This window comes from Rhodococcus sp. DN22 (genome assembly GCF_036669995.1).
In the GTDB taxonomy this organism is placed as follows: domain Bacteria; phylum Actinomycetota; class Actinomycetes; order Mycobacteriales; family Mycobacteriaceae; genus Rhodococcus_F; species Rhodococcus_F erythropolis.
Genome location: NZ_CP133326.1, coordinates 2,788,309 through 2,845,979, shown reverse-complemented (window position 1 = coordinate 2,845,979; position 57,671 = coordinate 2,788,309). Strand labels below are relative to the sequence as shown.

At 63.0% G+C, this 57,671-nt stretch carries 51 protein-coding genes, 1 tRNA gene and 1 pseudogene (2 of these 53 only partly in view); 30 read left to right on the top strand and 23 right to left on the bottom strand.

Features of this window, described 5'->3' with window-relative positions; all coding sequences use genetic code 11:
• From recA to RA302_RS13080, 7 genes are all read right to left on the bottom strand, one after another.
• On the bottom strand, positions 1 to 401 hold the beginning of the coding sequence (recA, locus tag RA302_RS13110) for a recombinase RecA (protein ID WP_007735170.1). 637 nt of this gene lie to the left of the window's left edge; the window shows 401 of its 1,038 coding nt (coding positions 1-401); the start codon lies at positions 399 to 401; its stop codon lies beyond the left edge, outside the window.
• 305 nt (positions 402 to 706) lie between these two features.
• On the bottom strand, positions 707 to 901 hold the full coding sequence (locus tag RA302_RS13105) for a DUF3046 domain-containing protein (RefSeq protein WP_003942185.1): 195 nt from the start codon (positions 899 to 901) through the stop codon (positions 707 to 709).
• Positions 902 to 953: 52 nt separating this feature from the next.
• Positions 954 to 2,117: a nucleotide disphospho-sugar-binding domain-containing protein gene (locus RA302_RS13100; protein WP_070797202.1), complete on the bottom strand. Its 1,164-nt coding sequence runs from the start codon at positions 2,115 to 2,117 to the stop codon at positions 954 to 956.
• Between the two features lie 12 nt (positions 2,118 to 2,129).
• Positions 2,130 to 3,680 carry a glycerol-3-phosphate dehydrogenase/oxidase gene (locus tag RA302_RS13095; protein ID WP_060938478.1) on the bottom strand — a complete coding sequence of 517 codons (1,551 nt, stop codon included), beginning with the start codon at positions 3,678 to 3,680 and terminating at the stop codon, positions 2,130 to 2,132.
• Positions 3,681 to 3,682: 2 nt separating this feature from the next.
• A complete protein-coding gene (locus RA302_RS13090; RefSeq protein WP_019748192.1) occupies positions 3,683 to 4,321 on the bottom strand; it encodes a TetR/AcrR family transcriptional regulator in 639 nt (212 codons plus the stop codon).
• A 73-nt stretch (positions 4,322 to 4,394) separates the two neighbouring features.
• Positions 4,395 to 5,108 (bottom strand): PIG-L deacetylase family protein, encoded by a 714-nt coding sequence (locus RA302_RS13085; RefSeq protein WP_019748191.1) that lies wholly within the window; start codon positions 5,106 to 5,108, stop codon positions 4,395 to 4,397.
• A gap of 17 nt (positions 5,109 to 5,125) precedes the next feature.
• Positions 5,126 to 5,302 (bottom strand): hypothetical protein, encoded by a 177-nt coding sequence (locus RA302_RS13080; protein ID WP_003942133.1) that lies wholly within the window; start codon positions 5,300 to 5,302, stop codon positions 5,126 to 5,128.
• A 237-nt stretch (positions 5,303 to 5,539) separates the two neighbouring features.
• On the opposite strand from RA302_RS13080, the gene RA302_RS13075 reads away from it, so the two are divergent.
• From RA302_RS13075 to RA302_RS13065, 3 genes are read left to right on the top strand one after another with little or no spacing between them, the layout of a single operon-like run.
• A complete protein-coding gene (locus RA302_RS13075) occupies positions 5,540 to 6,136 on the top strand; it encodes a biotin transporter BioY (RefSeq protein ID WP_019748189.1) in 597 nt (198 codons plus the stop codon).
• A gap of 6 nt (positions 6,137 to 6,142) precedes the next feature.
• Positions 6,143 to 6,823, top strand: coding sequence for an ABC transporter ATP-binding protein (locus RA302_RS13070; protein WP_021333596.1), 681 nt, complete (start codon positions 6,143 to 6,145; stop codon positions 6,821 to 6,823).
• Positions 6,820 to 7,425, top strand: a complete 606-nt coding sequence (locus RA302_RS13065; protein WP_019748187.1) for an energy-coupling factor transporter transmembrane component T — start codon at positions 6,820 to 6,822, stop codon at positions 7,423 to 7,425. Before RA302_RS13070 ends, RA302_RS13065 begins: the two co-directional genes overlap by 4 nt.
• A gap of 39 nt (positions 7,426 to 7,464) precedes the next feature.
• Here the strand turns inward: RA302_RS13065 and RA302_RS13060 are convergent, their stop codons facing one another.
• The 5 genes from RA302_RS13060 to pgsA all read right to left on the bottom strand — a co-directional run bounded on the left by RA302_RS13060 (position 7,465) and on the right by pgsA (position 10,917).
• Positions 7,465 to 8,310 carry a hypothetical protein gene (locus RA302_RS13060; RefSeq protein WP_020907518.1) on the bottom strand — a complete coding sequence of 282 codons (846 nt, stop codon included), beginning with the start codon at positions 8,308 to 8,310 and terminating at the stop codon, positions 7,465 to 7,467.
• A gap of 31 nt (positions 8,311 to 8,341) precedes the next feature.
• Positions 8,342 to 9,154: a phage shock protein PspA gene (pspA, locus tag RA302_RS13055; RefSeq protein ID WP_003942098.1), complete on the bottom strand. Its 813-nt coding sequence runs from the start codon at positions 9,152 to 9,154 to the stop codon at positions 8,342 to 8,344.
• A gap of 156 nt (positions 9,155 to 9,310) precedes the next feature.
• Positions 9,311 to 9,691: a helix-turn-helix transcriptional regulator gene (locus RA302_RS13050; protein WP_003942191.1), complete on the bottom strand. Its 381-nt coding sequence runs from the start codon at positions 9,689 to 9,691 to the stop codon at positions 9,311 to 9,313.
• 90 nt (positions 9,692 to 9,781) lie between these two features.
• A complete protein-coding gene (locus RA302_RS13045) occupies positions 9,782 to 10,279 on the bottom strand; it encodes a CinA family protein (RefSeq protein ID WP_019748185.1) in 498 nt (165 codons plus the stop codon).
• Positions 10,276 to 10,917: a CDP-diacylglycerol--glycerol-3-phosphate 3-phosphatidyltransferase gene (pgsA, locus tag RA302_RS13040; protein ID WP_019748184.1), complete on the bottom strand. Its 642-nt coding sequence runs from the start codon at positions 10,915 to 10,917 to the stop codon at positions 10,276 to 10,278. The genes RA302_RS13045 and pgsA overlap by 4 nt, the downstream gene beginning before the upstream one ends.
• A 120-nt stretch (positions 10,918 to 11,037) precedes the next feature.
• On the opposite strand from pgsA, the gene RA302_RS13035 reads away from it, so the two are divergent.
• The gene (locus RA302_RS13035) at positions 11,038 to 11,562 is read left to right on the top strand and encodes an amino-acid N-acetyltransferase (protein ID WP_019748183.1); all 525 of its coding nucleotides are present in this window, start codon (positions 11,038 to 11,040) and stop codon (positions 11,560 to 11,562) included.
• A gap of 59 nt (positions 11,563 to 11,621) precedes the next feature.
• Positions 11,622 to 11,906, top strand: a complete 285-nt coding sequence (locus RA302_RS13030) for a YciI family protein (RefSeq protein ID WP_019748182.1) — start codon at positions 11,622 to 11,624, stop codon at positions 11,904 to 11,906.
• 10 nt (positions 11,907 to 11,916) lie between these two features.
• Here the strand turns inward: RA302_RS13030 and RA302_RS13025 are convergent, their stop codons facing one another.
• From RA302_RS13025 to thyX, 6 genes are all read right to left on the bottom strand, one after another.
• Positions 11,917 to 12,897, bottom strand: a complete 981-nt coding sequence (locus RA302_RS13025) for a TerC family protein (protein ID WP_019748181.1) — start codon at positions 12,895 to 12,897, stop codon at positions 11,917 to 11,919.
• Positions 12,898 to 12,942: 45 nt separating this feature from the next.
• On the bottom strand, positions 12,943 to 15,714 hold the full coding sequence (locus tag RA302_RS13020) for a DNA translocase FtsK (RefSeq protein WP_019748180.1): 2,772 nt from the start codon (positions 15,712 to 15,714) through the stop codon (positions 12,943 to 12,945).
• 124 nt (positions 15,715 to 15,838) lie between these two features.
• Positions 15,839 to 16,462, bottom strand: a complete 624-nt coding sequence (locus tag RA302_RS13015; RefSeq protein WP_003942175.1) for a TIGR03085 family metal-binding protein — start codon at positions 16,460 to 16,462, stop codon at positions 15,839 to 15,841.
• A gap of 59 nt (positions 16,463 to 16,521) precedes the next feature.
• On the bottom strand, positions 16,522 to 18,531 hold the full coding sequence (locus tag RA302_RS13010) for a ribonuclease J (RefSeq protein WP_019748179.1): 2,010 nt from the start codon (positions 18,529 to 18,531) through the stop codon (positions 16,522 to 16,524).
• The gene (gene dapA / locus RA302_RS13005) at positions 18,532 to 19,437 is read right to left on the bottom strand and encodes a 4-hydroxy-tetrahydrodipicolinate synthase (RefSeq protein WP_003942142.1); all 906 of its coding nucleotides are present in this window, start codon (positions 19,435 to 19,437) and stop codon (positions 18,532 to 18,534) included. It lies immediately after the preceding gene.
• Positions 19,438 to 19,480: 43 nt separating this feature from the next.
• The gene (gene thyX, locus RA302_RS13000) at positions 19,481 to 20,233 is read right to left on the bottom strand and encodes an FAD-dependent thymidylate synthase (protein WP_029538044.1); all 753 of its coding nucleotides are present in this window, start codon (positions 20,231 to 20,233) and stop codon (positions 19,481 to 19,483) included.
• Between the two features lie 154 nt (positions 20,234 to 20,387).
• Between thyX and RA302_RS12995 the strand changes: the two genes are divergently transcribed.
• The 24 genes and pseudogenes from RA302_RS12995 (at position 20,388) to RA302_RS12880 (ending at position 43,216) form a co-directional block, all read left to right on the top strand.
• Entirely contained in the window at positions 20,388 to 20,867 is a 480-nt protein-coding gene (locus RA302_RS12995; protein WP_243617210.1) for a toxin-antitoxin system HicB family antitoxin, read from the top strand.
• 86 nt (positions 20,868 to 20,953) lie between these two features.
• On the top strand, positions 20,954 to 21,388 hold the full coding sequence (locus tag RA302_RS12990) for an SRPBCC family protein (RefSeq protein ID WP_019748176.1): 435 nt from the start codon (positions 20,954 to 20,956) through the stop codon (positions 21,386 to 21,388).
• A gap of 180 nt (positions 21,389 to 21,568) precedes the next feature.
• On the top strand, positions 21,569 to 21,961 hold the full coding sequence (locus RA302_RS12985) for a response regulator transcription factor (RefSeq protein ID WP_044480360.1): 393 nt from the start codon (positions 21,569 to 21,571) through the stop codon (positions 21,959 to 21,961).
• A gap of 245 nt (positions 21,962 to 22,206) precedes the next feature.
• Positions 22,207 to 22,566: an NADH-quinone oxidoreductase subunit A gene (locus tag RA302_RS12980; RefSeq protein ID WP_003942165.1), complete on the top strand. Its 360-nt coding sequence runs from the start codon at positions 22,207 to 22,209 to the stop codon at positions 22,564 to 22,566.
• A gap of 80 nt (positions 22,567 to 22,646) precedes the next feature.
• Positions 22,647 to 23,201 (top strand): NADH-quinone oxidoreductase subunit B, encoded by a 555-nt coding sequence (locus RA302_RS12975; RefSeq protein ID WP_003942234.1) that lies wholly within the window; start codon positions 22,647 to 22,649, stop codon positions 23,199 to 23,201.
• On the top strand, positions 23,198 to 23,860 hold the full coding sequence (locus RA302_RS12970) for an NADH-quinone oxidoreductase subunit C (RefSeq protein ID WP_020907509.1): 663 nt from the start codon (positions 23,198 to 23,200) through the stop codon (positions 23,858 to 23,860). The genes RA302_RS12975 and RA302_RS12970 overlap by 4 nt, the downstream gene beginning before the upstream one ends.
• Positions 23,860 to 25,191 (top strand): NADH dehydrogenase (quinone) subunit D, encoded by a 1,332-nt coding sequence (nuoD, locus tag RA302_RS12965; RefSeq protein WP_243617209.1) that lies wholly within the window; start codon positions 23,860 to 23,862, stop codon positions 25,189 to 25,191. The genes RA302_RS12970 and nuoD overlap by 1 nt, the downstream gene beginning before the upstream one ends.
• Entirely contained in the window at positions 25,188 to 26,012 is an 825-nt protein-coding gene (nuoE, locus tag RA302_RS12960) for an NADH-quinone oxidoreductase subunit NuoE (RefSeq protein ID WP_020969458.1), read from the top strand. Before nuoD ends, nuoE begins: the two co-directional genes overlap by 4 nt.
• A 1-nt stretch (position 26,013) precedes the next feature.
• Positions 26,014 to 27,333, top strand: a complete 1,320-nt coding sequence (nuoF, locus tag RA302_RS12955; protein ID WP_019748171.1) for an NADH-quinone oxidoreductase subunit NuoF — start codon at positions 26,014 to 26,016, stop codon at positions 27,331 to 27,333.
• Complete coding sequence (locus tag RA302_RS12950; protein WP_243617208.1) at positions 27,330 to 29,747, top strand: NADH-quinone oxidoreductase subunit G; 2,418 nt, start codon at positions 27,330 to 27,332, stop codon at positions 29,745 to 29,747. The genes nuoF and RA302_RS12950 overlap by 4 nt, the downstream gene beginning before the upstream one ends.
• A pseudogene (gene nuoH / locus RA302_RS12945) lies at positions 29,744 to 31,009 on the top strand (NADH-quinone oxidoreductase subunit NuoH); the annotation flags it as partial. The gene RA302_RS12950 and the pseudogene nuoH, both read left to right, overlap by 4 nt.
• A gap of 67 nt (positions 31,010 to 31,076) precedes the next feature.
• The gene (nuoI, locus tag RA302_RS12940) at positions 31,077 to 31,664 is read left to right on the top strand and encodes an NADH-quinone oxidoreductase subunit NuoI (protein ID WP_243617206.1); all 588 of its coding nucleotides are present in this window, start codon (positions 31,077 to 31,079) and stop codon (positions 31,662 to 31,664) included.
• Positions 31,661 to 32,458 (top strand): NADH-quinone oxidoreductase subunit J, encoded by a 798-nt coding sequence (locus RA302_RS12935; protein ID WP_338481009.1) that lies wholly within the window; start codon positions 31,661 to 31,663, stop codon positions 32,456 to 32,458. The genes nuoI and RA302_RS12935 overlap by 4 nt, the downstream gene beginning before the upstream one ends.
• A complete protein-coding gene (nuoK, locus tag RA302_RS12930) occupies positions 32,455 to 32,754 on the top strand; it encodes an NADH-quinone oxidoreductase subunit NuoK (RefSeq protein ID WP_003942238.1) in 300 nt (99 codons plus the stop codon). The genes RA302_RS12935 and nuoK overlap by 4 nt, the downstream gene beginning before the upstream one ends.
• Position 32,755: 1 nt before the next feature.
• Complete coding sequence (nuoL, locus tag RA302_RS12925; RefSeq protein ID WP_243617205.1) at positions 32,756 to 34,648, top strand: NADH-quinone oxidoreductase subunit L; 1,893 nt, start codon at positions 32,756 to 32,758, stop codon at positions 34,646 to 34,648.
• Complete coding sequence (locus RA302_RS12920; RefSeq protein ID WP_243617204.1) at positions 34,642 to 36,246, top strand: NADH-quinone oxidoreductase subunit M; 1,605 nt, start codon at positions 34,642 to 34,644, stop codon at positions 36,244 to 36,246. The genes nuoL and RA302_RS12920 overlap by 7 nt, the downstream gene beginning before the upstream one ends.
• Entirely contained in the window at positions 36,243 to 37,838 is a 1,596-nt protein-coding gene (gene nuoN / locus RA302_RS12915; RefSeq protein ID WP_029255227.1) for an NADH-quinone oxidoreductase subunit NuoN, read from the top strand. The genes RA302_RS12920 and nuoN overlap by 4 nt, the downstream gene beginning before the upstream one ends.
• A 4-nt stretch (positions 37,839 to 37,842) precedes the next feature.
• A complete protein-coding gene (locus tag RA302_RS12910; protein WP_243617203.1) occupies positions 37,843 to 38,526 on the top strand; it encodes a lysoplasmalogenase in 684 nt (227 codons plus the stop codon).
• Between the two features lie 30 nt (positions 38,527 to 38,556).
• Positions 38,557 to 39,141 (top strand): sigma-70 family RNA polymerase sigma factor, encoded by a 585-nt coding sequence (locus RA302_RS12905; RefSeq protein ID WP_243617202.1) that lies wholly within the window; start codon positions 38,557 to 38,559, stop codon positions 39,139 to 39,141.
• A complete protein-coding gene (locus tag RA302_RS12900; protein ID WP_153211285.1) occupies positions 39,138 to 39,860 on the top strand; it encodes a hypothetical protein in 723 nt (240 codons plus the stop codon). Before RA302_RS12905 ends, RA302_RS12900 begins: the two co-directional genes overlap by 4 nt.
• 20 nt (positions 39,861 to 39,880) lie before the next feature.
• Entirely contained in the window at positions 39,881 to 40,507 is a 627-nt protein-coding gene (locus tag RA302_RS12895; RefSeq protein WP_020907497.1) for a class I SAM-dependent methyltransferase, read from the top strand.
• A 103-nt stretch (positions 40,508 to 40,610) separates the two neighbouring features.
• Positions 40,611 to 40,681: transfer RNA gene (locus RA302_RS12890), tRNA-Cys, on the top strand.
• A 121-nt stretch (positions 40,682 to 40,802) separates the two neighbouring features.
• Positions 40,803 to 41,594: an ABC transporter ATP-binding protein gene (locus RA302_RS12885; RefSeq protein ID WP_019748159.1), complete on the top strand. Its 792-nt coding sequence runs from the start codon at positions 40,803 to 40,805 to the stop codon at positions 41,592 to 41,594.
• Positions 41,591 to 43,216 carry an ABC transporter permease gene (locus RA302_RS12880; RefSeq protein WP_243617201.1) on the top strand — a complete coding sequence of 542 codons (1,626 nt, stop codon included), beginning with the start codon at positions 41,591 to 41,593 and terminating at the stop codon, positions 43,214 to 43,216. Before RA302_RS12885 ends, RA302_RS12880 begins: the two co-directional genes overlap by 4 nt.
• A 119-nt stretch (positions 43,217 to 43,335) precedes the next feature.
• Here RA302_RS12880 and RA302_RS12875 read toward each other — a convergent pair whose 3' ends face one another.
• Positions 43,336 to 43,725, bottom strand: a complete 390-nt coding sequence (locus RA302_RS12875; protein ID WP_029255220.1) for a hypothetical protein — start codon at positions 43,723 to 43,725, stop codon at positions 43,336 to 43,338.
• A 522-nt stretch (positions 43,726 to 44,247) separates the two neighbouring features.
• Between RA302_RS12875 and RA302_RS12870 the strand changes: the two genes are divergently transcribed.
• Positions 44,248 to 45,696, top strand: coding sequence for an MFS transporter (locus RA302_RS12870; RefSeq protein WP_151532210.1), 1,449 nt, complete (start codon positions 44,248 to 44,250; stop codon positions 45,694 to 45,696).
• On the opposite strand, the gene RA302_RS12865 is transcribed toward RA302_RS12870, so the two are convergent.
• The 4 genes in view from RA302_RS12865 to RA302_RS12850 are tightly spaced (at most 40 nt apart) and all read right to left on the bottom strand, a layout consistent with a single transcriptional unit that may run on beyond the window.
• A complete protein-coding gene (locus RA302_RS12865) occupies positions 45,645 to 46,490 on the bottom strand; it encodes a siderophore-interacting protein (protein WP_243617200.1) in 846 nt (281 codons plus the stop codon). The genes RA302_RS12870 and RA302_RS12865 overlap by 52 nt on opposite strands.
• The gene (entS, locus tag RA302_RS12860) at positions 46,487 to 47,788 is read right to left on the bottom strand and encodes an enterobactin transporter EntS (protein WP_243617199.1); all 1,302 of its coding nucleotides are present in this window, start codon (positions 47,786 to 47,788) and stop codon (positions 46,487 to 46,489) included. The genes RA302_RS12865 and entS overlap by 4 nt, the downstream gene beginning before the upstream one ends.
• The gene (locus tag RA302_RS12855; protein ID WP_029538034.1) at positions 47,785 to 48,798 is read right to left on the bottom strand and encodes an ABC transporter substrate-binding protein; all 1,014 of its coding nucleotides are present in this window, start codon (positions 48,796 to 48,798) and stop codon (positions 47,785 to 47,787) included. Before RA302_RS12855 ends, entS begins: the two co-directional genes overlap by 4 nt.
• Before the next feature lie 40 nt (positions 48,799 to 48,838).
• Positions 48,839 to 57,671 carry the 3' portion of an amino acid adenylation domain-containing protein gene (locus RA302_RS12850; protein ID WP_338480994.1) on the bottom strand. It continues 3,629 nt past the right edge of the window, so only the last 8,833 of its 12,462 coding nucleotides appear in the window; its start codon lies beyond the right edge, outside the window; its stop codon occupies positions 48,839 to 48,841.

The following is a 57,671-nucleotide window of genomic DNA, read 5'->3' as shown; positions in this document are numbered from 1 at the left end:
AGCATGTCGGTGATTTCGAGGGCCTGCTCACCCGTATCGGGCTGCGAAACCAGGAGTGCATCGGTGTCGACGCCCAGCTTGGCTGCATAGTCGGGATCGAGTGCGTGCTCCGCGTCGATGAACGCCGCGATGCCGCCGTTGGCCTGAGCATTGGCAACTGCGTGCAGTGCCACGGTGGTCTTACCCGAAGATTCCGGGCCGTAGATCTCGATGACGCGGCCACGCGGCAGTCCGCCGATACCCAGCGCGACGTCGAGCGCGATGGAACCGGTGGGAATGACGGCGATGGGCTGACGAACACCCTCGCCCAGGCGCATCACCGAACCCTTGCCGAAGTTCTTGTCGATCTGCGCCAACGCGAGGTCGAGTGCCTTGTCCCGATCAGGTGCCTGTGGTGCCATCGTGATCCCCATCCTTGTTTCAGTCTTCAGTGCCTGCCTGAGCAGACTCCGTCTCTTCAGCGCCTGCCTGAGCCGACCCTGTTGGTGTGTTGCGATCAGATTAGATCCGGCCACCGACAGACTTTTCGATCTTGCTTTCGCGCTTGTCGATCACTGTGCTTGTCGATCACTGTGCTTGTCGATAACCGTGCTTGTCGATAACCGAAAGTTCGCAGTTACGAAAGGAGCGTCACCACCGAACAGCTTCAGCATAGACGAACACGTGTTCGAACAGAAGATGGGAGGCGTTCGACACGCCGAAAAAATCAGCGGCGGGCGGGCGGTACGTCGAACTCCACACAGAGCGCACGCCACACTTCGCGAGGCTCCCAACCTGCTTCGACGGCCTCCGCAGCAGTCATTCCGTCGAGACTCTGGAGTACATGGTCGATCAGCATCGAGTCGCCTCGTACCTGCCCGAACTCTTCGCGCACCATTTCATGAAATTCGGTCAACCGCACAGCCGCCACCGTAGTCCACAGAGCGGTGCACCTGCATTCAGGCGCAACATGCTCACGCCGTCACACCGCCGTTGACCACCTGTCGGCACACCGCCACCGGATCGGTGACCTGCGACGCAGTCGCGGCAGCGGACATCGCAGCTTCCGCGAATCGTTTGTCGGAGAGCACCTGCAGTACGGCATCGCGAATCGAGCGGGCATCTGCGGGCCGCACGATCACCGACGTCCCTGCCCGCGCAGCGCGATTGGCCAACTCCCACTGGTCCCCACCCCCGGGAACGACGACCGTCGGCACGCCGGCCAGCAAGGCCTTCGCCAACATGCCGTGCCCGCCGCCGCACACCAACACCGACGCGTCACGCAGCATCGCGTCCTGGCGTCCGAGACCTGCACGAACCCAATCGGGATGCTCGCCTTCGGCTCCGTCGAGCATCGACGCGATCAGCCGCACACCGGCGCCGCCGAGTCCTTCGACCGTGCCCTCGAACATTCCCACTGCGCCGGTGTGCGCCGTGGAGGGCGCCACCATAACCAGCGGTTCGTCACCTGGCGGTGGATCCAGAATCACCTCGGTCGGCTCCCAGAGAAGCGGGCCGACGACGTGAGCGTGCTCCGGCCAGTCGGGACGCGGCACTTCCAGTGCCGGAAGTGTTGCGATCAGGCGAGCATGCGGGCCTGGATCCAGGGCGGGTAGCCCGATGCCGACACGGGCCTGCGAGCGCTGCGCCAACCCTTGCTTGATCGAACGTCCTGTTGCGGCGCGCATCAGGGTGTCGCGAAGTCGACCACGAATTCCGATGCCGGGCGCGAGCCCACTGCCGATCGGCGGTAACCCCCGCGACGGTGAGTACAGCGGGTGAGGCGAAAGTTCCACCCAGGGGATGCCGAGTCGTTCGGCGGCCAATCCGCCTCCGGCAGTGAGGATGTCGGAGACGACGAGATCCGGGGAGACGGATTTCAGGTCGGGAAGCAGTTCGGTGGAAATATAGGCGGCGCGCGAATGAATCCGAGCGCCTGCATCAAGATCGTCGTCTCCCGGCCGCGGGGCCAAGCCCTTGAGAGGCTCGGATTCCACGCCGGCCGCTCGCGCTGCCTCGACCCACCGGGTCCCCGTGTACAGAATCGGGTCGTCGCCGGCCTGGATCAACGCCAGCGACAACGCTATTGCGGGAAAAGCATGACCCGGGTCCGGCCCGGCAACAACGGCTACACGCACCGGATCAGAGTGTCACACCGAGTGAAAGGCCTGTTCCGCCGCACCCAGTGCGCGTTCGCGATCCGAAGCCACCAATCCGATTCTCGTCCTGCGATCAAGGACGTCGTCGACGTCGAGTGCGCCTTCATGCGATACCGCGAAATCGAACTCGGCGCCGCAGATCTCCAAGTCCGCAACCGATCGGAGTCGATCGCTGCTCGCCGCGGCCACGACCTCGGCCTCTGCGCCGTATCGCGCCACCAACGACGCCGGTGCCTTGATCTTTTTCAATTCCACCGGTGATGCAGCGCCTACCAGCGGCAACGCGCGTGTCCGACACGCCCCGGCGCTCAGCGATCCGACCTCGACCGCGGCGTCGACGGCGTCTTCGGCCATCTTGCGGTACGTCGTGAGTTTTCCGCCCACCACCGTGACCAAGCCCGAGTCCGAACGGACTACAGCGTGATTGCGCGAGAGGTCGGCCGTCGAGCCTTCACCGGTGTCCAGCAGCGGACGCAGACCCGCGAAGGTCCCCAAGACGTCCTCACGGGTCAGCGGAACTTCCAACGCCGTGTTCACGGTGTCGAGCAGGAAGTCGATCTCGTCCTCGGACGCCGTCGGTACGTCGGGCACCGGTCCCGGCGCTGCTTCGTCGGTCAACCCGAGGTAGATCCGGCCGAGCTGCGCGGGCAGCGCGAAGACGAAACGGTTGGTCTCGCCGGGAATCGGCACGGTCAGTGCTGCCGTGGGGTTCCCCAATCGCGCTGCATCGAGCACCAGGTGCGTCCCGCGGCTGGGGCGCAGGGTGATGCTGGAGTCGACCTGATCAGCCCAGACACCGGTCGCATTGACCACGACGCGGGCACGCATCAAGAACTCGGACCCGGTCAACTCGTCGCGCAAGGTGGCCGACGTTCCGGATACGTCGTATGCACCGACGCGGGTCAGGATTCGCGCGCCGTAGGACGCTGCGGTTCGGGCGATGCCGACGACGAGCCGGGCGTCGTCGATGAGCTGCCCGTCGAACGCGGTCAAGGCGCCTCGTAGGTTCTCCTGCTTGACCGCGGGAGCCAATTCGCGCGCCCGCGCAGCGCTGACCGTCCGTGATCTGGGTAAAACCGAAGCCGGGGTTCGCGCCGACATGCGCAGAGCGTCACCGGCCAGGAAACCGGTACGCACCAGGGCCTTCCCGAAGAACGACGTTTCGGGCAACAGCGGTACGAGTTGAGGCATGGCGCGAACGAGGTGCGGCGCGGTGCGCGTCATGAGAATGCCGCGCTCGACCGCACTTTCACGCGCTATACCGACATTGCCGGAAGCCAGGTACCGAAGGCCGCCGTGTGCCAGTTTCGAACTCCAGCGGCTGGTGCCGAACGCGAGGTCGTGCTTTTCGACCAGCGCAACACTGAGCCCACGAGTCACGGCGTCGAGAGCGACACCGACACCGGTGATTCCGCCGCCGATGACCAGGACGTCAACCGAATCGCCGTTCGCCAACTGCTCGAGCTCACGAGTACGCCGGTGTGCATTGAGAGCTGAATCGCCGCCTGCTGAATCACTGCCTGCTGAATCTCGAGGGTCCACAGCTATTCTCCCGAATTCTTTGCAGGTGCCAGATACGCAGCGACCGCATGTCTGAGTTGCTCGACCGACGCGTCGGCGGAAAGTTCCGGCTCGAGAGTCGGTGCGGAGATGACGACGGACTGAGCCATCAGTAGAACCATCGCCGCAATCTCGTTGACGCTTCCCTCGCGAATCGAACCGTCTTGTTGACCGGCAGCGACGACGGAAGTGATCAGTTCGAGAATCGACTTCTGGCTCGCGCCGAGTCGGTCCACGATGTAGGTGGTGAGCAACTCTTGATCAGCGTGCCGAATCTTCACGAAGAGCGGATGGTCGCGAATCTGGCCGACGACGTCCCCGATCGCTTCCACGAGCAATGTGGCCGCAGACCCGGTGAAGGTCACCTCGGGCAGCACCGATCGAATCTCCCGGGTGAGCAGATCCGCGACGACGGCTCGCGTGTCCGGCCATCGCCGGTAGACGGTCGGCCGGCTCACGCCGGCGCGACGCGAGATCTCCGCCAGTGTGGTTCGCTGCATTCCGAAATCGAGGACACACGACCTTGCTGCGTCGAGAATCACGTCGTCGATCTCGCGGCTGGGGATGCGCTGACCGTCTGCCTTGCGAGGGACAATTGGGCCATCTGCGTTACGGATTACCATCGTATGTAACACAATACCGGACAAGTCACCGGTAATCCCGTCGGGACTTGCGAGTTCTCTCGCTCAGAGATCATCAGAAATAGTACAACTCGAAACCAACTGCGCGCTCGGCGTCGAATCCAGGCTTCGGTCCGCTGACCATGTCGATCTGTGCGCGCGCCTGTTCCCGGATCGGCGTGGAACTCAACGCCGCCAGATATCGCGCATGTTCCGCGAGCGAATCCACGGCGCGATCGACCGTCGACGTCACGTCGACGCAGTGTGTAGGAGTCATCGTGTTGACCGCAACCCACCGAACGCCGGACCACGGCGCCAGTCCCTGCGCCGTCAATGACGGAAAGATCCATTCGTTCGCCGCATCAGCGGTCGCGTCCAGGACGCTGATCCCGAGCGCTCGGTGATCCGCGCTGTTGAGGTAGCCAGGTCCCCAGGTATGGGAGAAGTTCATCGTCACCACTAATTCCGGGCGGTGACGACGAATTGCTGCGGCGAGAGTCGAGCGCAACTCCAAGCCTTCCACGAGACGACCGTCGGGCAGGCCGAGGAACTCCACCTCACTGACACCGACGATCGCGGCCGAGCGACGCTCTTCTTCCTCGCGGACCGGGCCGGACTCCTCGGGCGACAGACCGGCGATTCCGGCCTCGCCGCGCGTGGCCAGGACATATCGCACGTCTTTGCCGCGATCGGTCCACTGCGCCACTGCTGCGGCTGCGCCGTATTCGATGTCATCGGGATGCGCCACGATGACAATCGCGCGCTGCCAGTCCTCGGGGAAGTTTTCCATAGGGCAGATCTTGCCCGTCAGAACCGCGAAGCGGGCGAATTGTCGTCACTTCCCGACATCGCCTTCACCAGGAAATAGATTCCGAAGCCGACGGCGCCGACAACCAAAACCCAGAAAAGCCCCTTGATCAGGGCACCGACCACCGCGAGTGCGACCCACACCAGGACGACGGCCAAAACGATCTTCCAAAACATGCTTACCTCCAACGTGCCGTTGAATAATCAGTCGAATCGGACAGGTGCTGCTTCATCCGTAGAACCAGCCTGACAGGTCTGGCGTGACAAAGCAGCAGCTCAGCGGCAAGTTCAGGTAAAGATCAGGGTTCACCCCGAGACCGGCCCTCACGCAGGTCAGGTGTCCAACCCATCGGAGCTTGCTCCTGGCGTAAACTCGCGAAGTTCGATCCCGTATGCCGAAGGAGCACGTCCGCAGTGTCTACGACCCGTTTCCCCGCTCGCGATCTCGCGCATGTAGCCGTCTTCGCCGCACTCATCATCGCGCTGGGCCTCCCCGGGTCGATCAACATCGGCATTTCCGGCGTGCCGATCACACTTCAGTCCATGGGCGTCATGATGGCCGGCGCTCTACTCGGACCGCGCAAGGGTGTTCTCGCCGTCCTGACGGTCATTGCCCTGGGATTGGTCGGTCTACCGGTCCTTGCCGGCGGTCGCACCGCACTCGTGTCTCTCTCCAGCCCGACAGCCGGATTCCTCATCGGTTGGATCCCGACGGCGTTTGTCATCGGATGGCTGACTGCCAAGATGCTGCCCAAGTACCGGATCATCGCGGGCATCGGCATCAACCTTCTCGGCGGCGTGGTCATTCTCTACGCGTTCGGCATCGTCGGAATGATGGTCCGCGGACACATGAGCTTCGTTGCCGCATGGTCGGCCAACGCCGCCTTCATTCCTCTCGACGCCGCAAAAGCGGTCGTCACCGCGTTGGTCGCGTCCCAGGTTCATCGGGCATACCCAGCACTGCTGCGCGACTCGGTGATCTCGTCGAACAAGACCGTGGTGGCGAATTAATCTCCGATGAGTGAGATCGTCTTCGAGAACGTCGGACACAGCTTCGGTGAACGAACGGTCCTGCAGCAGATAAATCTGCGACTGAGCGAGCAGCGAATCGGAATCGTGGGTGCGAACGGAAGCGGCAAGTCGACCCTCGCTCGCATGATCAACGGACTGGTCGTTCCAACGGAAGGACACGTCCACGTCAACGGCTTGGACACGGCGAAGAAGGGCCGCGACGTACGCAAGCAGGTCGGATTCGTCTTCACCGATCCCAACCACCAGATCGTGATGCCGACGGTTGCCGAGGACATCGAATTCTCGCTCCGCCGTAGCGGATTGGGCAAAGCCGAGCGCGCCGCAAAGGTGGCCTCGGTGCTCGAACGCTACGGCCTCGCCGGGCACGCCGACCATCCCACCCACCAGCTTTCGGGCGGGCAGAAACAGCTCCTCGCGCTCGCGGCCATCATGGTGACGGAACCGAACGTACTCGTCGCCGACGAACCCACCACGCTCCTCGACCTTCGCAACTCTCGGCTGATCAGCTCGGTATTCGCGTCACTCGATCAGCAACTGATCGTCGTGACCCACCAACTCGATCTCCTCGAATCCTTCGAACGGGTGTTGGTCGTCGACCAAGGCCGCGTCGTCGCTGACGGCTCCCCCGCCGACTCCATCGATCACTACCGGTCGTTGGTCTCGTGACCACTCTCGGCGTCTACCGACCGGGCTGCTCACTCCTGCACCGGATGCCGACGGGAATCAAGCTCTTCGCCTTGGTCGTGGCCATTCTCGCCGTCTCGATCTTCGTGCGTGAGCCGTGGCAACTGGCAGCTCCCACGATCGTAGTTGTGGCCCTGTACGCGATTGCGCGCATTCCTCCGATGACTGCAATCCGGCAGCTGCGTCCGGCGCTGTGGATGTTGCTCTTCATCGGGGCGTTCCAGCTGGTAGTCGCGGGATGGCAGCGAGCGGCCGTCGTTTGCGGGGTTCTGATCATTTCGATCGCCTTCGCGGCGATCATGGGTCTGACCACACGGATCTCCGAGATGCTCGACGCGATCACCAGATTTCTGACACCCTTGCGACGCTTCGGCGTCAATCCCGAACGGATCGCCTTGCTCCTCGCAATGACGATCCGGTGTATCCCGCTGATGTTCGAGGTCATCACACAGGTGTCCGAGGCACGCAAGGCGCGAGGGCTCGGATTCTCGCTGCGATCCTTCGCAGTGCCGGTCATCGTCGGCACCCTGATGACCGCGGACGCAATGGGCGAAGCATTGGCGGCCCGCGGCGCCGACGACTGAGATGTCGAACAGGGAGCATTGATCAGGCGCGAGAGCCGATCAGTTGTACTTGCGGGTGATGTCGTCCACCTCGCCGATGGCGTCGGCAAGCGCCGAGAGCCGCTCGGCGGCCGCGTGCAGCGCCGAAAGCTCTCGGTTGAATCCCACGAGCGCCGACGGGCTGTGAGGCGCTGTCAGAGCAGCTGCCGAAGTCACCAGATCCTCGTACTGATCCAACCCCGACTGCAACTCACGGACTGCGCCGTCGATGGTGGGATCAAGAGGTTCGGTTACCTTCGGCGTCGCGGCCACAGCGCGTTCCATCGCGACGACATCCGAAGACACCGCGAACATCGCTCTCAGTGCCGAATCGGCGGTAACAGTGATTTCGTCCAACTCACCGGGGTCGATGGTGTCGGCGCGTCTGAGCACACTCAAGATCTCGAACAGCGAAGTCTCGGCGCCGATGAGGCGCGACATCGGGATGAACGCGCGAGACGACGACGGTGGCAGCCGCCGGCGAATCGGCGCTGACGGCGGCGGGCCGGAACTCATCGAACGGTAGCGGCCGACCGCGATCACGGCGGGAACCGCGAACAGTGCCGCTCCCCCGCCTGCCACGACCACCGACCACTCTGGAGCCGACGCGACAGCGAGGCCGGCCGTGCCGACCACGGATCCGCCGGACATGAAACCCCAACGCTGAGCGCGTCGGCGCGCACGGGCACGCTTGCGCTCGAACTTGGCCCGCGGGTCCTGCCACCGCCGAGCGGCATCCGCCGCCGAAAGCCCGACCTCGCGCAATGTATCCGCGGTGCGTCCCAAGGCTCCGAAAGCGCCGGATACGGAAACGGGAACGGCCGACCGGGGCTCACGCCCAGATCGACCGTCTCGTGAAGAAAACATCAGAGCATCACTGCCGACATCGAGGATTCGGCTACTGCCCGGTCTGACCGGCAGCCGGGGGCTGCTTTTCGACGGACGGAGTCGCGGGAGTGGCTGCTGCGCCGCCGGACGGCAGCGCCTCGCCCTTCATGGATGCACGAATCTGCTCGAGACGACTGTGCCCTGCCATCTGGACCGAGGCCTGCTGGACCTCCATCATGCGGCCCTGAACGGAGTTCTGGGCGAGCTCGGCAGAGCCGAGTGCGTCAGCGTAGCGACGTTCGATCTTGTCGCGCACAGCATCGAGGCTGGGTGTGTTGCCCGGAGCCGACAGCGTGCTGTCCATGGAACGAAGGGACTCGCTCACGCGCTCCTGCATCTTGGCCTGCTCGAGCTGGCTGAGCAGCTTGGTGCGCTCGGCAACCTTTGCCTGCAGTGTCATCGCGTTCTGCTCGACGGCCTTCTTGGCCTGAGCGGCTGCCTGCAAGGACTGGTCGTGCAGTGCTTTCAGATCCTCGACGCCCTGCTCGGCCGTCACCAACTGGGCCGCAAAAGCTTCTGCAGCGTTGGTGTACTGAATCGCCTTGTCGTTGTCGCCGGCAGCAGCGGCCTGATCGGCGAGGTTGACTGCCTGGCGCGCGTTGGCGTTGAGCTTTTCGACCTCGTCGAGTTGACGGCTGAGCTTCATCTCGAGTTGACGCTGATTACCGATCACCGACGCAGCCTGCTGGGACAACGCCTGATGCTGGCGCTGTGCGTCCTCGATCGCCTGCTGAATCTGAACCTTTGGATCTGCCTTCTCATCGATCTTCGAATTGAAGAGCGCCATCAGGTACTTCCAGCCCTTGACGAAAGGATTAGCCATTGGTTTGATCCTGCCTCCATCTGATGCGCCGCGCCGAACGCGACCCGGAGCGCGACCGTCGCGCACCGAAACAAGGGCTGCGCCCTATCTGCTCTGACCCCACCTGCTGGAAACCGGCGGTTACGTACAAAATCTATCGGTTACGGCCGGTAGTGGCTACGCCGCCGCCAACCTTCGAGCGTTCGGTGCCGGAATCACGACGCGGGTATCGCGTGCGATAGTCGGCGAACCGGAAGCCGAGACAGAGCCGGAAGCCGACACGGCAGGTTCGGCAACCTGCCGACCAGCTACCGGAGCGCTCTTCTTCGTGGCCAGGGTCTCGCTCACGTCGACCAGCACGTCGGACAGTGGGACTGCGAGCGCATCACAGATCGCCGCCAACAATTCGCTCGATGCTTCCTTACGTCCACGTTCCACTTCGGACAGATAGCCCAAGCTCACACGCGCGCTGTTCGAGACCTCACGTAGCGTGCGGCTCTGCGAAACGCGCGTACGCCGGAGACTGTCACCGATTGCCTCACGCAATAGCAGCGCCATCTCGCTCCTCCTTCATCCGTGACCTCATCGTGCATGGTCGTACGTCTTCACAATCGTCAACGTCCGAACACATCCGATTGGTTCCCGAGCCTATCGTGCCGCACGCTCTACGACACGATCACGCAACCGCGACACGGCAGTCGCGACCGCGGTTGTCCGAATCTCCCACCGTTCGCCGCCGAGCGCGAGCGGTTCGCATTCGGTTCCGTCAGGGCCGGCGATACCGAGAAACACTGTTCCGACCGGGTGTCCGTCCTGCTCACTCGGACCGGCGACTCCGGTCAGACCGATACCCCAGTCCGCACCGCACTTCGTCCGGGCGCCGAGCGCCAATGCCACCGCCGTGCTCTCGGACACGGGGCCGTCCGTTGCCAGGCGGCCTGGATCCACACCAGCCAGTGTTGCTTTCAGGTCGGTCGCGTACACGACCAGACCCCCACGCAGCACCGCGCTCGACCCCGGCACCGACGCGACTGCAGCCGTGAACAGCCCTGCTGTCAGAGATTCGGCGGCGGCGACAGTCTGCTTCGCGGCGCCGAGGGCCTCGACAAGTTCGACCACTCCGAGTCCGAGCAGCGGGTCGGTCATGACTCGACTGCGCGAACTCCGGCGCGAAGCCTGATCGCCTGCACGATGTATTCGATTCCCGTCGCCACCGTCAGCACGACGGCAGCGGCCATCAGCAGCCCGCTGACGATGTCCCAACTGCTCGGCAGCGGGCAGAGGTAGAACCCGATCGCAACGGCCTGCACGAGGGTCTTGAGCTTGCCGCCCTTGCCCGCCGGGATGACCGCGTGCCGCAGAACCGCGAACCGCAGCAGCGTGATTCCGAGTTCCCTGGCGATGATCACTCCGGTCACCCACCACGACAGATCACCGAGAACCGAGAGCCCGATCAGCGCGGCTCCGATCAGCGCCTTGTCCGCGATCGGGTCCATGAGTTTCCCGAAATCGGTGACCAGACCGTACTTCCGAGCCAATTGGCCGTCGATCCGATCCGTGATCGCGGCGACGATGAACACGCCCATCGCCCCGAGACGCCACCACGTCGAGTGTCCGCCGTCGACGAACAGAACAACGAGAAACACCGGAACAAGAACCATTCGGATCATCGTGAGAATGTTCGCGATGTTCAGCAACGGAACCGGGTTGTCCGCGACAGGTGTGCCGTCGGACGGGCCGACGGCGGCGCGATGGGCGTCGGTCTGATCGCGCGGGGTACTCATCGGATCACCGCACAGGCGGTGAGCCGAACCCGGGATACAGCCGAGCGGCGCGGGAATTGCGTGGGGCGGACAGGCACGCGACTTAGAATATCGGTAGGGCCATTGACTAATGTGCACCACATGACTTCGACCGCGCCGACCTATACCGAGAGCCAGTTGATCGTGCGTCGCGCGCGAACGTCGGACATCCCCGAAATCAAGCGTCTGATCGACATCTACGCCGGCAAGATCCTCCTCGAGAAGAATCTCGTGACGCTGTACGAGGCAGTCCAGGAGTTCTGGGTCGCCGAGCGGGGTGACCAGGTAATCGCCTGCGGCGCACTGCATGTGCTGTGGGCGGACCTGGGTGAGATCCGCACCGTAGCAGTCGATCCGACTGCGAAAGGGCAGGGCGCAGGTTTCCACGTCGTCGACAAACTCATCGAGGTCGCCAAGGAATTGGAGTTGGAACGGTTGTTCGTTTTGACGTTCGAGACCGAGTTCTTCCACCGTCACGGATTCGCGGAGATCGACGGCACTCCCGTCACCGCCGAGGTATATGCGGAAATGTGTCGGTCCTACGACGCCGGCGTCGCCGAGTTCCTCGATCTGAGCTATGTGAAACCCAACACACTCGGCAATACTCGCATGCTCCTGACTCTCTGAACCGTTCAGACTCTTCAAACACACCTGTCTCGATCACCAGCCTCCGAAAGCGGTTCACGATGTCGTTGTTCCTCGTCGAATACACCTACGCACCCGAGAAGACCCCTCAGCGCGACGAAGTCCGCAGCGATCACCGCGCCTGGCTCGCGGATCTGGTTTCCCGCTCGATCGTTCTGTCATCTGGCCCGTTTGCAGATGGAAACGGCGCGCTGATCATCGTCGACGCCGCTGACGCCGACACCGTTTCACTCCTCTTCACCCACGACCCGTTCGCGATCGCCGATTTGATCGAGAAGGTCCGGATCACCGAGTGGGTTCCGGTGTTGGGTCAGTTCAGCGCCTGAGAGCGTCGGCCTACTCCCCGGCCCGGTCGCGAGTCTTCAACAGGCTCGCGACCGTCGTCACCGCCAATACTCCGATGATCACTCCGAGTGAGAGTGCCGTGGAGATTTCCGGCACGGAGACGTGTTCACCTCCGTTGACGAACGAGAGGGTGTTCTCGTGCAACGCGTGAAGTACCAGTTTCACACCGATGAACGCCAAGATTATCGAGAGCCCGTACGAGAGATAGACCAGCCGTTCGAGCAACCCGCCGATCAGGAAGTACAGCTGCCGTAGGCCCATCAGTGCGAAGGCGTTGGCGGTGAACACCAGATACGGTTCCTGAGTCAGACCGTAGATCGCCGGAATCGAATCGAGCGCGAAGAGCACGTCGGCAAAGCCGATTGCGATGAGCGCCAACAACAACGGAGTCACGACGCGCTTGCCGTCGATCCGGGTGATCAGTTTGTCGCCGTCGTATTCCTCGGTAGTCGGCAGCACCCGTTTCACGAGCGAGATGATGCGACTGTCGCGCTTCTCCTCGGCTTCCTTCTCATGCCCGTGATCGCGGATCAGGGTGTACGCGGTGTAGATCAGGAACGCACCGAAGAGGTAGAACACCCAGCTGTATGCGTTGATGGCGGCGGCACCGACACCGATGAAGATTCCGCGCATCACCAACGCGAGGACGATGCCGATCAGCAATACCTTCTGCTGGAACTCTCGTGGTACCGCGAAGGTCGACATGATGATCACGAAGACGAACAGATTGTCGACCGAGAGCGCCTTTTCCGTGACATAGCCGGCGAAGTACTCACCGCCGTACGTGGTGCCCCAGATCCACATCACGACGAGGCCGAAGACGATGGCGATCGAGATGTAGACCGTCGACCAGAACGCGGACTCCCGGAAGGTCGGCGCATGCGGAGTGCGGACGTGGGCGAAGAAGTCGAAGACGAACAGGCCGAGGATCACCACGATCGTGATTCCCCAAGCCAACGGCGTCACATGCACGGGTTCCTCCGGTCGTCTGTCGACGGCTTGTCCGCCGAGGTGTCCCTACTCGTCTGCGGGTGCCTCATCCGGGTCGCCGCCGCGAATCGACCACAGCAGACCGTCGAGTTCCTCAGGCTTCATGAGTACCTCGCGGGCCTTCGAGCCCTCGCTGGGTCCGACGACGCCACGATTTTCCATGAGGTCCATCAGTCGGCCGGCCTTGGCGAACCCGACTCGCAGCTTGCGCTGAAGCATCGACGTCGAACCGAACTGGCTGGTGATCACCAATTCCACGGCCTGCAAGAGGACATCCATGTCGTCGCCGATGTCGGGGTCGACGTCTTTCTTCTCCCCGGCCTTCTGCGCGGTGACACCTTCGGTGTACTCGGGCTCCGCCTGGTTCTTCGCGAAGTCGACGACCGCCGAGATTTCTTCGTCGGTGATGAACGCGCCCTGCATACGGGTCGGCTTACCCGCACCCATGGGCAGGAAGAGGCCGTCACCCATACCGATGAGCTTCTCGGCGCCTGGCTGATCGAGGATGACTCGCGAGTCCGTCAGTGAAGACGTCGCGAACGCCAGACGAGACGGCACGTTGGTCTTGATCAGGCCGGTGACGACGTCGACGGAGGGGCGCTGCGTTGCCAGCACCAGGTGGATACCGGCAGCACGGGCTTTCTGCGTGATGCGGACGATCGCTTCTTCGACGTCGCGGGGAGCGGTCATCATGAGGTCGGCCAGCTCGTCCACAATTGCCAGGATGTACGGGTACGGACGGTAGACGCGCTCGCTGCCCAGCGGGGCGGTGATTTCGCCGGACTTGACCTTGGAGTTGAAGTCGTCGATATGACGCACCCGGTTGGCCTGCATGTCCTGGTAACGCTGTTCCATCTCCTCGACCAACCAGGCCAGCGCTGCCGCGGCCTTCTTCGGCTGAGTGATGATCGGCGTGATCAGGTGCGGGATACCTTCGTACGGCGTGAGCTCGACCATCTTCGGGTCGATGAGGATCATCCGTACTTCTTCCGGCGTTGCTCGGGTGAGCAACGAGACGAGCATCGAGTTCACGAAGCTCGACTTACCCGAGCCGGTCGAACCTGCCACCAGAAGGTGGGGCATCTTCGCGAGGTTGGCACTGACGAAGTCACCTTCGATGTCCTTGCCCAGACCGATCACCAGTGGATGGTGATCGCGTCGGGTGCTCGGCGCGTTCAGCACGTCGGCGAGGCGAACCATTTCGCGGTCGGAGTTCGGTACCTCGATGCCCACCGCGGACTTACCCGGAATGGGGGCCAGGAGACGGACGTTGTCGGTAGCCACTGCATAGGCGATGTTGCGGGCGAGCGCGGTGATCTTCTCGACCTTCACGCCTGGGCCGAGTTCGACCTCGTACCGCGTCACTGTCGGGCCCCGCGTGAATCCGGTAACGGCGGCGTCGATCTTGAACTGTTCGAGGACCTCGCTGATCGCTTCGATCATCGCGTCGTTCGCAGAACTGCGGAGCTTGGGCGGGTCCCCTTCGATCAGCAACGTCGTCGGAGGGAGGTTGTAGTCGCCGTCGGTGACCCGATCGGTGACGAAGTGTTCCTTCTCCTCCGGCTCCGGTTCGGGTTTCGGCACAGGCTTGGCGATAGGGACGGAACGGGCCGGCACCTTGGGGCGCGGCGCCGGAGTCTCCACGACGGGCGCGGCAGCAGCCACGACGGGCTCGTCGGGTACTGCGGTGTCGTCGGCGTTCCACAGACCGAGTACTTCGGTCTTCTTGTCGCCGGATTCGAACTCGTCCGTCGGGTAGTTGTCGATCGGTGCGCGTCGGCTGGTCCGCTTGGCGGGCTTGAGCGGTGGCTCGGCGTAGGTGTCGACCGGGTAGCCGTCGGCGTCGAACAGTGAAGGATCGTAAGCAGATTCGCCGTAGTGGTGCTCGCCATCCTCGTCGAATTCGGATCCGTAGTCGCCGTATTCGTCCGAGCGATACGAGGCACCGAAGAAGGACTGGAACTTGCTCGGCACCTCACGCAGCGTGGTTCCGGTCAGAAGGAGGATTCCGAATCCGGCGGCGATGACCAGCAGCGGCGCAGACAGCCAGACGGTGAGCCCGTTGGTGAGCGGGCCCCCCACGACGTACCCGACGAACCCTGCTCCGTTGGAGCGACCGGTGGAGTCTGTCGGTGAACCCGAGATGATGTGCCAGAGGCCGAGCGCCGGCAGACCGACCAGCAACGATCCCATGATCAGTCGGGGGCGGATCTCAGGTTTCGGTTCTGTGCGCATCAACAGGATCGCGAGGCCGACGCCGACGATGGGGAGCACGGCCGAGGCCGCGCCGAAGATAGCGCGCACAAGGGTGTCGATGCCGCCGCCGATCGGACCACCGGCCTTGAACCAGACGCCGCCGGCGATGACGACGCTGAATGCGATCAGGCCGAGCGCTATTCCGTCGCGGCGGTGGCCGGCTTCGATCTCGCCGACCTTACTGACGGTGCGTGTGGTGGCGCCGACGCCGCGGGCAGCCAGGGACCACCCGGCTCCGATTCCCTTGCCGACAGCCGCCAACGGGCTGGCCCGCTGAGACGTTTTCGATACCGGGCGGCGCGCGGCCGACGACGTACCGGAGGCCTTCTTGGGCGCTGGCTTGGAGCCTTTGCCCGAGGCCGGGCGCCCACCAGCCCTGGCCGAAGTCGTGACGTTCCGAGGAGTCGACACGGTCCGTGTGGTGCGCGAGGTGCGAGGTTTTGCGGTCGTGCGCGCACTCGGAGTGGAGGCTGACGACCTGGTCGATGCCCTGGACGTGGACGTGCTTGTACTGGATCCCCGGGCGCTCGACTTACCTGCCATGGAGTTCAGGCTAGTCTGTGCGACCCCATCTGGACCATCCGCAACACCAGCAACACTGGTCGCGAGTGCGAAACGTGATCTTCGCAACCCGTCGTTCGAGCGCCACTCAGGTAGAAAAAGGCAATCAGAAACTGCGATCGAGCGCCATCACGGATTGGACGTCGGCCAGTTCACCTTTGGCTTCGATCTTCACTTCGTTGCGACCGAATGCGTGCAGCAGCAACTCGGCGGGTTCGCCCTGCAAGACAACACTGCGAGAGCCGGATTTATGGACGACCGCACTCTCGCCGGAGGGAAGTTCGAAAATTACCTCGACAGCAGCCTTGCGGTAGCCCATCTTGCCGATCTGGCGTGCGTACTTCCACAGCTGAGCCTGCCGACCCTCCGACAACGGACGCGGCGCCCAGTTCAGATGTGCGCGGCGTACATCTTCGTGGTGAACGAACATCTCGGTGGTGTTGACCTGCGCGTCGAGCCAGTACATCGGCGACCATCGCGGCGGCCCGCTCCGAACGTCGTCGAGGATCTCCTCCCACGGACGCGCCGCTGCGGCCTTTCGAACGCTCTCGGTGTGACCGGCAAGAGGGCTCAACATGATTCCGGGAGCGGCGTCGAGACGCCGCTCCCGGACAATCAGATGTGCTGCCAGGTCACGATTGGTCCACTCCCCACACAGTGTCGGAGCATCGGGGCCGAACTCGACCATGCTGTCCACCAGGGCGAGTCGTTCGTCATGAGCGAAGGTCACCTTCGCCAAAGTACTCGAACCGGACCGGGTTCGAGCGGAAGCGACCTGCTGTGCCGAATCTACGGAACCGCGATGACCGTCGGAATGATCATCGGACGGCGGCGGTACTTGTCCGCGACCCAGCGTCCGACGACGCGGCGCACGGACTGCGCGATGCGATGAGCGTCGATGACGCCTTCGCTCGCCAATCGGGCCAGGTCCGATTCCACGAGATCCGCGGCGGCCTTGAGTGCCGTCGGATCGTCGGAGAAACCGCGGCCGGACACCTCGGGAGTGCTGACTGCGCGTCCTGTCGACTCGTTGATGACGATGGTGATGGCGATGAAGCCGCCTTCACCGAGTACGAGTCGATCGGAGAGCGTCGGCTCGCCGACGTCACCGACTGAAAGACCGTCGACGTAGACGTGTCCGACCGGTACGCGTCCGACGATCTCGGCGAGGCCGTCGACCATGTCGACCACGACGCCGTCCTCGGCCAGCACGATGCGCTCTTCCGGAACGCCGGTGGCCTTGGCAAGGGCGGCGTTGGCACGCAGGTGCCGCCATTCACCGTGGACGGGCATGGCGTTGGTGGGCCGAACCGCGTTGTACAGGTAGAGCAACTCACCGGCGGACGCGTGGCCCGAGACGTGAACCTTGGCGCTCTGCTGCGTCACGACGGTGGCACCGCGCTTGGCCAAGCCGTTGACCACGGCAAAAACGGAGTTCTCGTTACCCGGAATCAGCGAGGATGCGAGAACGACCAGGTCGTTGGCACGGATGTTGATCTGGCGGTGTTCGCCGCGTGCCATCCGCGAGAGCGCTGCCAACGGCTCACCCTGCGAACCCGTCGAAATGAGCACCAGGCGATCGTCGGGAAGGGTGGCGGCGGTGTCGATGTCGACGACCAGTCCGTCTGGCACCGTGAGGTAGCCGAGATCCTGGGCGATCTGCATGTTGCGGACCATCGAGCGGCCGACGAAGACGATGCGACGGTTGTACCGAGCGGCAACGTCGACGACCTGCTGGATGCGGTGCACGTGGCTGGCGAACGATGCCACGATGACGCGCTGCTTCGCCTTGCCGATGACGTTGTCGAGCACTCCCCCGATTTCACGCTCGGGCGTGACGAATCCCGGGACCTCGGCGTTGGTCGAGTCCACGAGGAACAGGTCGACACCCTCGTCGCCCAGGCGGGAGAAACCGGCGAGGTCGGTCAAGCGGCCGTCGAGAGGCAGCTGATCGAGCTTGATGTCACCGGTGTGCAGTACAACTCCGGCGTCGGTGCGAATCGCGATCGCGAGCGCGTCGGGAATCGAGTGGTTGACGGCGAAGTACTCGCAGTCGAACGGGCCGTGAGTGGTGGTGTTTCCTTCGACGACCTCGACGAGGTTCGGTCGCAGGCGATGCTCGCGGCACTTGGCGGCAACGAGGGCGAGAGTGAACTTCGCGCCGATGACCGGAATGTCCGCGCGCAAGCGCAGCAAGAACGGCAGAGCACCGATGTGGTCCTCGTGGCCGTGAGTCAAGATGACGGCTTCGACGTCGTCCATACGGTCTTCGATGTAGCGGAAGTCCGGGAGGATCAGGTCGACGCCGGGCTGCTGGTCCTCGGGGAACAGCACACCGCAGTCGACGATCAGCAACTTGCCGCGGTGCTCGAACACCGTCATGTTGCGACCGATTTCGCCGATGCCGCCGAGAGCAACGATGCGCAGACCTGATGCCGGCGCCTTCGGGGGTGTTCCGAGGCGACCTGTGGGATCGACGGCCGGACGGTTCTCGGGGCGCTTGTTTCCGCGCCCGTTGCCCGCCTTCGACGCTGCCGGACGGTTGCCGCCGGCAGATTTGCGCGGCGACCTGTCTTCGGTCGATTTCTTGGGTGCAGCAGATTTGGTGGCGGCGGACTTGGTCGCTGCAGATTTGGCTGCTGCGGCCTTCTTGGGCGGGGCGGCCGCGGCGGGGGCCGCTTCTGCCGCCGGCGCAGCTGGTGCCTCTACCGGTGCGGCCTTCGCGGCCGTTTCGGGAGCCGGAGGCGAAGGCGGACCGGCTTGACGACTGGCACTACGACGTCGGGGGGGACGGGTCATTTACAAAACTCCTGCCGCATGCAGATCGGCGGCAAGACCGTCGATCTGCTCTTTAGTGGGTGCAACCTGCGGAAGGCGTGGTTCTCCGACATCGATTCCGATGAGTCGCAGACCCGCCTTCGAAGCGCTGACACCGCCGAGGCGGGCAACGGAACGAATCACAGGGATCAAACTGAGGTTTATTTCGCGTGCGCGGGCGATGTCGCCGGACACGAACGCGGTGTGGAGGTCGCGGAGGCGACCCGGAACGAGATGGCCGATGACGCTGACGAAGCCGGTAGCACCGACAGCGAGCCACGGCAGGTTCAGCGGGTCGTCACCGGAGAAGAACTGAAGCTCGGTGGTGCCGATCAACTCTGCGCCGGCGTTGAGGTCACCCTTGGCATCCTTGACGGCCTTGATCCGCGGGTGCTCGGCGAGTCGGCGGATCGTTTCGGTCTCGATGGGGACGACGGAGCGGGGCGGAATGTCGTACAACATGACGGGCAGGTCGGTCGCGTTGGCGACGGCGGTGAAGTGTGCAAAGAGTCCGGCCTGGGGCGGACGCGAGTAGTACGGGGTGACGACGAGCAGACCGTGCGCTCCGGCGCGAGCCGCGTCACGGGCGAGTTCGACACTGTGGGCGGTGTCGTTGCTCCCGGCGCCTGCAACGATCTTCGCGCGGTTGCCGACGGCGTCGATCACTGCGCGGAGCAGGTCGAGCTTCTCGGACTCGGTGGTGGTGGGAGACTCACCGGTCGTGCCGGCAAGAACGAGGCCGTCGCAGCCGTTGTCGACGAGATGGGCTGCGAGGCGCACTCCCGCGTCGACGTCCAACTTCCCGTCGGCAGTGAACGGGGTCACCATCGCAACGGAAATGGTGCCGAACGGACGCTCGACAAGAGAAGCGGAATCACCGTAGGTCATGGTCAGAAGGTTACCCGGTTCAGCTCTTACTTCTGCACACGAGTCACGACTCGGCCGCAAATGCACTGACGGCGATTTCCGATCCGTCGCTTCCGCGGAGAATCTCGTAGTCCCCGAACACATTTGGGGCGACGTCACGAAGCTGACGTAGGCACTCGATCGCGACTCGCCGGATCTCGACGTCGGCATGTTCGGTGGCGCGCATCTCGACGAAGTGCCGCCAGGCCCGATAGTTCCCGGTCACGACCAAGCGCGTCTCGGTTGCGTTGGGCAGCACCGAGCGCGCAGCTTGCCTGGCTTGCTTCCCACGCATCGGGGCACCGGGCACTGATTGCAATTTCCCCTCGAGGGCGGTCAGCAGTTCGCCGTAAGCGCGACGGCTCTCGTCGGTGGCAGACAGAAACAGTGATTCGAGCTCGGGATCACCTTCGACCGCGGGAGGCACGACAACGTTCGCATCATTCTCGCGAACGAATCGCTGCGAGAGTTGCGAGTACGAGAAGTGCCGGTGACGAATCAATTCGTGAGTGCACGAGCGCGAGATACCAGTGATGTAGAAGCTCACCGTCGCGTGCTCTAGCACCGAAACGTGTCCGACCTCGAGCAGATGTCTGAGGTAGCCGGCGTTGGTTGCGGTTCGCGGATTCGGCTTGGACCAACTCTGGTAGCAGGCTCGGCCGGAGAACTCGACGAGCGCTTCGCCGCCATCCGCGTCCGTCTCCCACGGAATGTCCTCGGGCGGGAAGAACTCGGACTTCGCCACCAACTGCACTTTCAGCGACACCGTGTTCGGCACAACCCACTCCTCGACAAGCACGAAACGACCAGCACGAAACCCGGGCGCCGTTCGCCTCAGGTGCTGGGCAACTCTATAGCGGTTGCGCTCCCCCGAGATCGAGTGACGTCACCACGCCCTTGACTGACGTCACTTTTGACGCCACTCTGGTGTCATGGACATTTCGGAGTACACCGCGAAGCTGCAGAATGACCTCGTCACCGCAGCCGAACTCGGCGACGATCACACGCGCCGGATTGCGGCGTCGTTGTCCGCCGCCATCGAACCCTCGGTCCGCCTGGTCTTGTTGGCCGCGGCGACGGAGTTGGCCAAGGAGATCGGGACCAAACTCGACGGCCGCGAGGTCAGGGTCAATCTCGACGGCAACGAGATCGTGACCGACGTCGTCCGCCCGACGAATTCGACCGGCGGCGAGGGCGGAAACGAGAAGGCAGACGACGAGAAGAAGGACTCCACTTACTCGTTCGACGACGTCAGCGGCGATATCAGCCGAGTGACGTTGAGGATGATGGATCAGATCAAAGCCCGCGCCGAGGAGGCAGCCAATCAGAACGGAGTCTCCCTCAACTCGTGGGTTTCACAAGCCGTTCAGGGCGCATTGCGGGACCAGATGCGCAAGAACGGCATGGACTAGTTCGACGCCACCCTGATCGCCGATGATCTAATTGCGCAACTGCAGTAATCACGAACCGTTGCCGCAAGGCGAGAAGGAGCACGTTCATGGCCGTTTCGGGCGTCAAGGAATTCGAGATCAAGGCTGATCCGGCGACGGTGATGAAGGCCGTAGCTGCAGTCGATCGGCTGCCGGAGTGGTCGTCTGCGCACAAGAAGATCACCATCGAGAGCACCCACGACGACGGTCGCCCCCATCGCGTTCGCATGGCCGTGTCCATTCTGGGAATCAACGACGAGCAGGTAGTCGACTACACCTTCGAGGGCGACGACAAGGTGACCTGGACACTCGTCGAGAGCGGCCAGCAGAACCAGCAGGACGGCTCGTACGTCTTGACTCCCACCGACGGTGGAACCAAGGTCACCTTCGAACTGACCATCGATCCCAAGATCCCGCTGCCGGGCTTCCTGGTGAAGAAGGCGCAGAAGACGGCCCTGGAAACTGCAAGCAAGGGCCTGACGAAGTTCGTCGAAAACTTCTGAGCGCACACGCAATTCAGGCGGCCCTTACTTCGGCGTTCATCGCCGGGTAGGGGCCGTTTGCTGTGAAGCCCAGCTGCGATTTCTCGGAAGTTCTTGCCGATGTTGAACATTCGCCGGTAGCCGTGGACCGCCCGGAGTAACGTCGGCCGCGTGTCCGCCGAGACCGCAGAGCCCAACTCCATGGCACCCGTGCGCATCCTCGTCTACAGCGACGACGCACACACCCGCGAGCAAGTTCGGCTCGCTCTCGGAGAGCGACCACATCCTTCGATGCCCACCATCGACTACGTCGAGGTCGCGACGGCGCCGATCGTCGTCGACAAGCTCGATGCCGGCGGAATCGATCTCGCCATCCTCGACGGCGAGGCGAGTCCGGCGGGCGGCATGGGCGTCGCGAAACAACTCAAGGACGAGATCGTCGACTGTCCACCGATCCTCGTACTGACCGGTCGACCCGACGATGCGTGGCTGGCGTCGTGGTCGCGAGCGGAAGCCTCAGTGCCGCAGCCGATAGATCCGATGGAACTCTCTTCCACCGTCATCGCGCTTCTGCGTCGGCAACTGAGCCGGTGAGCACCCGTTGCAGCGGTGATTCGTTGCAGCGCCGACTACTTCGGACTTTCGAGAGCGAAACTCGGCACCTCGAAAATCAACCCAATGTCGGAGGCCTCCCCTAGTGTGGGTGTCGCAGGTCACATAAGTGTCGAATTGCTGGCAGTATCGAAATCGAACGGCACCTTCGGGTTAACGGCGCCTTCGGGTTAACGGCACCTTCGGGCTAGGCGGACATCCGCACAGCGGAGAGGAGTTCGGGTGAGATGAACGCTTACATCCCCATTCTCGTTCTCGGGGTCATCGCGATGGCCTTCGCTGTGGTGTCGGTTGTTCTCGCGTCCGTGGTGGGCCCGAAGCGGTACAACAGGGCGAAACTCGAAGCCTACGAATGCGGAATCGAACCGGCACCCCGTACCGCTGGTGGCGGACGGTTTCCCGTCAAGTTCTATCTGACGGCAATGCTGTTCATCATCTTCGACATCGAGATCGTTTTCCTCTATCCGTGGGCGGTGCATTTCGATTCGCTCGGCTTGTTCGGCCTCGCGGCGATGGGCCTTTTCATAGTCAACGTCTCGGTGGCATACGCATACGAATGGCGACGAGGCGGTCTCGGTTGGGACTAGCTCAGCGAACACAGGAACAGCACACACGAGTCAGACAAAACCGGTCACACCGCAGCTGTTACGACTGAAAAGAGTCGGATATGGGTCTCGAAGAAAAGCTCCCCAGCGGATTTCTACTGACCACGGTCGAGGGCCTGGCAGGTTATGCCCGCAAAGGATCACTGTGGCCTGCCACCTTCGGGCTCGCGTGCTGCGCCATCGAGATGATGGCAACCACGTCGGGTCGCTTCGACCTTGCGCGGTTCGGCATGGAGGCATTCCGCGCGTCGCCGCGACAGGCAGACCTTCTGATCGTGGCCGGGCGGGTCAGTCAAAAGATGGGCCCGGTACTTCGTCAGGTCTACGACCAGATGGCCGAGCCGAAATGGGTTCTGGCCATGGGTGTATGCGCGTCGTCCGGCGGAATGTTCAACAACTACGCAGTGGTTCAGGGCGTCGACCACATCGTGCCGGTCGACATCTACTTGCCCGGCTGTCCACCGCGGCCGGAGATGCTCCTGAACGCGATCATCGAACTGCACCGAAAGATCCAGGAAATGCCCCTCGGCGTGAACCGCGAAGAGGCACGCGCGGCAGCCGAGCGCGCCGCACTGGCATCCACCCCCACCATCGACATGAAGGGGCTGCTGCGATGACCTCGGGTAACACCGGCGCGAGAGGGATGTTCGGGGTCCGCGGCACTGGCGACACCTCGGGCTACAGCAGGCTTGCCCCTCCGATCTCTCTAGAGGACAAGGCATCTCGACCCTTCGGCGGTTATTTCGATGCAGTCGCGGATTCGTTGGACGCGGCATTGAGCAGCGCGGGTGGCACTTTCGCCGCTGCAGTCGAGCGTGTGGTGATCTTTCGAGACGAGATGACGCTGCACGTCGAACGCTCCCACTTGCCGCAGGTTGCGCGAAGACTGCGCGACGAACCGGACCTTCGCTTCGAGCTCTGCCTGGGTGTCGACGGAGTGCACTACCCGCAGGACACCGGTCGTGAACTGCACGCCGTGTATCCACTTGCCTCGATTACGCACAACCGCCGAATCAGGCTGGAAGTATCTGTGCCGGATTCCGATCCGCATATTCCGTCGATCGTCGGGATCTACCCGACCAATGACTGGCATGAACGCGAGACGTACGACTTCTTCGGGATCGTCTTCGACGGTCATCCAGCCCTGACCCGCATCGAGATGCCCGACGACTGGAAAGGCCACCCCCAGCGGAAGGACTATCCGCTCGGCGGTATCCCGGTCGAGTACAAGGGCGCCCAGACTCCACCTCCCGACGAGCGTAGGTCGTACAACTGATGAACGAGACGACAGGAAGCAACTCCGGTGCCACGACGGAAACCGTCGTCACGGCATCGGGTCAGGACTGGGACGACATCGTCACCGCGCCCGCCCGCCAGCGAACCGGCGAGGCGGAACGGATCGTGGTCAACATGGGCCCACAGCATCCGTCCACTCACGGGGTCTTGCGCCTCATTCTCGAGATCGAGGGTGAGACGGTCGTGGAAGCTCGATGTGGAATCGGCTACCTGCACACAGGAATCGAGAAGAATCTCGAATTCCGGAACTGGACGCAGGGCGTCACTTTCGTTACTCGAATGGACTACCTGTCACCGTTCTTCAACGAAACCGCGTACTGCCTCGGAGTCGAGAAACTTCTCGACATCACCGACGACATTCCCGAGCGAGCCACCGTCATTCGCGTGATGATGATGGAACTCAATCGGATCTCCTCACATCTCGTGGCCCTGGCGACCGGCGGAATGGAACTCGGCGCCGTAACGGCGATGCTGTTCGGATTCCGCGAACGCGAATTGATTCTGGACGTGTTCGAGACGATCACCGGACTGCGGATGAATCACGCCTACATCAGGCCTGGTGGTCTCGCTCAGGATCTACCCGACGGGTCGGTCGCGAAGGTTCGGGAATTGTTGAAGGTCCTACCGAAACGGTTACGTGACGTCGAACTGATGCTCAGCGACAACTCCATCTGGAAAGCACGTACCCAGGGAATTGGATATCTCGATCTCACCGGCTGTATGGCGCTCGGGGTGACGGGGCCGGTCCTTCGCGCCACAGGTCTCCCCCACGATCAGCGTCGAGCGCAGCCGTACTGCGGCTACGAGAACTACGAGTTCGACGTAGTGACACACGACGGATCCGATTGCTACGGAAGGTACGTCATCCGCGTCGAGGAGATGAAGGAGTCCCTCAAGATCGTGGAGCAGTGCCTCGACAAGCTACAACCGGGCCCGGTCATGGTGGACGACAAGAAGATCGCCTGGCCTGCCGATCTCGCTGTGGGACCGGATGGCCTCGGCAACTCGCAGAAGCACATCGCCAAGATCATGGAGTCCTCCATGGAAGGTCTGATTCACCATTTCAAACTGGTCACCGAGGGTATCCGCGTGCCGCCAGGTCAGGTGTACGTCGCCGTCGAGTCTCCGCGTGGCGAACTGGGGGTGCACATGGTCAGCGACGGGGGAACCCGGCCGTACCGCGTCCATTTCCGGGACCCGTCGTTCACCAACCTTCAGGCAGTAGCCGCGATGTGTGAGGGAGGCATGGTGTCCGACGTGATCGCTTCGGTTGCCAGTATCGATCCCGTCATGGGCGGAGTGGACCGATGACCGGCCCGAACGGCTCGTCACGCGTGTTCATCGAACTCGGGCCGCGCCCGGAGGAGCCCACGCAATTGGTACGCCCTGGCGCACGATCGAGCTATCCACCCGACGTACTCGCCCGACTCGACGCCGACGCCGAAACCGTCATCGCTCGTTACCGTGAGCCTGACGCCGCCGCGACCACCAGTCGATCCGCCCTGTTGCCGCTCCTTCATCTCGTGCAATCCGAGGACGGGTACATCACCCCGGCCGGGATCGATTTCTGCAGTGCCAAGCTGGGTTTGACGGGCGCCGAGGTCGCCGCAGTTTCCACCTTCTACTCCATGTATCGCCGGGGGCCGACGGGTGAGTATCTGGTCGGAGTCTGCACCAACACGCTGTGCGCGATCATGGGCGGCGACGACATCCTCGCGGCACTCGAAGAGCACCTGGGCTCGACAGGCTCCAGAGACGAAGGCGGACACTCCATCTCGACGTCCGACGGTAAGATCACCCTCGAACACATCGAGTGCAATGCGGCGTGCGACTACGCCCCCGTCATGATGATCAACTGGGAGTTCTTCGACAATCAGACCCCGGAATCGGCGCGCTCACTCGTCGATGCGCTCCGCGCCGGAGAGCGCGTGACACCCGATCGCGGTGCCACGCTGTGCTCGTTCCGGCAGACTGCGCGCACTCTGGCTGGTTTTCCGGATACGCGAATCGAGGCAGCCGAAGCGCAGACCGTCGGCGATGCAACTCTTGCCGGACTACGTATCAGCCGATCTCTCGACGACAACCCACCCGGCTCGGCTTCCGCGGCCGACGCTCCCGGCGAAGGGAAGTGACATGACACTCGCCCCCGTCCTGAGTCGATACTGGGATCAACCGAATTCATGGACCCTCGACAGCTACCTTCGCCGCGACGGCTACCAGGCGCTGCGCAAAGCGCTGGCCACGCCCCCCGACGCCGTGATCGAAACCGTCAAGGACGCGGGCCTGCGCGGACGTGGTGGCGCCGGTTTCCCGACAGGCCTCAAGTGGAGCTTCATCCCCCAGGTCTCCGAAGACAAGCCAGGAGACGGCAAGCCTCACTACCTCGTCGTCAATGCCGACGAGTCCGAACCGGGCACATGCAAGGACATGCCGTTGATGATGGCGACCCCACACACGTTGGTGGAGGGAGTGATCATCGCGGCGTACGCAATTCGAGCAGCAAAGGCGTTCATCTACGTCAGAGGTGAGGTTGTCCCGGTTCTGCGGCGCCTACAGACCGCTGTCGCCGAGGCTTACGCGGCCGGATATCTGGGCCGCAACGTCCTCGGTTCGGGTTTCGATCTGGATCTCGTCGTCCATGCCGGAGCCGGCGCCTATATCTGTGGGGAAGAGACGGCCCTCCTCGATTCGTTGGAGGGACGACGCGGTCAGCCCCGACTGCGGCCGCCGTTCCCCGCTGTCGCCGGTCTCTATGCCTGCCCGACCGTCGTCAACAACGTCGAGTCCATCGCGAGTGTTCCGTCGATCGTCCTGGGCGGCCCGGAGTGGTTCCGGTCGATGGGAAGTGAGAAGTCACCGGGATTCACGCTGTATTCGCTCTCGGGTCATGTCACCACACCCGGCCAGTACGAGGCTGAACTCGGGATCACCTTGCGCGAGCTGCTCGAATACGCAGGCGGGGTCCGCGCTGGACACACCCTCAAATTCTGGACTCCCGGCGGATCCTCGACACCGATCTTCACCGACGAACATCTCGATGTCCCACTCGACTACGAAGGCGTCGGCGCCGCGGGATCCATGCTCGGCACCAAGGCCTTGCAGATATTCGACGAGACAACCTGCATCGTGCGTGCGGTGTTGCGATGGACCGAGTTCTACGCTCACGAATCCTGCGGTAAATGCACGCCGTGCCGCGAGGGCACGTACTGGCTGGTGCAGATCCTGCGACGACTCGAAGGCGGAACAGGAACCGAGGCCGATCTCACCAAACTTCTCGATATCTCGGACACGATCCTCGGAAAGTCCTTCTGCGCGTTGGGTGATGGAGCGACCAGCCCGATCATGTCTTCCTTGAAGTACTTCCGCGAGGAATACGTAGCGCATTTCGACGGTAACGGATGCCCGTTCGATCCTCACCGGTCCGTTCTCGCGACAGGAGCGTTCGTCTCATGACTGCAGCCGACGCCGCCACTGGAACCGATGCGGCACCGCCGACCGATCTCGTCACCCTCACCATCGACGGCCGGGAACTCCAGGTCCCCAAGGGCACGTTGATCATTCGCGCTGCGGAGATGATCGGCACCCAGATTCCGCGGTTCTGCGATCATCCTCTTCTGGACCCGGTCGGTGCTTGCCGCCAGTGCATCGTGGAAGTCGAGGGTCAACGCAAGCCGGTGGCGTCCTGCACGACACCGGTTGCGGACGGAATGGTCGTCACCACACAGCTCACGTCGCCTGTGGCCGAGAAGGCGCAACGCGGGGTGATGGAACTCCTGCTCATCAACCACCCTCTGGACTGCCCCGTGTGCGACAAGGGCGGCGAGTGTCCGCTCCAGAACCAGGCGATGTCGACCGGTCGCACCGAATCCCGGTTCGGTGAGGAGAAAAGGACCTACCCCAAGCCCATCCCCCTCTCGTCCGAGATCCTCCTCGACCGCGAGCGTTGTGTCCTCTGCGCCAGGTGCACGCGATTCTCGAGTCAGATCGCCGGCGACCCGTTCATCGATCTCCTCGAGCGCGGCGCGCTTCAACAGGTCGGGATCTACGCCAACGAGCCCTTCGAGTCCTACTTCTCGGGCAACACCATCCAGGTTTGCCCGGTCGGCGCGCTCACCAGTACGGCATATCGATTCCGGGCGCGACCGTTCGATCTGGTGTCCAGCCCCAGCGTGTGTGAACACTGCGCCGACGGATGTGCTCAGCGCACCGACCACCGTCGCGGAAAGGTTCTCCGTCGTCTCGCCGGGGACGACCCCGACGTCAACGAGGAATGGAACTGCGACAAGGGGCGCTTCGCTTTCACGTACACGACCCAAGGTGATCGGATCACCACTCCCCTGATCCGCAATGCTGACGGCGAATTGATTCCGGCGTCGTGGCCCATGGCACTCGACCTCGTTGCGCGATCCTTCGCGCAGGCCCGCGGTGACGCAGGCGTACTCGTCGGCGGACGCTCTACCTTGGAGGACGCCTACGCCTACGGTAAGTTCGCGCGAGTTGCTCTCGCTACCAACAACATCGACTTCCGAATCCGCGCTCACTCAGCCGAAGAGGAAGATTTCCTCTCAGCTCACGTCGCTGGCCGCACACTCGAAGAGTCGGTGACTTACCAGGACCTCGAATCTGCCCCGACCGCGTTGCTGGTAGCTCTCGAGCCAGAGGAGGAGTCACCGATCATCTTCCTGCGACTGCGCAAGGCCGCACGTTTCGGCAAGACGACGGTGCTCTCCAGCGCGCCATTCGCTACGCGCGGCCTGCAGAAGATGGGCGGTGGTCTACTTCGGACCGTACCCGGAAGTGAAGCAGCTCTGATGGATTCGTTGTCCCACCCCAGCAGTGAGGAGGGTCAACTCCTCCGGCGGCCCGGTGCTGTGATCCTGCTGGGTGAGCGACTGAGTGCGGTAGCAGGCGGCTTCGCCGCGGCGCTGCGACTCGCCGAATCGACGGGAGCTTCTTTGGCTTGGGTCCCACGCCGCGCTGGTGATCGCGGCGCCGTCGAGGCCGGCGCGCTACCGGGATTGCTTCCCGGCGGACGCCCCGTTGCGGACCCGGCAGCACGTCAGGAGGTGGAATCAGTGTGGGGGGCCTCCATCCCGGCATCCGACGGTCGCGACGCCGCGAGTCTGCTGGATCCGGGGCAGACGACTGCTGCGCTTCTTGTCGGCGGCGTCGAGTTGAGTGATCTCCCGAACCCGGCGAAGGCAAGGGCCGCGATCGAAGCCGCAGGGTTCGTTGTGAGTTTGGAGATCCGTCACAGCGGAGTCACCGAACTCGCCGACGTCGTCTTCCCTGTGGCACCGGTCGCCGAGAAGCCCGGAACCATCCTCGACTGGGAAGGCCGCGAGCGCGTGTTCGACACCGCGTTGAGAACGACAGGAGTAATGCCGGATCAGCGCGTTCTCCACGCGATCGCAGCCGAGATGGGCATCGATCTGGGCCTACCCGACGCAGATTCCGCACGCTCGGAGATACACCGCCTCGGCGCTTGGTCCGGATCGCGCCCCATCTCGCCTCAGGTCCCGTCAGGCACCCTGCCCATACCGGCGCAAGGCGAGGCAGTGTTGTCGAGTTGGCGAATGTTGCTCGACAACGGTCGATTGCAAGACGGCGAGCCCAACCTGGCGGGTACGGCACGTCCGTCGCTCGTGCGTTTGTCGGCCGAGACCGCTGCCGAGATCGGCGCCGACAACGGCGATCACGTTGCGGTGTCGACTGAATCCGGTTCCATCACATTACCGTTGGAGATCACCGAACTCCCGCCTCGAACGGTCTGGCTCCCGCTCAATTCACCGGGTAGCACGATCTACGAAACGCTCTGCGTCACCGCGGGGTCCGTGGTGAAGATTGCGAAGGCGGGAGCGCAATGAACACCCACGAGTACGGGACGGTCGCAGCTCCGGTCGACCTGTCGGCGTTTGGGCACGACCCGTGGTGGTTGGTGATCGGCAAGGCTCTCGCAATCTTCGTGTTCCTCGTACTCACCCCGCTGGTGGCGATCTACGCGGAACGAAAGGTCATGGCACGCATGCAGATGCGTGTCGGACCGAACCGCGTCGGCCCCCGTGGAATGCTCCAGAGCCTCGCTGACGGAATCAAGCTCGCCCTCAAGGAGGGCATCACACCGACCGGCGCCGACAAACCGCTTTACCTCCTCGCGCCCGTCATCGCGGTCGTGCCCGCCTTCATGGCTTTTGCTGTCATCCCGTTCGGTCCACAGGTGTCGATTTTCGGAACCCGGTCACCCCTGCAACTGACCGATCTACCGGTCGGCGTTCTGTACATCCTGGCCGTCACTTCTATCGGTGTGTACGGGATCGTCCTTGCCGGCTGGTCTTCGGGATCGACGTATCCCCTACTGGGCGCACTTCGATCGACCGCGCAGGTCATCTCGTACGAGGTAGCGATGGGCCTGTCTTTCGCTGCCGTTTTCCTCTACGCCGGCACGATGTCCACGTCCGGCATCGTCGACGCCCAACAGGGAGCCTGGTACGTCTTTCTCCTCCTGCCGTCCTTCCTGATCTACGTGACAGCCATGGTCGGCGAAACCAACAGGGCTCCCTTCGACCTTCCCGAGGCCGAAGGTGAGCTGGTAGGTGGGTTCCACACCGAGTACTCCTCCCTCAAGTTCGCGATGTTCATGCTGGCCGAGTACGTGAACATGGTGACGGTGTCCGCTCTGGCCACCACGCTGTTTCTGGGCGGGTGGCACGCACCGTTCCCGTTCAATCTTTGGGACGGCGCCAATTCCGGTTGGTGGCCGGTGCTGTGGTTTGTCGCGAAAGTGTGGGGCTTCCTCTTCGTCTTCATCTGGTTGCGCAGCACGCTTCCTCGATTGCGCTACGACCAGTTCATGAATCTCGGCTGGAAGGTTCTGATCCCAGCAGCTTTGGTATGGGTGATGGTGATCGCGACCGTTCGTGCGTTCCGCAACGAGGGCTACAACACCTGGGTCGTACTTCTCTGCGTCGCACTGGTTCTCGGAGCTGCGCTCCTGATCGTGTTGGCCGGGACCTACCGCGGCCGACGCCGAACTGCCGCGTTGGTCACCGCTTCGGGGACCTTGCCTTTCGATGCAATGTCGGGCGGCTTCCCGGTTCCACCGCTGCCTGGTCAAAAACTGCCTGGTCAAAAACTGCCTGGTCAGAACGTGCCACCGCCGCGACGCACAGATGTTTCCGACACATCGGAGGACTCCCATGCCTGAATTCCTCGGACCTATCGCGGGTTTCGGAGTGACGCTCTCGACCATGTTCAAGAAACCCGAGACCGAGTTCTATCCGGAGGAGAAGCGCCCCACCGCGCCCGGATACCACGGTCGCCATCAACTCAACCGGTATGCGGACGGACTCGAGAAGTGCATCGGTTGCGAACTGTGTGCCTGGGCCTGCCCCGCCGACGCGATCTATGTCGAGGGTGCTGACAACACCGAAGAAGAACGGTTCTCCCCCGGAGAGCGCTACGGGCAGGTGTATCAGATCAACTACCTGCGGTGCATCGGCTGCGGCCTCTGCGTCGAGGCCTGCCCCACTCGGGCCCTCACGATGACCAACGAGTACGAGATGGTCGACGACAATCGAGCTGGATTGATCTACGAGAAGGACCGACTGCTCGCGCCCCTGAAACCCGACATGACAGCGCCACCACACGCGCTGCGTCCCGGCACAACTCAGGACGACTACTACCGCGGCGACATCACAGCAGCACCCGAACAAGCAGCACCCGAACAAGCAGCACCCGAACAAGCAGTATCCGAGCGAGAGCCGAACCCGGAGACCGAGAAATGATCGCGGCGGTCACCACCACGATCCTGGCGGAGGGAACGATGACATCGACCTCCACCGGCGAGGCGGTGCAGTTCTGGATCCTCGGAACCCTTGCGGTGATCAGCGCTTTGGGTGTCGTCGCCGCGCCCAAGGCCGTCTACTCTGCACTCTTCCTTGCGATGACGATGATCATCCTGGCCGTGTTCTACATCGTCCAGGGCGCACTGTTCCTGGGTGTCGTCCAGATCGTCGTCTATACCGGCGCGGTGATGATGTTGTTCTTGTTCGTCCTGATGCTGGTGGGCGTGGATTCTTCGGACTCCCTGGTCGAAACGCTACGCGGACAACGAGTCAGCGCGATCGTGATCGGCGTCGGATTCGGGCTACTCCTTATCGGCGGCCTCGGAAATGCGTCGATCTCGGGCTTCACCGGATTCACCGGACTCGACCAGGGCAACATCGACGCTCTCGCCGATCTCATCTTCATCCGCTACGTCTGGGCCTTCGAACTGACCGGCGCACTGCTGATCACGGCGACACTCGGCGCAATGATGCTCGCACATCGGGAGAAGATCGGAGCCACACTCAGCCAACGCGAACTCTCGCAGCAACGATTCGCGTACCTGGGTAGCGATGAAGACAATCCCGAAAAGGGCTCGGCCACTCCACTCCCCAGTCCCGGCGTGTACGCACGTCACAACGCAGTGGACATGCCGGCCTTGTTGCCAGACGGAACGTTCTCGACGCTCTCTGTCAGCAGCGCGCTCACTCCACGTTCCCCGTATCCGAGCACCGGTGAGGAGACTCAGCGATGAATCCCGAGAACTATCTGTATCTGTCCGTCCTGTTGTTCACGATCGGAGCTGCAGGAGTCCTCCTGCGCCGCAACGCCATCGTGGTGTTCATGTGTATCGAATTGATGCTCAACGCCGCCAACTTGGCGTTCGTGACCTTCGCGCGCATGCACGGCAATCTGGACGGCCAGATCTTCGCCTTCTTCACGATGGTGGTCGCTGCGGCCGAAGTAGTCGTCGGCCTGGCAATCATCATGATCATCTTCCGATCTCGGCGTTCTGTATCCGTCGACGACGCAGACCTGCTGAAGTACTGATATGTCAGGAGGAATCACGTCCGCCATCTGGTTGCTCCCCGCCCTGCCGCTGTGCGGCGCCGCTGTCCTTTTGCTGGCCGGTCGTCGCACGAACGCGTGGGGTCACCTGCTTGCCTGCGTCATGGCTATCGCGTCGTTTGTCGTCGCAGTGGTGTTTTTCATCGCCATGCTCGGCCGTGACACCGCCGACCGCACCGTCACCGAGCACCTGTTCAGTTGGGTCCCGGTCGACAGTCTTCAGGTCGAGTTCGGACTGCAACTGGACCAACTGTCGATGTGTTTCGTTCTGCTCATCACCGGTGTAGGTTCGCTGATCCACATCTACTCGGTCGGATACATGGCGCACGACCCCGAGCGTCGTAAGTTCTTCGCGTACCTCAATCTTTTCCTCGCTGCAATGCTGCTTCTGGTGCTCGCCGACAACTTCCTCGGACTCTACGTCGGCTGGGAAGGCGTCGGGTTGGCGTCATACCTGCTGATCGGCTTCTGGCAGCACAAGCCGTCGGCGGCGACTGCCGCCAAGAAGGCTTTTGTCGTCAATCGGGTGGGCGACATCGGATTGATGATCGCAATGATGTTGATGTTCAGCACATTCGGCTCGCTCTCGTTCAGCAATGTCTTCGGCGACGCGTCCGGCGCAAGCGAAGGTGTCCTGACGGCGATCGGTCTGATGCTCCTCCTCGCTGCGTGCGCGAAGTCGGCGCAAGTGCCGCTGCAGTCGTGGCTCGGCGACGCGATGGAGGGCCCCACCCCCGTTTCGGCTCTGATTCACGCGGCCACGATGGTCACCGCCGGCGTCTACCTGATCGTGCGCTCCAATCCGATCTTCGATCTCGCGCCCGACGCTCAACTCGTGGTTGTCATCGTCGGTGCCGTGACGCTCCTGTTCGGTGCGATCATCGGCTGTGCGAAGGACGACATCAAGAAAGCGCTCGCCGCATCGACCATGAGTCAGATCGGATACATGGTCCTGGCCGCGGGTCTCGGACCAGCCGGATACGCCTTCGCAATCCTTCATCTGATCACCCACGGATTCTTCAAGGCGGGCCTGTTCCTCGGCGCCGGCTCCGTGAGGCACGCGATGAACGACGAAACCGACATGCGGCGCTACGGCGGACTCCGAGCGTTCATGCCACTGACTTTTGTCACGTTCGGGCTCGGATATCTTGCCATCATCGGTGTTCCGCCGTTTGCCGGGTTCTTCTCCAAGGACAAGATCATCGAGGTTGCAATCGGCGAGGGCGGCGTCAAGGGCGTTGTGCTTGGCATCGTCACGCTCTTGGGTGCGGCGCTCACTGCCTTCTACATGAGCCGCGTGATGCTGATGACCTTCTTCGGGAAGGCCCGCTGGGAGAACCAGAAACCTCACGAATCTCCGGCGGTGATGACGTCTCCGATGATCATTCTGGCGGTGGGATCCGTCGGGGCCGGCATGCTCCTGACCATCGGGTCCAGCTTGCAGAACTGGCTGGAACCGGTAGTCGGCTCCCATCACGTCGAACCGCCGATACCCGCATGGTCGATCACCGCGCTGGCGCTGCTCGCAGTCGCCGCCGGCGTCGCGATTGCTTATCGCGAGTACGCCACACGGGAGATTCCCGTGGTGGCACCGACTCCGGTTTCTCCGTTGACCGTTGCGGCTCGCCGTGATCTGTACGGTGACGCCTTCAACGAGGCGGTGTTCATGAAGCCGGGACAACAACTCACCAAGTCGCTGGAAGTGTTCGACACCAAGGGAATAGGCGGCGTCGTGGGTAGCTTTGCGGTGGTCGTCACCGGGTTGTCCACGCTCACGCGGAAGCTGCAGACCGGGTTCGTTCGTTCGTACGCGCTGGTGATGTTTGTCGGAGCAACACTCGTGGTCGCGACAATGATGGCGGTGACACTGTGGTGATCGAAGCGGCGGTGAGCGACTCTGTGACCAATACCGGCTTCCCTGCGCTGACGGCGCTCTGGCTGCTTCCGCTCATCGGAGCGGGTGTTGTCCTCGCTCTGCCTGCACGGTCGTACCAATTTGCCAAATCTCTCGCACTGGCAGTGTCCGTGGCAGTCCTGGTGATCGCCGGCGGTCTCGGAATTGCGTTCGACCGCGGCGGCGAGCAGTTTCAGTTCGTCGAAAGCCACAGCTGGATACCGGCTTTCGGTACCAGCTACACACTCGGACTTGACGGCATCGCACTCGTTCTGGTTCTTCTCACCGCAGTGCTGGTGCCATTACTACTGATCGCGGGCTGGAACGACGTCCCCGCGGACCCGGCATCACCCAAGCGGATGCCGCACACCTATTTCGCGCTGATCCTTGTTGTCGAGTCCATGGTGATGATTTCGTTCAGCGCCTTGGATATTCTCCTGTTCTATATTTTCTTCGAGGCAATGCTGATACCGATGTATTTCCTCATCGGCGGGTTCGGTGGAGTTGGCCGATCGCGGGCCGCCGTGAAGTTTCTGCTCTACAACCTCCTCGGCGGCCTGGTTATGCTCGCTGCGGTCATCGGCCTGTACGTGGTCACCACGCGCGACGAGAGTCCCTTCACCAGCGGCACTTTCGACTTCCGAGCGATCGCGTCCGCGGCGAGCAGCGGTGAACTCGGCGTCGGACCCGGGGTGCTCAATGCCTTGTTCCTCGGATTCATGTTCGCGTTCGCGGTCAAGGCACCGCTCTGGCCGCTACACAGTTGGTTGCCGGCCTCCGCAGTGGAATCGACTCCGTCGACAGCAGTGTTGATGATGGCGGTCGTGGACAAGGTAGGCACCTTCGCGATGATTCGCTACTGCCTGCAACTGTTCCCGGAGTCGTCGTCGACTTTTGCACCGTGGATCATCACGCTCGCCGTGATCGGGATCGTCTACGGCGCAATACTGGCGATCGCGCAGACAGACGTCATGCGACTGATCGCCTACACGTCGATTTCACACTTCGGCTTCATCATTCTCGGAATCTTCGCGATGACCAGCCAGAGCCAGGCAGGTTCCGCGCTGTACATGGTCAATCACGGAATCTCCACTGCCGCGCTGTTCTTGATTGCGGGCTTCCTGGTCTCGCAGCGAGGTACACGATCGATCGCAGCGTACGGCGGCGTCCAGAAAGTCGCACCCGTCCTGGCCGGCACATTCCTCGTTGCGGGGTTGGCAACACTGTCTCTGCCGGGTCTCGCGCCGTTCGTCAGCGAGTTCCTGGTGCTGATCGGAACGTACTCGCGCTACCACGTGGCCGCTATCGTGGCGACTGTCGCGCTTGTACTGTCCGCGATCTACATACTCTGGCTCTATCAGCGCATGATGGGCGGACCGGTGAAGGAAGGGCAGGGAACGATCCGCGACCTCGCGCGACGCGAACTCGTGGTGGTCGCCCCGCTGATCGCACTCCTCCTGCTCCTCGGCATCTACCCCAAGCCTGCCTTGGACGTCATCACTCCTGCAGTGAGCCACACCGTCGTCTACGAGGCACCGACGCCGCTCGTCGCCGACCACGAAGGAGGTGCCCACAAATGAGTTCCTTCAACGACGTGACCATCCTCGGCTCGGCCGACGCGGCATCACCCAGTATCGAATACAGCCTGCTCGCGCCGATGTTGATCGTGTTCGGTGTTGCGGTGGTCGGGGTACTCATCGAAGCCTTTGCACCCCGGCGTATTCGGTACCCAGTGCAACTCGTTCTCGGTGTCGGAGGTTTGGCGGCCGCATTCGTGGCAGTGCTTCTGCTCGCCGGCACGCGGTCGACGGCGATGATGGGTTCTGTTGCGGTCGACGGACCGACGCTGTTCTTGCAGGCCACGATCCTTCTTGTGTCGATCCCCGCGGTACTGCTGATTGCCGAGCGAGGCTCGGGCAACACTGCCGAAGTGATTGCGCAACATGACGCGCTCGGCAGTTTCACCCCTCAAGCGTCGAGCGTCCCGGGAAGTGTTGCGGAGCAAGAAGCAGTGAAGGTCGGTATCGCCCAGACCGAAGTCTTTCCGCTCACGCTCTTTGCGGTCGGCGGTATGTTGCTGTTTCCGGCTTCGAACGATCTACTGACGATGTTCGTTGCGCTCGAAGTGTTCTCACTGCCTCTGTATCTCCTGTGCGGTCTGGCACGTAGACGTCGCCTGCTCTCCCAGGAAGCTGCGCTCAAGTACTTTCTGCTCGGGGCATTTTCGTCGGCGTTCTTCGTTTTCGGAATTGCGTTGCTGTACGGCTATGCCGGGACGGTCACGCTCTCCGGTATCGCCGACGCAGCACGCATCGGGTCGGGCACCGACGCCTTCCTCTGGCTCGGAACGGCCCTGGTGGCAGTGGGGTTGCTGTTCAAAGTCGGTGCAGTGCCGTTTCATTCGTGGATTCCCGACGTCTATCAAGGGGCGCCGACGCCGATCACCAGTTTCATGGCGACTGCGACCAAGATTGCCGCGTTCGGCGCCATCCTTCGCGTCTTCTACGTGGCCCTGCCCAATGAATACGTGAACTGGCGCCCGCTGATGTGGGCGGTCGCGATTCTCACGATGGTTGTCGGATCGATCGTTGCAGTGACGCAGACCGATATGAAGCGAATGCTGGCCTATTCGGCTATCGCGCACACCGGATTCATTCTGACCGCCGTGGTGGCGGACTCGGATGCCGGCCTCGCCTCGGCGATGTTCTATCTTCTGGCTTACGGATTCAGCACCGTGGGTGCGTTCGCCGTCGTCAGTGTGGTCCGGGACGCTGACGGTGAGGTCGCTGCGCTGTCGCGCTGGGCCGGATTGGGCAGACGCTCACCATTGGTCGGCGTTGTGTTTGCACTGTTCCTGTTGGCTTTCGCCGGGATTCCGTTGACCAGTGGGTTCATCGGAAAGTTCGCGGTGTTCAGCGCGGCCGCCGAGGGTGGGGCCGCGCCTCTCGTGATCGTCGGCGTCCTGTGCAGCGCGATCGCCGCCTACTTCTACGTGCGAGTGATCGTGTTGATGTTCTTCACCGAATCGGCGGAAGACGCACCGACCGTCGTGGTGCCGAGTGCACTGACCAGCAGTGTGATCGGCCTCGGCGCCGGTGTAACGCTCATCCTCGGCATACTCCCCCAGCCGGCGCTCGATCTCGCCGAGCGTGCAGCGGACTTCGTACACTGAGCCGATGCGTGAATCTGTTGGCGACGCCGGACTGCCGAGCACCTTCCGGTCGCCATGGTTTGTCGGGTTTTCCGCGGTAGCGATTCTTCATCTGATCCTGAATGCCGCTGATGCTGCGCCCTGGGACGGGATCACCAAGGTCATGCTCGCTCCGATTCTGGCTGCCTGGGTTGTCGACCAAGGCGGACCGAGGATCGTTGCTGCTGCGCTGATTGCCTGCGCTTTCGGAGACCTGTTCCTGATCTGGGACTCCACGTTTGTCATCGGGATGGCCGCCTTCGCGATCGGTCACGTCTGTTTCATCCGATTCTTTCTCTCGCACGACGCTCTTCGGGAGATACGAAGGCGGCCATGGTTTTTGTGCGCGTACGCCGTTGCCGGAATTGCCCTTGTGTCGTACGCCTGGACCGGTCTCGATCCGGCACTTCGGATTGCCGTCCCTGTGTACGCCGCAATCCTGGTGGGAACCGCGTCCACCGCACTGGCCTACAACACGATCACCGGTATCGGCGGCGCACTGTTCCTCACCTCTGACGCCCTGATCCTGCTCGGTCAGGCGAACAAGTGGCAGCCTGCCGCTGCCGGCATCTGGATCATGACGCTGTACATCCTTGCGTTGTTGCTCCTGACCGTCGGAATCCTCGGCCGGAGTAACACGGCATACCGTCCATTGGCGCCCACGCTGTAAGGATCAGCAACCAGCCGGACATCTCTTCTTATGACGCCGAAATCCGAGGACGGGCCACCACCGAGCGACGAAGAGCGTTTCACCGTCCTGTGGGACGCCTACGCCGGTCGGGTGTTCGCGTACACCTGCCGCCACGTTGATCACCACAGTGCACAGGAAGTTGTCTCCGAGACGTTCCTCGTTGCCTGGCGACGCTTGGACGAGGTGCCCGAACAGGCACTTCCATGGCTGTTGGTGGTGGCTCGAAACACCATGAACAACAACCGTCGAAGTGTTCGGCGCCACGATGCGTTGACCGAGAAGATGCGACGAATCGAGCAGATCGCGGCATCGACGCCGGGCGCCGACGTCACTGTCACCGACCGCACAGAACTGCTCGAAGCACTGACAACACTCACCGTCACCGAGCGTGAAGCCCTACTCCTGACTGCCTGGGACGGATTGACCGCCACCGAAGCAGCGCGGGTCGCCGGATGTTCGGTTCCAGCCATGCATGTTCGACTCTTTCGCGCTCGGCGTCGATTGAGCACCGGGTTGGCTTCAGAACCTGACACCGCGATCCCGATGAACACCGCCCGACCTTGCGCTGCCGCCGAACACGGGAGTACTCCATGAGCAAAGATTTGCTGACCACCCTCGAGAAGCTGCGGCCGACCGATTCTCTTTCCGCCGAGCTCTGGCCCGAGAACGTCCAGGTTGCCACTCGCATCCGAATCATCGCTGACGAAAACAACATTGGAACACCCAGAGTTCCACGCCGCCGAGTAGGCGCCGTAGCTCTCGTCGCGATGCTCTGTGCAGCGGGAATGGTGGGCTGCGCCGCTGCCACGGCGATGATGCCAAAACCGTTTACGGATATGTACTCGGGTTGGCAGACCATGCCGGGAACCAACGGCGGAATAGATCCGTCCACCGCCGATCGGGTCGGGTCCATCCCCGGACCTGACGGAACCCGGTTCAGCGTCTTCGTTGCCTACGGCGCTGATGGCTGGAGGTGCGTCGCCCCGGTTTTCGAGACGTCAGCCGACATCGACAAGGTTGGTCCGTCGAAATTCATCAGCCTCGGACACGGCTGCAGATCGAACGACGACTTGTACGGCGCAGATTCATTCGGAGGCGGAGCCGGGATCATGGTTGCTGGTCCGCACGAGGCGACCTACGACGCAGGGGCAGGAGGCGCCGTTCGGGCCGAACTTCACACCGCAGACGGCCAAATCTATCCAACAGTTCTTGCCGAAGACCGCTTCTACGGATGGATTCCCCTCTCGCTCACCTCCCCTCGTCCAACCCTCGTCGGATATGCCGCAGACGGGACGGTCGTCGGCACCCGGTGAGCTGTCGGTACCCTCGAAAGATGACTGCACAGGCCCCGAACGAGCGCATCCCCAGCCAGTGGGAAGAGATCACTGCAGCCGACTCGACGCATTCCACACGATATGTCGAGCGTTTCCGTTCCATGAGAGCGGACGGCAAGGACATTGTCGGGGAAGCACGTTTGATCGACGCGATGCTCGGACGCGGTGGCCGGGTTCTCGATGCAGGGTGCGGGCCGGGCCGACTCGGCGGTTATCTGCACGACGTCGGGCATGTGGTTGTCGGAGTCGACGTTGACCCGGTTCTCATCGCTGCCGCGGAGGAGGACCACCCCGGCCCGACGTGGCTTGTCGGCGATCTCTCCGAGCTCGATCTACCGGCCCGCGGTGTCGAGGCGAATTTCGACGTCATCGTGTCGGCAGGCAACGTGATGGCGTTTCTCGCTCCGCCAACCAGGCACGCAGTATTGTCAGGATTTGCTCGTCATCTCGCTCCGAGCGGCCGAGTGGTCATCGGATTCGGTGCCGGCCGCGGCTACGAGTTCCCCGAGTTTCTCGCCGACGCGGCCGCGAGTGGCCTCGAGGCTGATCTGCTGCTGTCCACGTGGGACCTGCGCCCGTTCAAGGACAATTCCGAATTCCTGGTCGCGGTGTTCTCCCGCGCCTAGCCCGCCAGTTCACCGCCTTCCCTACAATCCGTCACATGGCGATCAATTCACCCTGATCACAATCCTGGCGACTGTTGTTCACTACGAACATAATTGGATCAATGCGGGTGTGGCCGAGCGGCAAGGCAGCGGTCTGCAAAACCGTCCACGCAGGTTCGACTCCTGCCATCCGCTCAGCTTGCGAACCAGCGACTCATGCCGCGACCAACCACCTACCAATGACATTCGGTGCACGCAGCCTGCATCGCTCCGCTCTGTCTCCGCGCACAGGGCTCCGGACAGTTACCCTCGATCGATGCACCCTCTCCCCGAGACTGGCCAGTTGCCTCCCGGACCGATGGCCTTACAGGTGGAACACCTCTGCATGGCGTTCGGCGCGAAAGTTGCTGTGAACGACCTTTCCCTCGCGGTGCCCTCAGGTTCGTTGTTCGGCCTGGTGGGCCCTAACGGTGCGGGAAAAACGACCACACTGTCGATGGCTGTCGGATTGCTTCGCCCGCACTACGGTCGCAGCCTGGTGTACGGCTACGACGTGTGGAACGACCCTGTCGCAGCGAAGAGTCTGCTCGGCGTTCTACCCGACGGTCTGGCGCTACCCGCCCAGTTCACCGGCCATGAACTACTCACCTATTTCGGACGCCTGCGCGGCATGCCAGAGGACGTCATCGCGTCACGACGCGACGAACTGTTGGCCGCGCTCGATCTCGCCGATGCAGGCGGAACGGTCATCGCCGACTATTCAGCGGGTATGACGAAGAAAATCGGGTTGGCCTCCGCCTTGTTGCACGGCCCTCGCCTCCTGGTCCTGGATGAGCCGTTCGAAGCTGTCGACCCCATTTCTTCGGCCGGAATTCGAAGCATTCTGCTCTCGTTCGTCCACTCAGGTGGATCGGTCATTCTTTCCAGTCACGTGATGGCCCTTGTCGAACAACTGTGTACTCACATCGGAGTCATCGCAGACGGTCGCGTCGTGGCTTCAGGAACGGTCGACGAGGTGCGCGCAGGCAACACTCTCGACGAGGCATTCGTCCGCCTTGTCGGTAGCCGCAGTCCCAATCCCGACGGACTGTCATGGATGCGCGCATGACCACCACCAGCTTTTCACCGACACACTGGAACACGTCGGACTCTGTGTGGCGCACGGTCCTTCGAATGCGCATGACCCTCTACAAACGTCAGTTCACCGGCGGAAGAGCTGTAATCAAGGTCATTGCAGCGTTGTTCGGGGTTCTGGGGGCAGCTCTACTGTGCCTACGAGCTTCGGGAACAAACGGTGTTTCTCCCGAACTCGTCAGTGGCACAACCAGTCTCGCACTGTCGGCTATCGGCGTGATGTGGATCCTGATGCCGATCATGTCTGGTCTGTCAGATGACAATCTTCACCCCAGACAGTTCCAACTACTCCCCCTGAAACCCGTCCGACTCGCCAGAGCACTGTTCTCGACGTCACTGTTCGGTATGACCGTGCCGATTACCGCGTTGGCTGCAGCAGCGATTCCAATTTATGCCGCTACACACCACCCTGCCGCACTGCCATTGGCCATTATCGCTTGGCCCGCAACGGTCCTGCTCATTGTCGGCACCTCACGGGTCGCGATGCTGGCGATGTCGCAGCTCCTGCGGAGTCGTCGCAGCCGCGAACTGGGACTGTTGGCATTCGGCACGTTCTTCGGCGGGCTGTATCTGCTGCAATTTCCGCTGCAGAGTCGCCTCGGCACGGTCGTGGACGGCGACGTCACGTGGCCGCTCACGGTCGCGCATTCGATCCCGTTCGCGTGGGGAATCACCAGTGTCGACGCAGCAGCAGGAGACGCCTGGCTCCTCGCCGCCGGAGCAGTCCTCGCCCTGGTGCTGGTCGATCTCGCACTGCTGTGGTCATGGCAACGCCTGGTCGTTCGCTACTTCAACGGGAAGGTCGCAGAATCAGCGGGCGCCACTTCCGTGCAATTGAAGAACCAGGGCCGCGACATTCGAACCGGTTGGCGCGCATCCCGACTGGGCACCGTCATCTCTCGCGAGCTTTCGCTCTGGCACGGAGACATGCGCCGACGAACACAACTGCTCTCCGTTGCCATCATGACCTTGGTCTCCGGCTTCGGACCGCTGATCTCGTCATCGATCCCCTTCTCCGCCGCATGGGGTGCCTGGTTCCTGATCTACCTGGCAATGGCAGCCGGATCGAATCTGTACGGATTCGACGGCGCATCGATCTGGCATCTGGTGATGATCCCCGAAGCCGCTGCCGCTGACGTCCGGGGCCGACAAATCGCGTGGGCAATCGTGATGACACCCTTCGTGGTCGTCGCAACAGCTGCTGTACGGATCTTCGGGGACCTCGGGACCGACCGACTGGCCGTGCCGATCGCCGTCGGCATTTCGATGATGGGAGTCGGTGCAGGATTGGTAGTGGCGATATCCGCCAAAGCGCCCTACCCGGTTCCGGAGATGAAGAAGACGTTCTCCTTCAACACCCGCGGGTCCTTCAACGGCTCGTCCTTCGGACTGATCATCCTCGCCATCGTCATCTTCGCCGCGACAACGGCGCCCGGCGTTCTACTCGGGGCGCTGCTACCGAACCCGGTGAACTATTTCGCCATCCCTGTCGCTGTTGCGATTGGTGCACTTGGTGCTTGGATCGGGGGCCGCGTCGCGATCACCCGTATGCAACGCGAGCCGGATCGGATTCTGTTCGCGGTTACCACCACATGATCGTTGCCCAGATAGTGCGAGAATTTCTGGGCGTCAGCGCAGTAGCCGCAGCTTGCACCAAAAAAACTCAGTCTGGGCAATCGGATTATCAGGTATCCAGGTAGCCAGGTAGCGCCGCCTCAACGCGTTCGGTCCTCGCATATCGCCGCCGGCGCTTTCGTGACATAGCTTCCGCTCGAGCCGAACCATTGCCCTGGAATCATCGCACCACCAAGATGTTTGGCATGCCCCCGGAGCACCACGGTTCCGTACGTGTCGCCGAACGTCCCGGCCGATGCGGGAACTGCGCGCACCCGGCCCCTTCGCTCGAGCGCGGCTGGATCGAGCGCTGCCTCAGGTTCGCACCGCAGCCCGCTCGGTGTGCAGAAATCCTGGTGATGGACCACTACACCGGAGCGATGGAATTCTGCCGGTGCCGACATCCGTTCCACGGGTCCTGATCGCGCCGGATCCTCGAGATCCGCTGCCGAGCCGAGTCCCTCGGCGCCCCGGCTCGACAGCGAAATCACACCTGAATCAGCTCAGCGAACTCAGCAGCGGCTCGAGCAGCTTGTAGAGCTCGAAGATGCCGATGATCGTTGAAATAGAACCCATGATGATCCTCCGTGATTCGTGAACTTTCCGTGACGTCGCGTCACAGGCAGAAAGCTAACAAACCCGGCATTCAAACGGGGACCTTGGATGTGTCCGGCAGATGAACTCCCTGCTGGCAGAGCCCTTTTGGTGACCAGCGTCATGTTCGACGAGAAATACGCCTCATCGTCACATCACCTGACCCTGACCGACCACAACAGCGAAAGTCTGCCGGTTGTGGTCTCGCGATACTTCGCGCCAATTCCGCCCCATCCGGCTCTTGCTTTGTGCGCTGAATCCGATTACATTTCTCCACAATAACGGTACGCGTAACGAAATAACAAGACGCTCTACCGCACTGACCTATATACCCAGTGCCACAACCCTTCCGGACTCTTGCTGGGGCGGCGCTTCGTCGTGTCCAGAAGCCCCTCACTCCCCGATCGAAAGAGAGCACGATGACCACAGAGAGCATCTCCGGAAATCAGCCGCGACCGGTAGCAACTATCGCAAGCCTGACCCTGCTGATCGCTGCCGTCGCCGCGCTCGAAAGCATCATCGTCCCCGCACTCCCCCTGATACAGAGAGACTTCGGAGTGACGGCCGACGTCGGAGCGCTCGCATCCGTCGCTCTGACGTTGAGCACTGTTCTCGTCACACCGATGGCCGGGCGAATAGCCGACGTGTACGGCGCCCGCCCCACCTTGCTCGCGATCACGACAATCGTCGTCCTGGGCGGCAGCGTGTCCGCTCTTGCAACGATCTTCCCGCTGTTCGTCCTCGGCCAGTTTCTCCAGGGATTCGGGCTCGGGTTGCTTCCCGTGAGCTTCGTGGTCCTACGACGCACTTTGTCCTCGGACCGACTCAAGACGGCCACGGGTTTGCTCGGGGCTGTCGTCGTGGCCGGCGGCGCTCTGGGAGTCGTATTGGCCGGGCCCGTCGCGGAAAACGTCTCACGCAGCGCGATGTATGCAGTTCCGACCGCGTTCGTTTTGCTCGGGGCAATTGCTTTTGCCGTGAGCGCACCACGAGATCACATGTCGAACGTCGGCGGCCGCCTCGATTGGCCGGGAGCGGGCGGATTGGCGCTGGGGTTGTTGACGCTGACGGCGTGGCTGGCGAGCGCATCGAGCAACGGGTGGGGCGCACCGACGTCGATGCTGCTGCTTCTCGCTTCCGCTGCCGTGTTCACGATCTGGGCCAGGTATCAGAGCCGGACAACCGAGCCGATGGTCGACCTGACGATGATGCGGCATCGTTCGATGTGGAGCGCCGTGGTCGTCGGCGTGGTTTTCGGGTTCACCTACGGCGCTGTTGTCTATCTACTTCCGCAGCAACTCGCCGTGCCGGCAGAGAGCGGATTCGGCCGCGGTGCGTCGACCAGCGCCATCGGCTTCCTGCTGTGCGTCGGCTACGGCGCAGCGGTGATCGCGTCGGTGATCTCCGGAAAGCTCGCACAACGGGTCGGCACGAAAGCCATTGCGGTAGCGGGAGTTGCCTTTCTCGGCCTCAGCGGCGCCGTCGGGGTCTTTGCAACCACGATGTGGCAGATCGTTGTGGTGCTGATCCTTGCGGGTACCGGCGTTGCCGCCGCGTCGACGGCAGTGTTCGTCATCTCCGCCGACAGCGCACCGGCAGACCGCGTAGGTGTCACGACGGCAATAGTCACGATCGCCAGATCGCTGGGTTCTGCTGTGGGAACCCAAATTGCCGCCGGGATCATCGCGAGCGCGACTTCATCCGGCGGCCTTCCCCAGCACTCGGCATTCGCCACGGCTTTCGGAGTAGCGGCAATCGTTGCGATTGTCGGACTCGTTGTCGCGGTGACGATGCCGAAACCGGCGTCAACCGATGTTCAGTGGTCGTCGTCGTCCTCGTCGAAGTCTGCGACTCCGCGCTTCCAGTAGCCCGTGATCAGGTGGTCGCCCGAACTCAGGCCGAGTTCGTCGCGTACGAATCTGCGAATCGGCTTGAGACTGGTGGCCTCACCGGAGATCCAGGCGTAGACGCGCTCACCTTCGGGCACGGTGACCGTCCGGACTGCCTGCTCGAGCAGATCCGAGTGACCGGCTGGGACGTCACCGCGGTGCAACCATCGCACCTCGACTCCTTCCGGAACAGTGAGTTCGATTTCCTGTGAAGGGTCGGTGATCTCGACGAACACCCACCCGGCGGCAGCAACGGGCATCATCTCGAGCCAACGAGCAATGGCAGGAAGGGCGGTGATGTCACCGGCCAGCAGATAGCGGTCGTACGTCCATGGAACTACGACGCCGCCGGGCGGACCTGCCACGTGCACCCGAGTGCCGACGGTGGCCGCCTGAGCCCAATCAGAGGCGTATCCACCTTCGTGGAGCGCGAAGTCGAGGTCCAGCTCCCCCGCCTCGGCGTCGTATCGACGGACGGTGTACTCACGCGAGATCGGCAATGGACGAGGCCACTTCAGGCTGAATCCGTCGCGTTCGGGTAGACGCAAAGTTCCGTCTGCATCCGGGTAGACCAGGCGGACATGCTCGTCGGGAGCGTGCGATTCGAAGCCCGCCAACTCCGGTCCACCCAAGGTCAGACGCAACAGTCCGGTTCCGACCATTTCGCTGCGAACAACTTCGAGTTCGCGAATGCCGATGGGGTACGGCACTTTTGCGCCGGTGGTTCCCGCCAGAACTTCGGCGATGGTCGCGAGGTGGTCTCCTCGGTTCATGAACTACCTTCCTTTTCCGGCGGAGCATTCCCCACCGGCACAGTGTTTTCGGAGTGATCGACTTCGTTGATCTCCGAAGTTACCCGGCGCACCGAACCCAATGCTGTCAGGAGCACCAGGCCCAGTGTCACACCTGCGAGCCCCAAGGCCAGCAGCGCAGCGCCAGGCTCGAGCCACTGCCCGAGGAACCCGGCTGCCATCGAACCGATCGCCGTACCCGTGACGGCTTGCACCATCCAGAGACTGGACACGCGTCCGCGCAATTCGTCCGGCGTGTTCTGTTGAAGGACTGCAAATCTCAGAATGTCGTTGAGTGCGCGGCCGAGGCCGAATCCGGCCAGGCCCAGGAACACGACAATCGCTGCTCCCGACGCACCCAGTACCACCAGGCCGAGAGGCATCAGCGCAACAGAGATCAACATCGCGGCGCCGTTGCGGTGGACTCGTCCCGTCCACCCGCTGGTGAGTGAACCGATCACAGCGCCGACAGCGGGGGCGCCGTAGAGCAGACCGAGCATGGTGGGTCCGCCGCCGAGAACCTGGTCGACGAAGGCAGGCAGCAACACCATCGGCCCGCTGACGAACATGACCAACAGACCGCTGATCAGGATGCCGCGAATGACTGTGTGCGTGCCGGCGAATTTCACGCCGGTCACCAGTGCGCGCATCGGGCTTTCGTGATTCGTGCCCGGTGCAGGGGAAGGGCCGATGGCTTGGAACAACGTGACAGTTGCTGCGGTGGCCACCGCAGCAACAAAGTATGTCGCGGGGATGCCGCCGGAGGCGATGATCACGCCGGCGATTGCCGGCGAGATCATCGTCCCGATGTCGGTGGTCAGCGCTACCAAAGCGCCGGCCGCAGCCATCTTGTTGCGCGGCAACAACGTCGGCATCAAAGCCATCAAGGCCGAGCTGCTGACACCGCCGGCCAAGCCGTCGACAGCTGCCGCGACGTAGATGACCCACATCGACGGGTGTGGCAAGAGCGCATTGCACCCGAGAATGACAAAGCCGAGACCCGCAGCACTGCGGGCCAACTGGATGGTGCGTCGCCGGTCGTAACGATCAGCGAGCACACCGCCGAACAGGCTGCCGAAGAACATGGCGATGGCCATCGCCGTGGACACTCCGGCAACCTGCAAGGTCGACCCGGTGAGCTGGTACGTCTGCGCGGGAACGGCTACGACGAGCAGTCCGATCCCGAGCAGCGAGATCAATCGCGCGGAAAACGCGTACCTGAATGGACGGCTGGTCCGCAACGGTGAAACATCGATCACCAGCCCACCGAATCGAGTCATGCGAAGGTCTGGCCGATCAGGTCGAGCGTAGCCATTGCGCCGTCGTAGTCAGGACGGTAGCTGGTGGCGGGGAGCTCGAACGTCGTGCCTGCCTTGAAGGACGGCAGCTGCGAGTAGAGCGGATCGGTGGCAAGTTCGGCCATCGGGCGACCGGACACCGGAATCACAAAGGCGACAGGAGCATCGGCGACCTGCGAGAGCAGTTCCGGGCTGACCTCGAACGAGTCACCCGAGCCGAAGAGCTGCGGGTTGCCGGCCTTGGCCATGACGTCGTCGGCCTTGAAACCGAGCTCGGCGAGCATTGCGGGGAGCGCTGCCGTCGGCGGCACGAGGTACGGCTTGTTGTTGGCGAGCGAGAGAATGTAGACGACGTTGCCCTCGGGAACCTTGATCTTGCCCTTGACCTCTTTGACCTTGTCGTCGTACGCGCTGATCAGTGCCGGAACCTTGTCCGAACGACCTGCGGCATCGGCGACGATCTCGAGCTGCTTGTCCCAGTTGGCAACCGTCTTGGGGACCAACACGGTGGGTGCGATAGCGGTCAGCTGGTCGTAGAGTTCCTCGGCCTGAACCGAGGTGATGCCCTGTCCACCGCCGATGATCAGGTCGGGTTCAGCCGCCGCGACGGCTTCGATGTTGAGCTGCTCGCCGGCCGGCAATTCCTTGGTGCCCTGCGCCTTTGCGGCATCCGACCATGCCGGCGGGAATCCACCGTCGAGGTTCGTGACACCGAGGACGCGGGTATCGGTGGCAACCACCGGTGCGTCCAGGGCGTACAGGTATCCGGCGAGACCGCCGCTCAGAACCACGATGCGCTCCGCCGACGCGGGCACGGTGACCGAGCCCTTTTCGGTTTCGATCACGCGGGTCGTGGGCTCTGCGGCCTTGGTCGGTTCGTCGTTCGAATCGCTACTGCAACCGATCATCGCCACGAGTGCGACGATCAGCAACCCTGCGATGGCGACGAATCGTCGCCAACTCCGTATCGCGAGGGGCGGTGTGGACTTCATCATTGAGCTCCCATTGTGTTTCAACTGTGTGGTTTTCAAACTATGTGGCCGTGCGTTTCGACAAATGGCTGTCGAGCAGCGGGGCAATGGCCGCCCACCCGGCTGGGGTCACCAATCCGGCGTGGTCGTACGGCAGATGGTGTACTGCCATGTCCCGGTCCCCGCGGACTCTGCGCCAGCGATCGGCCAGCAGCTGTCCGGACGCCTCGGCGTCGGCGGTGATCAGAGTAACCGGTCCGTCGTAGGTTGTGTCAGTCGAGCGGGCCACGAGCAAACGAGTGGCATCAAATCCCGCCCGAACAGCCTCGACCAGTCCCGGTGCCTGAGTGAGGATCTCGGGTGGCAGGGCGGCGGCCAGATCTCGGTCGTCGGCGTCGTCGCGACCGCGATCGTCACGATCTCCCAGTGGATGAGTATCGATCAGACCGGCGAACTCCACCGTCTCGCCGATATCGACCAGCTGAGCCGCCATCGCGGCAACGACGTTGCCACCGAACGAGTAGCCGAGCAGGTGGTACGGCCCACTCGGCTGAACGCCCCGAATCGACTCGACGTACATCGCTGCCAGTTGGTCCACGTTCGTCGGTTCGAGTGGCTCACCGGCAACTGTGGGCAGCTGCAGGCCGAACAGTGGACGGTCAGCCTCGAGAACACCGGTCAAAGGCGCAAAGGGCCAAGCGAATCCACCGGCCGGATGCACGCAGAACAGTGGTTCTCCGCTGCCTTCGGCTCGCAGTGTCAGGAGGCGATCGCGACTTAAATCGATTTCGGACGCCGACTCGCCAAGGTGTGCTGCAAGTTCTGCAACTGTCGGACGGGCCATCAGCGTTCCCACACCGACGCTCACCGACAGGTCATGCTCCATCTCCCCCACCAGTCGCATGGCTCGAAGCGAGTCGCCGCCGAGATCGAAGAAGCTCTCGTCGGGATCGACGGCCTCGACGCCGAGTACCCGCGCAAAGACCTGGCACAGTTGCCTTTCCATCTCGGTTCGCGGTGCTCGGGCCGCTGCTCGGGCGGGGGGTGCCGGCAACGCACCGCGGTCCAGTTTTCCGTTGGGCGTCAGCGGAATCGAATCCACGACGACGATGTCCGACGGAACCAGGTGTGCCGGTACGCGTTCCCGCAACGCAGCTCGCAGATCGGTTGAATCAGCGCCGGGTTCTTCGATGACGTACCCGACCAGTCGCGGCGGCCCACCGCCTTCGCTACGGACTGACGCTGCCGCTCTCAACACTCCCGGCAACGACGCCAGCGCGGATTCCACTTCACCCAATTCGATCCGAATGCCTCGGATCTTGACCTGATGGTCTGCGCGACCCAGATATTCGAGTTCGCCGTCGCGGCGACGCAGAACGACGTCACCCGTGCGGTACATGCGGTGACCGACCGAGTAGGGATCAGCGACGAATACGGAAGATGTCAGCGCGGTCCGGTGAAGGTAACCCATCGCCGTGCCGTCACCGGACATGTACAGCTCGCCCGCCGCTCCGATCGGAACCTCCCGCAGCCCCGAATCGAGTACCCGCGCGGACGCGTTCAGAATCGGACGACCCAAGCACGGTGTCTCGCTCCCCTGAACCGGGGATCCCATCGCGTTGATCGTGAACTCCGTCGGCCCGTAAAGGTCGTACCCGTCGACACCGTCCTGATCGCGCAATCGCGACCACAGTTCGGCAGGTACAGCTTCTCCTCCGAGCATCACCAACACAGGCGTCCGCTCCCCGTCGAGGAGACCGGCGGCCATCAGTTCCCGTGCATACGAGGGGGTTACATTCACGACGTCGATACCGACTTCGCGGTAATGCTTCACCAGAGACGCGGGGTCCAGTCGCGCCTGCTCGTCGATCACGTGAACTTCATGCCCCGCGAGCAACCAGAACAGTTCCTCCCACGACATGTCGAACGAGAACGAGACTGTGTGCGCGATGCGCAAACGTCGGCCACCCACACTGTTTTCGGTCGGAGTGAAGATCTCGGCCTTGTGATTGTGATACATCGTCGTCAACCCGCGGTGACCCACCACGACGCCCTTGGGTTTTCCGGTACTGCCCGAGGTGTAGATGACGTAGGCAGGCTGGTCCGGTGAGGTCGGCCCGCACACCGCGGCCTCGTCGACTACAGGTGCCGGGGACTGCCCGTCGAGTACCCCGGTTACGTCCGGGTCGTCGAGGACCAGACATACCTGTCCGTCCGGAACAACAAGGTCACGCGTCTGAGTCGTGGTGATCACCAGCGCCGCATCGCTGTCGAGGATCAGTTCGCGCAGGCGTGCCGGCGGGTGAGCCAGATCCAAGGGAAGGTATGCCGCTCCGGTTCTCATGACCGCGAAGATCGCTACGACGTGATCGGCGGTACGCGGAAGTGCGAGCGCCACAACACGGGTCGATCCCGCGCCTGGCACCGACTGCCCCAGCGCCGAAGCGAGTATCCGTGCCAGCCTGTCCACTCGAGTGTTCATCTCGGCTGCGCTCAGTGTGACGTCTCCGAAGACCAGCGCCGTCTCGTCCGGAGTTGCCGCTGCCCTTTCGCGGAGCAAGGCGTCCACGCTACCGCCGGCCTGGTCCGGCCGCGGCATCACAATGTGCTCCGAAGCGAATTCCGCGGGGGTGCGCGAAAGCGGAACCGCCGTGTCCGCCACCGTGGCGGTATCGGAATTCGCCATCACTTCGAGGATCGTGATGGTGCGTGAAAGAACGTCCCGAGCCACGTCGTGGGGAATCAGGTCGGGACGATTTTCGAGAGTGAGCGCCATCGGCGCATCCCCGACCCCCGGATCCACGTCGAGCGTGAGCGCATAGTGGGTGCCGTCCACTGCGTCGAACCCGACGATTCCACTGCGCCCGAACGTGTCTCGACGTGCCTGTTCGTCACGAGGCGTGTTGCGGAAGACGTAGAGCGTGTCGAACAGTGTTGCGAACCCAGCGCTTCGCTGCACGTCGCCGAGCCCGAGATGGTGATGCCCCAGCAGCGAACCCTGTTCACGGAACAGGCGTCCGAGCAACGCCGAGATCTCCTCGCCTGGCCGGACCCGGACACGCACGGGAATGGTGTTGAGCGCCAAGCCCACCATGCGGTCGGCGCCCTCGACCTCGGGTGAACGTCCCGAAACCGTCGATCCGAAGACCACGTCGTCACGCCCCGTCACGGCGCGCAATGCCAGGCCCCACACCGCAGAGACGACGGTGGACAGCGTCACTCCGCTACGTCTGGCCAGCTCGCGAACGTGCTCGGTGATGCTCTGTTCGAGCTGAACGCGGGTGAACACCGGCAACGGAGCGCGTCCGCCTGATCCCGTACCACCCACGAGTGTGGGTTGCTCGAGATCCGCGAGGTAGTCCTTCCAGGACGAGAGGGCGTCCGTGCGATCCGCTTCGGCGATCCATCGCAGGTGATCACGGAAGTCCGCAGGCTTGTCGAGCGCGCCGTCGAGTCCAACCGGGTCCGTGCCGTGAGTGCGAGCAAACTCGTAGAGCGCAAACAACTCCGCGTACATCAAGGTCTGCGACCAACCGTCGGTCAGCAGGTGGTGCTGAGTGAAGACGAGATGCGCTCCCCCACCCGGTAACCAGACCAGCACCATTCGAATGAGTGGTGGTGCACTCAAGTCGAAGAGCGTGCCGAATTCGGCCTCGTCGACGGCGCGAACCTCGCGATCGATGTCCTCGGTCGCAACTGCGCTCAGATCGATCTCGCGGAAAGGCATTTCGGCTGCCCTGGGCACGAACTGCACCGGAGCGTCGAAACCGGCGTGTGTGAAGCCGGCCCGCAGGTTCGGATAGCGCCGCAAGAGCGCATCCCCCGCTGCTCGGAGTGCGCGAACGTCGACGGCAGCATCGGCGGAGAACTCGAATCGCGGCTGCATGTGATAGACATCCGTACCGCCGGCGCCGTCGAGAACCGACTGGAAGTACATGCCTTCCTGCAATGGACCGAGTGGTAGCACGTCCTGCCATCCCGGGCTTAGCGACTCGAGCCGTGCCCGACGATCCACATCGACGGCTACGAGTGGGCTCGGCACACGATCCGGCGCGGTGTCGGGCAATGCCTTTCGGTCCACCTTGCCGTTGAGGGTGAGCGGGAGTGCTTCGAGCACCGTGATGCTCTGCGGCACCATGTGCTCGGGGAGCAGCCGCGCAATCTCCTTGCGCACCAGTACCGAATCGAGCGTGGTTCCACCTTCGGGAACCACATATCCGTGCAGACTTCCGGTACCCGCCGCATCGACACGGACGGTGGCTGCCGCGCGGAACACACCGGCCACCGATCCGAGCGCGCCTTCGACCTCGCCGAGCTCGATGCGGAAACCGCGAACCTTCACCTGATCGTCCGCACGACGAAGGAAGTGCAAAACCCCTCGCCTGCGTCGGACCAGATCACCGGTGCGGTAGAGGCGTGCCCCCGGCAGAGAAGGATCGGCAACGAACCGAGCTACGGTCAGATCGGGGCGATTCAGGTATCCGCGGACCACCTGCGCGCCGCCCAGATACAGCTCGCCCGCAACGCCTTCCGGAACCTCACGCAGGTCGTCGTCGAGGATTCGCACGTGCACGTCGGTCCAGGGCTGACCGATCGTGACTCGGTCGCCGGTCGTGATGACCGAAGATGTCGCCCACACCGTGGCCTCGGTGGGTCCGTAGACATTCCGGACCGAAGCAGCGTTGGCCACCAGATCGTCAGCCAGATCCTGCGGGAGGGCTTCCCCTCCCACCAGGGCTCGCACCATGGCGAGCCCGACTGCGTTCTCGTGTTCGGTGACCACTCGCCACAGCGCCGGCGTTGCCTGCATCACTGTCGCATCGCTTGCGATGATCAACGCCGACAACGCATCCGGATCGCGAACCGTCCTGCGGTCTGCGATCACGACAGTCGCGCCCGCTGCGAGCGGGCACAGCAACTCGAGTGCGGCGATGTCGAACGACACCGTTGTCACCGCGACGATGCGATCGCCCGGCCTGATCCAGCAATCCTCGAGTACCGTGTCCGCGAAGGCCGCGAGGTTGCCCGTCGAGACCATCACGCCCTTGGGGCGACCCGTCGAACCGGAGGTGTGGATCATGTAGGCGAGGTGATCACCCGCCGCGGGCGGTGAAGGAAGCACAACGCCCGAGTTGGTGAACTCACCGTCCACGAAGACACTCGTGGCGACCGTCGACGGAAGTTGCCCGGCGCTGTCGATACTGGTCAGGACACACACCGGGGCCGCGTCCTCGATCATGAACTCGAGCCGCTCACTCGGGTAGTCGACGTCGAGTGGCAGGTACGCCGCACCAATACGCAGTACCGCGAGCAGTCCGGCCACCAGATCCGCATCTCGATCGAGCGCGACGGCGACTACCTTCTCGGGTCCGGCGCCGGCCGCGAGAAGTTCGCGGGCCAGCTCGTCGACGCGCGCCGACAGTTCCCCATAGGTAATTCCGACCTCGCCGGAGATCACCGCGACGTCGTCGGGGTGACGGCTGACGTGTCGAGCGAACAACTGCGAGATCCCCGACGGCGGCGTCGCGCGTCGGCCCGGATCGCGATCCCACTTGCTTTCCGACAATCGCAGATCCGCGACGACAGTGCTGTTTTCGTGACCGAGGACCGCGATCACACCGTCGAGCAATGCGTCCGCAGTCGCGCCGTCGAACAGCCCGGCATCAACCGTCAATCGAAGTTCTGTTGCGGTTCGGACGAATTCGAGGTCGACGCTATTTCCGGGCGAGTGACCGACACGGGCAGCGAACAGACTGCTGGTGGGACGCCCGAGTAGATCGGCGATTCGGTCCAGGCTGACATCAGAATGCGCAAGTGCCTCAGAGACAGCGTTTTCGACTCGTCGAACGACATCGGCAATTCTCGGCCGACCGGACAGATCGACCCGAATCAGGCTGTCAGTCCCTTCCGAGAACAGTCCGACCGCAAGGTCCCGACCGCCACCGAAGCCGTTCAGCGTCGCCGCCACTGCGGCCAACAGCACCGCGTCGAATCCTGATCCGTCACCGAACCGAGCATCGCGTAGCTGACGAACGTAGGTGTGCGGGCGGTACTCTTCGCCGCGCGGGCGATCGTAGGGAAGGTCCGTTTCGAGGGGCAAGCCCGCGAGCGTGCGAACCCAATACCGCTCGTGATCAGGATTTCCCGCCACTGCCGGGGCGCGGAACGTCGCCACGGTCACGGCGGGTCGATCGACGACAGCAACCGAATCCGGCGAGAACTTCTTCTGATCGACGCGTGCGGCCACGGCAAGACCGAGGGGGGTCGGGGTGTCGAAGACATCGGAGACGACGACGCGTATTCCCAGCTTCCGCAGACTTCCCACCAACCGCATCGCTGTGAGCGAGTGACCGCCGAGAGTGAAGAAATTGTCACCCGGATCGACGTCGGGAATCTCCAACACCGTTGCGACACAGGCGCACACTGCATCGACGACCGCGGGATCGACATCGATCGCAGGATCGGACGCGGCCACCTTTTTCGTGACAGCCACATTTTTCGTGACAGACACCGCATCGGCAACGGACGCTGCCTGTCGGACAACCGTGAGCACCGCGGATGCGGGAGCTGTCGGCTCGGTCAGCAACCCACGCAGGATCTCCGCGAGCCGTGTGACCATTCGCTGCGCCGTGGCTTCGGAGACAACTGCCGGATCGTGGTACAGGACCAGATCCAGACCGGTGCTCGGCGGCGCCATCAACGTCATCGGATAGTGCGTGACTCCGCGGTTGGTGAATCCCTCGACTCGAAGTGTGTGCGATGCAGGCTGTCCCGCACCGGAGTTCGGGAAGTTCTCGAACACCAGGAGCGTGTCGAACAGTTGACCGATCCCGGCGATGCGTTCGATCTCGGCCAAACTGGTGTGCTCGACGTCCACGATGTCGAACTGCGCGTTCTGCAGACCGACGAACTGATCCAGCAAGGGCTGATCCGCGACGATGTCGAGGCGGGCCGGAATCGTGTTGCTGAACAACCCGACCATTCCCTCCACCCCGGAGAGTTCGGCAGGTCGGCCGGACACCGTGGCCCCGAACACGACGTCCCACTGTCCCGTCGCTTCGGCGAGCGCCGCTGCCCACGCACCCTGAACCAGGGTGTTGACCGTCAGCGCTCGCGCACGACCGAGTTCGATCAGCGCTTCGGCGTCCGATGTCGCGAGAGGAACCTCGAGCGCGACGGGCACACTTCGCGGCGCCCCTGCGTCGGCAACGAGAGTCGGCGCGGTGAGCCCACGCAGACGCTCACTCCACACTGCGCGGGCAGAGTCCTGATCACGGCCGGCGATCCATGCCAGGTAGTCGCGATACGGCGTCGGCGCAGGAAGGTGCGCATCGCCGTCGTGGTAGACGTTCATCAGCTCGCGCAGGACGATCGGAGTCGACCACCCGTCGGTGAGCAGGTGATGCGCATTGAGGACCAAACGGTGCACCCCGCCGGGCAGCCGAATCAGCAGCGCACGCAGCAGAGGCGGTGTACTGACATCGAAGACGTAATCGGCGGCCTCGTCCTCGAGCTGATCTGCAGAGCGGAATGCAGTGTCAGCTGGAACGGAGGTCAGGTCGACCGAACGCCACTCGACTTTTGCGCCGCGCGGAATGATCTGAACGGGCCGTTCGAACTGCTCGTAGTGGAAAGCTGCGCGTAGGTTCGGGTGCCTGTCGATCACGGTCTCGAACGCGTCGGCCAACTTCACCTCGTCCAACGGGCCGGAGAGGTCGAAGCGTGCAGTAAGTGTGTAGACGTCTGCTTCGCCGTCACGGACCGCATGGAACAGGAGGCCTTCTTGTAGCGGCGACAGCGGAAGTACATCGGCAAGCGGTCCGTGGACGGCTTCGAGTTCGTTGATCCCGGCTTGATCGACCACCGCGCCCTGGCCGAAGATCGTCGCCGAGCAATCGGAAGGCGTCAAACCACCCTCGAAGAGCGCGGCATGCGCGGTCAGTGCAGCGAGCGCACGTTCCCAATGCTCTTGCAGCTCGACGATCGTCGCGGCGTCGAGCACTGAACCCGCCGCAGTCCATTCGACTGCCAGCGTCGTCGAGTCGTCCTCTCGGACAAATGCGTTGAGCGCCAGCACTTCCGACATTGCCTTGCTCGCCGGTTCGATGACCGCGAATGGATCCTGCTCCGGCAATCGCCATCCGGTTCCGGGTAGGGACGGGAAGCGGCCGAGATAGTTGAGCAACAGTTCAGGTGTAGCGCACGCGGAAAGGTCAGGTGCGGTGTCGCGATCCAGATGCCGCAGAACTCCGTAGCCGACTCCACCTCCGGGTACGGCGCGTTTTGCTTCCTTCACCGCACGAAGCAGATGCCCGGCAGCTGCTCCGCCGCTCAGTGCGTCGGCAAGATCGTCTGCGGTGAGCAGTGCATCGGTGGGAACCCGGACGGGGAACTCACTGGTGAACCACCCGATGGTTCCGGCGAAGTCGGTGTCGCTGGTGAGCGCGTCGCGGCCATGGCCTTCGACGGTGACTGTCTGCGCGGGCAGGCCGATGAGGCCGCGGCCGTGCTGCCATGAGCGCAAGGCAAGCATCAAACCCGCGAGAAGCACTTCGTCGGCCTTGGCTCGATACGCCGCCGGAAGCGTGGTCAACAGCGCGTCGGTGACAGCCGGGGGTGCAACAGTTGTCGTGCGAGAGGCGGTTGCGGTGAGGTCGACTTTCGGGTCGAGACGACGACTGCCGATCGGCTCGTCGTCCGCCTGTACCGACGCGGACTTCCAGTACTCGAGCTCCGATGCCATGCTGCCCGAGGTCCCGAATTCTGCGAGCAACCCCGCGTATCGGCGCCACGAACTTCCGCCAGCACCCAGCCGGGCCGACCTACGCTCGCGCGCTGCATCGGTAGCTTCGTGGAGGTCTGGAAGCAGAATTCGCCAGGACACACCGTCGACG

Bases quoted from the DNA above. Each gene is read 5' to 3' on its own strand.
- RA302_RS13090 (WP_019748192.1), bottom strand. From the start codon at position 4,321: ATGGTAATCCGTAACGCAGATGGCCCAATTGTCCCTCGCAAGGCAGAC.
- RA302_RS13085 (WP_019748191.1), bottom strand. From the start codon at position 5,108: ATGGAAAACTTCCCCGAGGACTGGCAGCGCGCGATTGTCATCGTGGCG.
- RA302_RS13080 (WP_003942133.1), bottom strand. From the start codon at position 5,302: ATGTTTTGGAAGATCGTTTTGGCCGTCGTCCTGGTGTGGGTCGCACTC.
- RA302_RS13070 (WP_021333596.1), top strand. From the start codon at position 6,143: ATGAGTGAGATCGTCTTCGAGAACGTCGGACACAGCTTCGGTGAACGA.
- RA302_RS13060 (WP_020907518.1), bottom strand. From the start codon at position 8,310: ATGTTTTCTTCACGAGACGGTCGATCTGGGCGTGAGCCCCGGTCGGCC.
- pspA (WP_003942098.1), bottom strand. From the start codon at position 9,154: ATGGCTAATCCTTTCGTCAAGGGCTGGAAGTACCTGATGGCGCTCTTC.
- RA302_RS13050 (WP_003942191.1), bottom strand. From the start codon at position 9,691: ATGGCGCTGCTATTGCGTGAGGCAATCGGTGACAGTCTCCGGCGTACG.
- RA302_RS13045 (WP_019748185.1), bottom strand. From the start codon at position 10,279: ATGACCGACCCGCTGCTCGGACTCGGAGTGGTCGAACTTGTCGAGGCC.
- pgsA (WP_019748184.1), bottom strand. From the start codon at position 10,917: ATGAGTACCCCGCGCGATCAGACCGACGCCCATCGCGCCGCCGTCGGC.
- RA302_RS13035 (WP_019748183.1), top strand. From the start codon at position 11,038: ATGACTTCGACCGCGCCGACCTATACCGAGAGCCAGTTGATCGTGCGT.
- RA302_RS13030 (WP_019748182.1), top strand. From the start codon at position 11,622: ATGTCGTTGTTCCTCGTCGAATACACCTACGCACCCGAGAAGACCCCT.
- RA302_RS13020 (WP_019748180.1), bottom strand. From the start codon at position 15,714: ATGGCAGGTAAGTCGAGCGCCCGGGGATCCAGTACAAGCACGTCCACG.
- RA302_RS13010 (WP_019748179.1), bottom strand. From the start codon at position 18,531: ATGACCCGTCCCCCCCGACGTCGTAGTGCCAGTCGTCAAGCCGGTCCG.
- dapA (WP_003942142.1), bottom strand. From the start codon at position 19,437: ATGACCTACGGTGATTCCGCTTCTCTTGTCGAGCGTCCGTTCGGCACC.
- RA302_RS12995 (WP_243617210.1), top strand. From the start codon at position 20,388: ATGGACATTTCGGAGTACACCGCGAAGCTGCAGAATGACCTCGTCACC.
- RA302_RS12990 (WP_019748176.1), top strand. From the start codon at position 20,954: ATGGCCGTTTCGGGCGTCAAGGAATTCGAGATCAAGGCTGATCCGGCG.
- RA302_RS12985 (WP_044480360.1), top strand. From the start codon at position 21,569: ATGGCACCCGTGCGCATCCTCGTCTACAGCGACGACGCACACACCCGC.
- RA302_RS12980 (WP_003942165.1), top strand. From the start codon at position 22,207: ATGAACGCTTACATCCCCATTCTCGTTCTCGGGGTCATCGCGATGGCC.
- RA302_RS12975 (WP_003942234.1), top strand. From the start codon at position 22,647: ATGGGTCTCGAAGAAAAGCTCCCCAGCGGATTTCTACTGACCACGGTC.
- RA302_RS12970 (WP_020907509.1), top strand. From the start codon at position 23,198: ATGACCTCGGGTAACACCGGCGCGAGAGGGATGTTCGGGGTCCGCGGC.
- nuoD (WP_243617209.1), top strand. From the start codon at position 23,860: ATGAACGAGACGACAGGAAGCAACTCCGGTGCCACGACGGAAACCGTC.
- nuoE (WP_020969458.1), top strand. From the start codon at position 25,188: ATGACCGGCCCGAACGGCTCGTCACGCGTGTTCATCGAACTCGGGCCG.
- nuoF (WP_019748171.1), top strand. From the start codon at position 26,014: ATGACACTCGCCCCCGTCCTGAGTCGATACTGGGATCAACCGAATTCA.
- RA302_RS12950 (WP_243617208.1), top strand. From the start codon at position 27,330: ATGACTGCAGCCGACGCCGCCACTGGAACCGATGCGGCACCGCCGACC.
- nuoI (WP_243617206.1), top strand. From the start codon at position 31,077: ATGCCTGAATTCCTCGGACCTATCGCGGGTTTCGGAGTGACGCTCTCG.
- RA302_RS12935 (WP_338481009.1), top strand. From the start codon at position 31,661: ATGATCGCGGCGGTCACCACCACGATCCTGGCGGAGGGAACGATGACA.
- nuoK (WP_003942238.1), top strand. From the start codon at position 32,455: ATGAATCCCGAGAACTATCTGTATCTGTCCGTCCTGTTGTTCACGATC.
- nuoL (WP_243617205.1), top strand. From the start codon at position 32,756: ATGTCAGGAGGAATCACGTCCGCCATCTGGTTGCTCCCCGCCCTGCCG.
- nuoN (WP_029255227.1), top strand. From the start codon at position 36,243: ATGAGTTCCTTCAACGACGTGACCATCCTCGGCTCGGCCGACGCGGCA.
- RA302_RS12910 (WP_243617203.1), top strand. From the start codon at position 37,843: ATGCGTGAATCTGTTGGCGACGCCGGACTGCCGAGCACCTTCCGGTCG.
- RA302_RS12905 (WP_243617202.1), top strand. From the start codon at position 38,557: ATGACGCCGAAATCCGAGGACGGGCCACCACCGAGCGACGAAGAGCGT.
- RA302_RS12900 (WP_153211285.1), top strand. From the start codon at position 39,138: ATGAGCAAAGATTTGCTGACCACCCTCGAGAAGCTGCGGCCGACCGAT.
- RA302_RS12895 (WP_020907497.1), top strand. From the start codon at position 39,881: ATGACTGCACAGGCCCCGAACGAGCGCATCCCCAGCCAGTGGGAAGAG.
- RA302_RS12885 (WP_019748159.1), top strand. From the start codon at position 40,803: ATGCACCCTCTCCCCGAGACTGGCCAGTTGCCTCCCGGACCGATGGCC.
- RA302_RS12880 (WP_243617201.1), top strand. From the start codon at position 41,591: ATGACCACCACCAGCTTTTCACCGACACACTGGAACACGTCGGACTCT.
- RA302_RS12870 (WP_151532210.1), top strand. From the start codon at position 44,248: ATGACCACAGAGAGCATCTCCGGAAATCAGCCGCGACCGGTAGCAACT.
- RA302_RS12865 (WP_243617200.1), bottom strand. From the start codon at position 46,490: ATGAACCGAGGAGACCACCTCGCGACCATCGCCGAAGTTCTGGCGGGA.
- entS (WP_243617199.1), bottom strand. From the start codon at position 47,788: ATGACTCGATTCGGTGGGCTGGTGATCGATGTTTCACCGTTGCGGACC.
- RA302_RS12855 (WP_029538034.1), bottom strand. From the start codon at position 48,798: ATGAAGTCCACACCGCCCCTCGCGATACGGAGTTGGCGACGATTCGTC.